Source organism: Rhodococcus shunpengi (assembly GCF_048381395.1).
In the GTDB taxonomy this organism is placed as follows: domain Bacteria; phylum Actinomycetota; class Actinomycetes; order Mycobacteriales; family Mycobacteriaceae; genus Rhodococcus.
In genome coordinates this window covers 465,879-523,294 of record NZ_JBLWIU010000034.1, presented here as the reverse complement: position 1 = coordinate 523,294, position 57,416 = coordinate 465,879, and the positions used below count along the sequence as shown (strand labels likewise).

At 69.5% G+C, this 57,416-nt stretch carries 54 protein-coding genes (1 of these 54 only partly in view); 10 read left to right on the top strand and 44 right to left on the bottom strand.

Going from position 1 to position 57,416, the window contains the following annotated elements:
• Positions 1-350, bottom strand: the 5' portion of a protein-coding gene (rpe, locus tag ACNJ7K_RS22715; protein ID WP_060653315.1) for a ribulose-phosphate 3-epimerase. 334 nt of this gene lie to the left of the window's left edge; the window shows 350 of its 684 coding nt (coding positions 1-350); the start codon lies at positions 348-350; the stop codon falls past the left edge of the window.
• Positions 351-512: 162 nt separating this feature from the next.
• Here rpe and ACNJ7K_RS22710 point away from each other — a divergent pair, with 162 nt between their 5' ends.
• Positions 513-731: a hypothetical protein gene (locus tag ACNJ7K_RS22710; RefSeq protein WP_225623782.1), complete on the top strand. Its 219-nt coding sequence runs from the start codon at positions 513-515 to the stop codon at positions 729-731.
• A 202-nt stretch (positions 732-933) separates the two neighbouring features.
• Here the strand turns inward: ACNJ7K_RS22710 and ACNJ7K_RS22705 are convergent, their stop codons facing one another.
• From ACNJ7K_RS22705 to ACNJ7K_RS22665, 9 genes are all read right to left on the bottom strand, one after another.
• Positions 934-1,863, bottom strand: coding sequence for a 1-phosphofructokinase family hexose kinase (locus ACNJ7K_RS22705; protein WP_120282431.1), 930 nt, complete (start codon positions 1,861-1,863; stop codon positions 934-936).
• Positions 1,864-1,910: 47 nt separating this feature from the next.
• Complete coding sequence (locus ACNJ7K_RS22700; protein WP_120282430.1) at positions 1,911-3,149, bottom strand: glycerate kinase family protein; 1,239 nt, start codon at positions 3,147-3,149, stop codon at positions 1,911-1,913.
• A gap of 45 nt (positions 3,150-3,194) precedes the next feature.
• Complete coding sequence (locus tag ACNJ7K_RS22695; protein WP_159418454.1) at positions 3,195-4,697, bottom strand: SLC13 family permease; 1,503 nt, start codon at positions 4,695-4,697, stop codon at positions 3,195-3,197.
• Entirely contained in the window at positions 4,694-5,356 is a 663-nt protein-coding gene (locus ACNJ7K_RS22690; protein WP_060653230.1) for a response regulator transcription factor, read from the bottom strand. Before ACNJ7K_RS22690 ends, ACNJ7K_RS22695 begins: the two co-directional genes overlap by 4 nt.
• Positions 5,353-6,951: a sensor histidine kinase gene (locus ACNJ7K_RS22685; RefSeq protein ID WP_230787202.1), complete on the bottom strand. Its 1,599-nt coding sequence runs from the start codon at positions 6,949-6,951 to the stop codon at positions 5,353-5,355. Before ACNJ7K_RS22685 ends, ACNJ7K_RS22690 begins: the two co-directional genes overlap by 4 nt.
• Positions 6,941-7,372: a hypothetical protein gene (locus ACNJ7K_RS22680; protein ID WP_230787203.1), complete on the bottom strand. Its 432-nt coding sequence runs from the start codon at positions 7,370-7,372 to the stop codon at positions 6,941-6,943. The genes ACNJ7K_RS22685 and ACNJ7K_RS22680 overlap by 11 nt, the downstream gene beginning before the upstream one ends.
• Before the next feature lie 118 nt (positions 7,373-7,490).
• A complete protein-coding gene (locus tag ACNJ7K_RS22675) occupies positions 7,491-8,972 on the bottom strand; it encodes an RsmB/NOP family class I SAM-dependent RNA methyltransferase (RefSeq protein ID WP_120282426.1) in 1,482 nt (493 codons plus the stop codon).
• A complete protein-coding gene (gene fmt, locus ACNJ7K_RS22670; protein WP_192378844.1) occupies positions 8,969-9,892 on the bottom strand; it encodes a methionyl-tRNA formyltransferase in 924 nt (307 codons plus the stop codon). Before fmt ends, ACNJ7K_RS22675 begins: the two co-directional genes overlap by 4 nt.
• 210 nt (positions 9,893-10,102) lie before the next feature.
• The gene (locus ACNJ7K_RS22665) at positions 10,103-11,134 is read right to left on the bottom strand and encodes an esterase/lipase family protein (protein WP_120282424.1); all 1,032 of its coding nucleotides are present in this window, start codon (positions 11,132-11,134) and stop codon (positions 10,103-10,105) included.
• Positions 11,135-11,344: 210 nt separating this feature from the next.
• Here ACNJ7K_RS22665 and ACNJ7K_RS22660 point away from each other — a divergent pair, with 210 nt between their 5' ends.
• On the top strand, positions 11,345-12,121 hold the full coding sequence (locus ACNJ7K_RS22660; protein WP_225623780.1) for a hemerythrin domain-containing protein: 777 nt from the start codon (positions 11,345-11,347) through the stop codon (positions 12,119-12,121).
• 39 nt (positions 12,122-12,160) lie between these two features.
• Here ACNJ7K_RS22660 and ACNJ7K_RS22655 read toward each other — a convergent pair whose 3' ends face one another.
• The 16 genes from ACNJ7K_RS22655 to ACNJ7K_RS22580 form a co-directional block, all read right to left on the bottom strand.
• Positions 12,161-14,179, bottom strand: coding sequence for a primosomal protein N' (locus tag ACNJ7K_RS22655; RefSeq protein WP_159418459.1), 2,019 nt, complete (start codon positions 14,177-14,179; stop codon positions 12,161-12,163).
• Positions 14,180-14,196: 17 nt separating this feature from the next.
• A complete protein-coding gene (gene metK, locus ACNJ7K_RS22650; protein ID WP_120282422.1) occupies positions 14,197-15,411 on the bottom strand; it encodes a methionine adenosyltransferase in 1,215 nt (404 codons plus the stop codon).
• 134 nt (positions 15,412-15,545) lie between these two features.
• Complete coding sequence (coaBC, locus tag ACNJ7K_RS22645) at positions 15,546-16,829, bottom strand: bifunctional phosphopantothenoylcysteine decarboxylase/phosphopantothenate--cysteine ligase CoaBC (protein ID WP_120282421.1); 1,284 nt, start codon at positions 16,827-16,829, stop codon at positions 15,546-15,548.
• Positions 16,826-17,128 (bottom strand): DNA-directed RNA polymerase subunit omega, encoded by a 303-nt coding sequence (rpoZ, locus tag ACNJ7K_RS22640; protein WP_016691680.1) that lies wholly within the window; start codon positions 17,126-17,128, stop codon positions 16,826-16,828. Before rpoZ ends, coaBC begins: the two co-directional genes overlap by 4 nt.
• Before the next feature lie 75 nt (positions 17,129-17,203).
• Complete coding sequence (gene gmk / locus ACNJ7K_RS22635; protein ID WP_039587131.1) at positions 17,204-17,755, bottom strand: guanylate kinase; 552 nt, start codon at positions 17,753-17,755, stop codon at positions 17,204-17,206.
• A gap of 64 nt (positions 17,756-17,819) precedes the next feature.
• The gene (gene mihF / locus ACNJ7K_RS22630) at positions 17,820-18,140 is read right to left on the bottom strand and encodes an integration host factor, actinobacterial type (RefSeq protein ID WP_006551450.1); all 321 of its coding nucleotides are present in this window, start codon (positions 18,138-18,140) and stop codon (positions 17,820-17,822) included.
• 429 nt (positions 18,141-18,569) lie between these two features.
• The gene (gene pyrF, locus ACNJ7K_RS22625; protein ID WP_064060291.1) at positions 18,570-19,412 is read right to left on the bottom strand and encodes an orotidine-5'-phosphate decarboxylase; all 843 of its coding nucleotides are present in this window, start codon (positions 19,410-19,412) and stop codon (positions 18,570-18,572) included.
• A complete protein-coding gene (carB, locus tag ACNJ7K_RS22620; protein ID WP_039587129.1) occupies positions 19,409-22,753 on the bottom strand; it encodes a carbamoyl-phosphate synthase large subunit in 3,345 nt (1,114 codons plus the stop codon). The genes pyrF and carB overlap by 4 nt, the downstream gene beginning before the upstream one ends.
• Complete coding sequence (carA, locus tag ACNJ7K_RS22615) at positions 22,753-23,937, bottom strand: glutamine-hydrolyzing carbamoyl-phosphate synthase small subunit (protein WP_039587127.1); 1,185 nt, start codon at positions 23,935-23,937, stop codon at positions 22,753-22,755. Before carA ends, carB begins: the two co-directional genes overlap by 1 nt.
• 117 nt (positions 23,938-24,054) lie before the next feature.
• A complete protein-coding gene (locus tag ACNJ7K_RS22610; RefSeq protein WP_039587126.1) occupies positions 24,055-24,546 on the bottom strand; it encodes a PH-like domain-containing protein in 492 nt (163 codons plus the stop codon).
• Between the two features lie 8 nt (positions 24,547-24,554).
• Positions 24,555-25,868: a dihydroorotase gene (locus tag ACNJ7K_RS22605; RefSeq protein ID WP_039587389.1), complete on the bottom strand. Its 1,314-nt coding sequence runs from the start codon at positions 25,866-25,868 to the stop codon at positions 24,555-24,557.
• A gap of 44 nt (positions 25,869-25,912) precedes the next feature.
• On the bottom strand, positions 25,913-26,854 hold the full coding sequence (locus ACNJ7K_RS22600; RefSeq protein WP_060653219.1) for an aspartate carbamoyltransferase catalytic subunit: 942 nt from the start codon (positions 26,852-26,854) through the stop codon (positions 25,913-25,915).
• Positions 26,851-27,468, bottom strand: coding sequence for a bifunctional pyr operon transcriptional regulator/uracil phosphoribosyltransferase PyrR (pyrR, locus tag ACNJ7K_RS22595; protein ID WP_024100783.1), 618 nt, complete (start codon positions 27,466-27,468; stop codon positions 26,851-26,853). Before pyrR ends, ACNJ7K_RS22600 begins: the two co-directional genes overlap by 4 nt.
• Positions 27,469-27,676: 208 nt before the next feature.
• On the bottom strand, positions 27,677-28,186 hold the full coding sequence (gene nusB, locus ACNJ7K_RS22590; protein WP_120282418.1) for a transcription antitermination factor NusB: 510 nt from the start codon (positions 28,184-28,186) through the stop codon (positions 27,677-27,679).
• Positions 28,187-28,750, bottom strand: a complete 564-nt coding sequence (efp, locus tag ACNJ7K_RS22585; RefSeq protein ID WP_120282417.1) for an elongation factor P — start codon at positions 28,748-28,750, stop codon at positions 28,187-28,189.
• 34 nt (positions 28,751-28,784) lie between these two features.
• Positions 28,785-29,882, bottom strand: a complete 1,098-nt coding sequence (locus tag ACNJ7K_RS22580; protein WP_120282416.1) for a M24 family metallopeptidase — start codon at positions 29,880-29,882, stop codon at positions 28,785-28,787.
• Positions 29,883-29,957: 75 nt separating this feature from the next.
• Here ACNJ7K_RS22580 and ACNJ7K_RS22575 point away from each other — a divergent pair, with 75 nt between their 5' ends.
• Both ACNJ7K_RS22575 and ACNJ7K_RS22570 read left to right on the top strand, forming a co-directional pair.
• Positions 29,958-30,560 carry a B-4DMT family transporter gene (locus ACNJ7K_RS22575; RefSeq protein ID WP_120282415.1) on the top strand — a complete coding sequence of 201 codons (603 nt, stop codon included), beginning with the start codon at positions 29,958-29,960 and terminating at the stop codon, positions 30,558-30,560.
• 116 nt (positions 30,561-30,676) lie between these two features.
• Positions 30,677-31,279, top strand: a complete 603-nt coding sequence (locus ACNJ7K_RS22570; RefSeq protein ID WP_120282414.1) for a TIGR03086 family metal-binding protein — start codon at positions 30,677-30,679, stop codon at positions 31,277-31,279.
• Positions 31,280-31,304: 25 nt separating this feature from the next.
• Here ACNJ7K_RS22570 and aroB read toward each other — a convergent pair whose 3' ends face one another.
• Genes aroB through ACNJ7K_RS22550 form a run of 4 tightly spaced genes read right to left on the bottom strand, consistent with a single transcriptional unit; the run spans position 31,305 to position 34,847 of the window.
• Positions 31,305-32,414, bottom strand: a complete 1,110-nt coding sequence (gene aroB / locus ACNJ7K_RS22565) for a 3-dehydroquinate synthase (RefSeq protein WP_159418460.1) — start codon at positions 32,412-32,414, stop codon at positions 31,305-31,307.
• Positions 32,411-32,977: a shikimate kinase gene (locus tag ACNJ7K_RS22560; RefSeq protein ID WP_159418461.1), complete on the bottom strand. Its 567-nt coding sequence runs from the start codon at positions 32,975-32,977 to the stop codon at positions 32,411-32,413. The genes aroB and ACNJ7K_RS22560 overlap by 4 nt, the downstream gene beginning before the upstream one ends.
• 4 nt (positions 32,978-32,981) lie before the next feature.
• Complete coding sequence (gene aroC, locus ACNJ7K_RS22555; protein ID WP_159418462.1) at positions 32,982-34,169, bottom strand: chorismate synthase; 1,188 nt, start codon at positions 34,167-34,169, stop codon at positions 32,982-32,984.
• 48 nt (positions 34,170-34,217) lie between these two features.
• Positions 34,218-34,847 (bottom strand): prepilin peptidase, encoded by a 630-nt coding sequence (locus ACNJ7K_RS22550; RefSeq protein WP_159418463.1) that lies wholly within the window; start codon positions 34,845-34,847, stop codon positions 34,218-34,220.
• A 152-nt stretch (positions 34,848-34,999) separates the two neighbouring features.
• On the opposite strand from ACNJ7K_RS22550, the gene ACNJ7K_RS22545 reads away from it, so the two are divergent.
• A complete protein-coding gene (locus ACNJ7K_RS22545; RefSeq protein ID WP_060653210.1) occupies positions 35,000-35,380 on the top strand; it encodes a DUF1622 domain-containing protein in 381 nt (126 codons plus the stop codon).
• Here ACNJ7K_RS22545 and ACNJ7K_RS22540 read toward each other — a convergent pair.
• The 8 genes from ACNJ7K_RS22540 to ACNJ7K_RS22505 all read right to left on the bottom strand — a co-directional run bounded on the left by ACNJ7K_RS22540 (position 35,373) and on the right by ACNJ7K_RS22505 (position 45,917).
• A complete protein-coding gene (locus ACNJ7K_RS22540) occupies positions 35,373-36,620 on the bottom strand; it encodes an RNA polymerase sigma factor (protein ID WP_230787206.1) in 1,248 nt (415 codons plus the stop codon). The genes ACNJ7K_RS22545 and ACNJ7K_RS22540 overlap by 8 nt on opposite strands.
• 13 nt (positions 36,621-36,633) lie before the next feature.
• The gene (locus ACNJ7K_RS22535; RefSeq protein WP_120282408.1) at positions 36,634-36,990 is read right to left on the bottom strand and encodes a YciI family protein; all 357 of its coding nucleotides are present in this window, start codon (positions 36,988-36,990) and stop codon (positions 36,634-36,636) included.
• A gap of 147 nt (positions 36,991-37,137) precedes the next feature.
• Positions 37,138-38,289 (bottom strand): thiolase family protein, encoded by a 1,152-nt coding sequence (locus tag ACNJ7K_RS22530; RefSeq protein WP_230787211.1) that lies wholly within the window; start codon positions 38,287-38,289, stop codon positions 37,138-37,140.
• 162 nt (positions 38,290-38,451) lie between these two features.
• Entirely contained in the window at positions 38,452-39,306 is an 855-nt protein-coding gene (locus ACNJ7K_RS22525; protein ID WP_159418466.1) for a shikimate dehydrogenase, read from the bottom strand.
• Entirely contained in the window at positions 39,296-41,182 is a 1,887-nt protein-coding gene (locus ACNJ7K_RS22520; RefSeq protein WP_230787212.1) for an endolytic transglycosylase MltG, read from the bottom strand. Before ACNJ7K_RS22520 ends, ACNJ7K_RS22525 begins: the two co-directional genes overlap by 11 nt.
• Complete coding sequence (gene ruvX / locus ACNJ7K_RS22515; RefSeq protein ID WP_026061030.1) at positions 41,179-41,697, bottom strand: Holliday junction resolvase RuvX; 519 nt, start codon at positions 41,695-41,697, stop codon at positions 41,179-41,181. Before ruvX ends, ACNJ7K_RS22520 begins: the two co-directional genes overlap by 4 nt.
• A gap of 2 nt (positions 41,698-41,699) precedes the next feature.
• On the bottom strand, positions 41,700-44,366 hold the full coding sequence (gene alaS, locus ACNJ7K_RS22510) for an alanine--tRNA ligase (RefSeq protein ID WP_159418468.1): 2,667 nt from the start codon (positions 44,364-44,366) through the stop codon (positions 41,700-41,702).
• A gap of 138 nt (positions 44,367-44,504) precedes the next feature.
• Positions 44,505-45,917, bottom strand: a complete 1,413-nt coding sequence (locus ACNJ7K_RS22505) for a replication-associated recombination protein A (protein ID WP_159418469.1) — start codon at positions 45,915-45,917, stop codon at positions 44,505-44,507.
• Between the two features lie 95 nt (positions 45,918-46,012).
• Here ACNJ7K_RS22505 and ACNJ7K_RS22500 point away from each other — a divergent pair, with 95 nt between their 5' ends.
• Complete coding sequence (locus tag ACNJ7K_RS22500) at positions 46,013-47,650, top strand: alkaline phosphatase D family protein (RefSeq protein ID WP_487042207.1); 1,638 nt, start codon at positions 46,013-46,015, stop codon at positions 47,648-47,650.
• Between the two features lie 31 nt (positions 47,651-47,681).
• Here ACNJ7K_RS22500 and ACNJ7K_RS22495 read toward each other — a convergent pair whose 3' ends face one another.
• The 3 genes from ACNJ7K_RS22495 to aspS form a co-directional block, all read right to left on the bottom strand.
• Positions 47,682-48,845, bottom strand: coding sequence for a kinase (locus tag ACNJ7K_RS22495; protein ID WP_487042206.1), 1,164 nt, complete (start codon positions 48,843-48,845; stop codon positions 47,682-47,684).
• 203 nt (positions 48,846-49,048) lie between these two features.
• The gene (locus tag ACNJ7K_RS22490; RefSeq protein ID WP_487042205.1) at positions 49,049-49,318 is read right to left on the bottom strand and encodes a DUF4235 domain-containing protein; all 270 of its coding nucleotides are present in this window, start codon (positions 49,316-49,318) and stop codon (positions 49,049-49,051) included.
• A gap of 181 nt (positions 49,319-49,499) precedes the next feature.
• Complete coding sequence (aspS, locus tag ACNJ7K_RS22485) at positions 49,500-51,287, bottom strand: aspartate--tRNA ligase (RefSeq protein WP_487042204.1); 1,788 nt, start codon at positions 51,285-51,287, stop codon at positions 49,500-49,502.
• 139 nt (positions 51,288-51,426) lie between these two features.
• On the opposite strand from aspS, the gene ypfJ reads away from it, so the two are divergent.
• The gene (gene ypfJ, locus ACNJ7K_RS22480) at positions 51,427-52,344 is read left to right on the top strand and encodes a KPN_02809 family neutral zinc metallopeptidase (RefSeq protein ID WP_159418472.1); all 918 of its coding nucleotides are present in this window, start codon (positions 51,427-51,429) and stop codon (positions 52,342-52,344) included.
• A 33-nt stretch (positions 52,345-52,377) separates the two neighbouring features.
• Here ypfJ and ACNJ7K_RS22475 read toward each other — a convergent pair whose 3' ends face one another.
• Positions 52,378-52,677, bottom strand: coding sequence for a protease inhibitor I42 family protein (locus ACNJ7K_RS22475; RefSeq protein WP_006551419.1), 300 nt, complete (start codon positions 52,675-52,677; stop codon positions 52,378-52,380).
• Between the two features lie 154 nt (positions 52,678-52,831).
• Between ACNJ7K_RS22475 and ACNJ7K_RS22470 the strand changes: the two genes are divergently transcribed.
• Both ACNJ7K_RS22470 and ACNJ7K_RS22465 read left to right on the top strand, forming a co-directional pair.
• Positions 52,832-53,293 (top strand): hypothetical protein, encoded by a 462-nt coding sequence (locus ACNJ7K_RS22470; protein ID WP_254072899.1) that lies wholly within the window; start codon positions 52,832-52,834, stop codon positions 53,291-53,293.
• Between the two features lie 33 nt (positions 53,294-53,326).
• The gene (locus ACNJ7K_RS22465) at positions 53,327-53,968 is read left to right on the top strand and encodes a nucleoside/nucleotide kinase family protein (protein ID WP_487042203.1); all 642 of its coding nucleotides are present in this window, start codon (positions 53,327-53,329) and stop codon (positions 53,966-53,968) included.
• 19 nt (positions 53,969-53,987) lie between these two features.
• Here the strand turns inward: ACNJ7K_RS22465 and ACNJ7K_RS22460 are convergent, their stop codons facing one another.
• A complete protein-coding gene (locus tag ACNJ7K_RS22460; protein ID WP_455408846.1) occupies positions 53,988-54,779 on the bottom strand; it encodes an SDR family NAD(P)-dependent oxidoreductase in 792 nt (263 codons plus the stop codon).
• 197 nt (positions 54,780-54,976) lie between these two features.
• Between ACNJ7K_RS22460 and ACNJ7K_RS22455 the strand changes: the two genes are divergently transcribed.
• Positions 54,977-56,710 (top strand): RecQ family ATP-dependent DNA helicase, encoded by a 1,734-nt coding sequence (locus tag ACNJ7K_RS22455; RefSeq protein ID WP_487042292.1) that lies wholly within the window; start codon positions 54,977-54,979, stop codon positions 56,708-56,710.
• A 47-nt stretch (positions 56,711-56,757) separates the two neighbouring features.
• Here ACNJ7K_RS22455 and ACNJ7K_RS22450 read toward each other — a convergent pair whose 3' ends face one another.
• Positions 56,758-57,192 (bottom strand): DUF4383 domain-containing protein, encoded by a 435-nt coding sequence (locus tag ACNJ7K_RS22450; RefSeq protein WP_174247043.1) that lies wholly within the window; start codon positions 57,190-57,192, stop codon positions 56,758-56,760.
• Positions 57,193-57,416 lie beyond the last annotated feature (224 nt).

The window sequence follows — 57,416 nt, the reverse complement described above, 5'->3', positions numbered from 1 at the left end:
CCGGGCTTGACGGACAGCCCGGCCTTGCCGCCGGCCGCGCGGATGTCGCGGGCCACGGCGACCGGGTCGTCGGTCGCCTCGGCGTGGAAGGTGACGTTGTGGGCACCGGCCTCGGCGTAGGGCGGTGCCCATCGGCCGGGATTCTCGATCATGAGGTGACAGTCGAGCGGGATGTCGGTCGCCTTCAGCAGCGACTCGACGACCGGGAGACCGAGCGTCAGGTTCGGAACGAAATGGGCGTCCATGACGTCGACGTGGAGCCAGTCGGCACCGGCGACGGCCTGCGCCTCGTCGGCGAGACGAGCGAAATCCGCGGACAGGATGGACGGAGCGATCATCGGGTGGGCCACAACCGACGAGTCTAGTCGGCGCCCTCCACCGGGTCGGACCTGCGTCGGACCGGCGGTCCGCAGCCGAACCCGCCGGGAATGTCCGCTCTCGGGCGCATTGGTGCCATCACGTGGCCGTTATGCCCGGAAGGCTGTGGCAGTCACCCGATCGAAAGGATCATCGTGACCGCTCTCCATCACCGCGAATCCCTCCCTCCCCGACCGGACGGATCGGACACCGTCGACACCTTCCTGATCTCCGACCGCGCAGCCGAACTCGTCGACTTCCTCGTCGCCGTCCTCGAACGTGCCACGCAGCACGGCGCGGAGATCGTCACACGGCCGACGGCTTTCTTCGGCGATGTCGTCGCCCGGTTCCCGGATCCGTCCGGCAATCTCTGATGGATCCAGCGGCACGATCCCGGCGCCGACACATCCGCGTGGACGGACGACGCAGCGACGGACGAGTCGGCGGACCGGTCGGACGTTGCGAGTCCGGAGCTCGGGTACATCCACTCGACACTCATCGAAGCCGTTCGCACCCTGCGGGATCCACGGTCCCGCGCGGTGTGAACGGCGGTCGTCGGACCGGTGCCGCGGGTCGTCAGACCACGCGTGCGAGGGCGTCGAAACGATCGATGTCCTCGCGGCGGCAGACGTGGCTTCCGGCGGTGAGCAGGGCCGCTGTGCCGCAGGCGATCCCGAGGGCGAGCGCGTCCCGCAACGATCGTTCCTGCAGCAGTCCGACGACGAGTCCGGCGACCATGCTGTCGCCGGCTCCGACGGCGCTGCGCACCTTGGCCGCCAGGGCCGGCACCCGCACGGCCTCGTCGGCGGTCACCATGATCGCCCCGTCGGCGCCGAGCGAGACGACCACGATCTCCGTGACACCGGAGGTGACGAGTTCGCGCGCGGCCGTGATCTGCTCGTCGTCGGTGGCCAACTCCCGCCCGGTCCACTCGCACAACTCGTCCAGGCTCGGTTTGACGAGGTAGACACCCGAATCGATACTGGTCAGCGCATCGCCCGACGAGTCGAGGACGAATCGCGCGCCGGCCTCGTGCGCCGCCGCGGCGATGCGCCGGACGAAGGTGCCGGGTACACCGGGCGGGAAGCTGCCGCTCGCCACCACGTACTTCGCGCCTTCGGCGACCTTCTCGAGTGTTGCGAGGCAGCGTTCCTGCTCCTCGTCCGTCAGCTCGGGACCGGGTGTGACGAAACGGTATTCCTGACCGCTGCGGCGGTCGATCGCCGTGAAGCACTCGCGGGTGGACCCGGCGATGGGGACGATGTGCTCCTCGACATCGTCGTCGTCGAGCAGACCGCTCATCTGTTCACCCCGCGCACCACCGGCCGGATAGACGGCGGCGGCCGAGGCACCGAGTACGCGCGCGACCTTCGCGACGTTCACTCCTCCCCCGCCGGCGTCGTAGAACGGCTCGTCGCAGCGGAGCTTGCGTGTGGGCACCACCGCGTCGGTGAAGGTCGTGACGTCGAGTGCCGGGTTCATGGTCAGGGTGACGATCTCGGGCATGACCGGAACCCTATTCGGACCCACCCGCCGGCGCGCGGAACTTCTGGTCACGCCGCCGGCGCTCGGTGCTTGCGCTTCTTCGCCCGGCCCTTGCTGCGACTCGCCACGGCGGAGCCGAGCATCAGCAGGCGCATGGACCGCGCCGCGGCGTCGACGAGCAGGTCGTGACCGTTGGCGACGGCGTCCTCGAGGCGCATCGGGACGGGGATGATCGACGCGATCGCGCCGATCCCGACGTCGTGGACATCGCGCGCCCCCTCGCCGAGCGATCCGGCGATGGCGAGCACCGGAACGCCCGCACGCTGGGCGCGGCGGGCGACCTCCGCAGGTACCTTGCCGCGCGGGGTCTGGAAGTCGATGCTGCCCTCGGCGGTGATGATCAGGTCGGCACGCGCGATCAGGGAGTCGAGATCGATACCAGACAGGCCACTATCGAGCAGCACGTCGAACCGGGAGGCGATCCGGGCGCCGATGCCCGCGGCCAGACCGGCACCGAGGCCGCCGGAGGCGCCGGTGCCCGCCCCGAACCGCACATCCAGCCCGTGTGCCCGCCCGTCCCGCTCGAGCACCTTCGCCCAGCGCTCCAGAGCAGCGGACAGCTCCTCGACCTGCGCGGGTGTCGCACCCTTCTGCGGGCCGAAGACCCGAGCGACGCCGGTCGGACCGCACAGGACGTTGTGGACGTTGCAGGCCAGCACGATCTCGGTGTCGGCGAGCGCCGGGTGCAGACCGTCGAGATCGAGATGCGCGGCGCGCGCGAGGTGCCGTCCGCCGTCGGGTAGTTCGTCGCCGTCGGCGTCGAGGATCCGGGCGCCGAGTGCTCGCAGGGCCCCGGCTCCGCCGTCACTGGTGCCCGAGTCGCCGCAGCCGATCACGATGCGGCGGATGCCGTCGTCGAGTGCCGCGGCAATGAGTTCACCGACCCCGCGGGTGGTGGTGGCACCGGGATCACGGCGATCGGCGGGCACGAGCCGAAGGCCGGCAGCCGAGGCCATCTCGACGACCGCCGTCCCGCGGGTGGCACCGCCGAGACGCGCCCAGCTCGCCCGCACCGGCTCGCCGACGGGACCGGTCACGGTGACCGGGACGAGCGAGCCGCCGGTGGCCTCGGCGAGGATCTCGGCGGTGCCCTCCCCACCGTCGGGAACGGGCACGAGGTCGACGGCGGCGCACGGTAGCGCCCGGCGGACTCCCGCACCGATCGCGGCAGCGACGCCTGGCGCGTCGAGACTCTCCTTGAAACCGCTGGGCGCGACGAGCACGCGATGAGGAACCTTCAACGCCATGACGACTCCGATCGTGGAACGGGACAACTGGGGACGGAACAGGGATCAGACGAACAGCGACAGGCCGAGCAGCGGCCAGACGAACCACGCGAACAGCAGGACCAGCGTGGCGAGGAGCGGACCGAGCCACGCCGCCAGGCGCAGCAGATCCGAGGTCGAGTAGGTGGGGGTGCCGGGCACGTCCGCGAACAGCGTCACGGGCTTGGCCGACGACGGCAGGGTGTGGCAGAAGCCTGCGGCGGCCGTCGAGACAAAGGCCGCGGCGAGCGGATCGACACCGACGCTCGGGGCGAGTGCCACCACGACGGGAACGAGAACGGCGGAGCGGGCCGAGCGCGACTGGATGACCAGGTGGGCCGCGGTGGAGATCACGACCACGACGATCACGAACAGTGGTCCGGCACTCTCTCCGCGCGAGGTGAGTGGGCCGAAGGCCGTCGATGCGAGCCAGTCCGCCGCGCCGCTCGTCGTCAGCGCGGTACCGATCGACAGCGTCGCCGCCATGAACAGCAGCAGGGGCCACGGCACGGTCTTCAGTGCGGGCGCGAGGCGCACGGAACCGTACCGCGGGGAGGTCGCGACGAGCGCACCGAGCAGTGCCACCACCGCCGGGTGGATGCCGTGGACGGGTTCGGTGCACCACAGCACCATCACCACGACCAGCAGAAGGGCGGCGCGGGATTCGGCGACGGAGAGCGGCCCGGAGACCGGGGTGTCGGTCTGCGCGCCGATGTCGGCGGCGGTGACGGTGAGGCGTCCGCGCCGATCGTCGGCGGAGGTGAACAGCAGCAGCACCAGCTCGGCGGCGGCGTGCGACGAGACGATCGCCAGCGGCAGGCCGAGGATCATCCAGGTCGCGAAGTCGAATCCTGTGCCGGTCGCGGTGACGAGGATCTGCGAGGTGATCAGGTGCGCACCGGCGCCGAGCAGCGACGCCACCGCCGACAGCAGGATCACCGTGGGGAAGAGCAACGCGAGTGCCCGCACCAGTCGTGGCCGGTCGGCGAGGACCGTCGCGAGCGCCACGAACACCGGGAGCACCAGTGCGGCACGACCGGAGGTCGACGGCACCGCGAAAGCGGTGACGATCAGTGCCGCCGTCACCAGGTGCACGAGCGCCCGCGGGCTGCGCGCCCCCGTCACCAGGAAGGCCGCGCCGCGCGTCGCCAGACCCGACGACGCCACACCGGAGGCGATCACGAAGGCGGACAACAGGAGCCACACGACGTCGTCGCCGAGGGTCGCGAACAGTGCCTCCGCGTCGATGACACCGACGACCGTGAGGGCCGCGGCAGCGCCGAGCGCCACATAGGTGTCGTCGATTTTCGTGAACACCCACAGCCAGACGGCCACGGCGAACACGATCATGGTGACGGCGGCCGGAGTCGTCAGGTCTGGGTCGGTGCGCGTGAGATACACGAGGAGACCGACGGTGCCGGCGAGGATCCCGACCGCGACGATCCGGCCGGGCGCCGGGATCGCGTGTCTGCGCGGCGGGCGCGGCTGCGGCGCAACGACGCTCGGCGGAACGGTGGCGTGGAAGGTCATCGCAACCGGTACCCCGCGCCGCGGATCGTCTCGACCCGGTCTCCCCCGATCTTGTTGCGCAGCGCGCGCACGTAGACGTCGACGACGTTGGACGCGGGATCGAAGTCGTAACCCCACACGTGCCCGAGGATCTGTTCGCGGGAGAGCACCTGCCCGCGGTGACGCAGGAACACTTCGAACAGGGCGAATTCGCGGCTGGTGAGATCGACGCTCTCCCCGGCGATCTCGGCGCGTCGAGCCCGCAGGTCCAGAGCCATGTCGCCGTCGCGGATCACCGCTGCCGGATCGGCCGCCGAGCTGCTGTCGCCGATGCGCAACCGGATGCGGGCGAGCAGTTCGGCGAACTGGAACGGTTTGCTCACATAGTCGTTGGCACCGCCTTCGAGTCCCGCGACGGTATCGGTGACGCTGTCCCGCGCGGTCAGCACGATCACCGGGGTTCGCACACCTTCACCGCGCAGCCTCTCGAGGACGGTGAAGCCGTCCATGCGGGGCAACCCGATGTCGAGGATCACCAGGTCGAAGGCACCGCTGCGAGCGAGCATCAGTGCGGTCTCGCCGTCGGTGGCGTCGGTGGTGGTGTATCCCGCTGCGCGCAGCCCCTTCTCGAGAAAGGCGGTGATGCGGGTGTCGTCTTCGGCGATGAGGATTCTGCTCACTGTGATGCGGTCCTTCGAGTCTCGGCTGTACCGGGGGAACCGGCCGTGCAGGTCGTGTCGGTCGTGCCGGTGGTTCCTGCGGGGTCTCGTACGGGGAGGTCGATGCCGAACGTCGCGCCGTGTCCGACCGTGCTCTCGACCCAGGCCGAGCCGTGGTGCGCGTCGGCGATGGCGCGGACGATGGCGAGTCCGAGACCCGCCCCGCCTCGTTCGGCGGCGGGTCCGTGCCGGTCGCCGGGGACGGTGCGTCCGCGGCGGAAGCGTTCGAAGATGCGTGCCGCGTCGTCCGGTGCGACCCCGGGTCCGGTGTCCCGGACCCAGATCCGGAGGTGCTCGATACCGTCGTGTTCGACGAAGGCGGATCCGAGCTGGATGACGTCCCCGGGTCGGGTGTGGGTGACGGCATTGGTCGCGTACTGCAGCACGGCCTGGGTGACGCGTTGGGCGTCGATGTCGGCCGTGCCCTCGGCGATCTCCATGAGTTGCCAGTCGCGGGTGCCGAGCATCTGCGCCTTGGCCTCGACGTCGAGCATGAGGTCGGTGACGTCGACCGGTCGTCGCTGCACGAAGTCGGGGCGTTCGGCCTTGGCGAGGACGAGCAGGTCGGTGACGATCCGCGCCATCCGGTCGAGTTCGTCCTCGACGAGCCGGATCGTCTCCTCGCGTGTCGCGTCGTCGGCGTGACCGAGATCCATGAGTTCGAGGTGCCCGCGGATCACGGTGATCGGTGTCCGCAGTTCGTGGCCGGCGTCGTCGACGAACTGCTGCTGCGTGGTGTAGGCCTGTTCGAGGCGGTCGAGCATCGAGTTGAAGGTCTGGGCCAGGGCGGCGATGTCGTCGCGTCCGTGCACGGGCACCCGACTCGTCAGATCCTTCTCGCCGATGGCGGCGGCCACCTCGCGCACCTGGCGGATCGGGGCGAGGATCTGCCCTGCGACCAGCCAGCCGATGATCGCCGTGAGACCGAGGCCGCCGATCGCGACCAGCCCGATGGTGCGGGCGGTGTCGGCGACCTTCGCGCGCTGCTCGGCGGTGAACACGGCGACGATCAGCGCGCCCCGGTCGTCTCCGGAGGTGACGTCGGCGCGGGCCCAGCGCATCTGTCCACCGTCCACTTCGTGGACGCCCGAGCCTGTGGGGGCGTTGAGGATGCGCTCGAACAGCACACCGTCCTCGGTGAGGTTCGCCGGCAGGTCGGGCCGGTCCACCGCGATACGGCGGTCGAAGAGCAACGAACCGTCGACGACGCCGACGATCACCTCGCCCTCCGAGGTGTGCTGGCGGTTGAGATAGACCTCGAGCATCCGCTCCACGGAGGTGAACGGGAACGTCGTGGTGGGGTCGACGCCTTCGGCGGCGAACGCCCGGAATTCGTCGATCTCCTGGGTGATGTCGGCGTTCGCGTCGCGGTCGACGTGGTTGAGGAGCAGCACTCGCGCGGTGACGACGACGGCGACGAGCGCGACGGCCGTGGTCAGCAGGATCCAGCTGAGGATGCGCCATCGGGCAGGGAGCGCGGATCCGCGACCGGGGTGAGGGATGCGGAGGTGACCGGTGCGCTGCGTGCCGGCCTGTTTCCCGGACTCAGTCGTCATCGTCGTCCCAGTCGTCGTCCCCGCTGTCGCCGTCGTCGCTCAAGTCGTCGTCGCCCAAGTCGTCGTCGTCCCAGTCGTCGTCCCAGTCGACCTGAGGGGTCGGCAGGGGCTGGCGTGCGACGTCGGACCAACCCGGATCGGGAACCGGGGCCGGAACCACGGCGGGCGGGGGTGTCTGCGTGTCGGGGACCGACGGTGCGGGCGCCGACTCCGGCTCGGGTTCGGGTCGTACCTCGGAGGCTTCGACCCCGGGGGACGGCGCCGCGGACTCGGTCGTGGTCGGCACGACGGAGACGGTGACCGATGCGTCACCGATCTCGGGCGAGCCCGCCGGTCGTGTCAGGACCTGGCTCCCCCACGCGAGGGCCGCCGGGATCAGCAGCAGCGCTGCGATCACGAGCATGCGTTTCATCACCGGCATGGGGAACAGCATCCTGCACCGGAGTGAATCGATCGTGAAGACCGGATGAGAAGACTTTCATCTTCCCGACGCCGGACACGACGATCCGTGTCCGGCCGTCGCGATCAGCGCAGCACGGTCAGCGCTCGGGTTTACGCAGCGCAGCCATGAACATGGCGTCGGTGCCGTGACGGTGCGGCCAGAGCTGGACTCCCGGCCCCTCCCCGATCTGCGGCACGCCGGGGACGAGTTCGCGCGTGTCGAGCTGTTCGACACCGTGGCGGCGCACCGCGTCGGACACGACGGCGACCGTCTCCGAGACGTGCGGCGAACACGTCGAATAGAGCACCACACCCCCGGGACGCAGCAGCCCGATCGCCGATGCGAGCAGTTCCTTCTGCAATCGCACCAGTTCGGCGACGTCGCCGGGTTGCCTGCGCCACCGCGCCTCGGGACGCCGACGCAACGCGCCGAGTCCCGTGCAGGGCGCGTCCACGAGGATCCGGTCGTAGCCCGGTTCGAGTCCGGGCTCGCGACCGTCGGCGACGTGCACGGTCACCGGCAGGTCGCGGGCGGTCTTGCGGACCAGCTCCGCGCGATGTTCGACCGGTTCGACCGCGTCCACGGCGAACCCGTCGATCGCGGCGATGGCGCCGAGCAGTGCCGCCTTTCCACCCGGTCCCGCGCACAGATCGAGCCAGCGGCCCCGATCCTCGCCGACGAGGGGCGCGAGGGTGAGGGCACGTGCGACGAGCTGACTACCTTCGTCCTGGACCGCGGCCATACCCTCCCGGACGGGTTCGAGGCGGCCGGGATCACCGTGCTCGAGGTGCACCGCATAGGGCGACCACGGTCCGATCTCACCTCCGGTGACGAGCGCGAGTTCCTCCGCGGTGATGACCCCCGGGCGAGCGACGAGGTGGACGATCGGGCGCGCGTCGTCGGCGGCGAGGACGTCGGCGAGTTCGGAGGCGTCCGATCCGAGCGCGTGGGCGAACGCCTGCGCGATCCACAGAGGGTGGGCGTACCGGAAGGCCAGGTGACCCACCGGGTCGCGGTCCGGATCGGGGGCGAGCAGCGTGATCCACTCCTCCTCCGAACGCTCACCCACACGACGAAGCACCGCGTTGACGAAACCTGCTCGGCCCGATTCGAATTCGGCCCGGACTAGGTCGACGCTCGTGGCGACGGCGGCGTGCGGGGCGACGCGCGTGCGCAGCAACTGGTAGGCACCCAGACGCAGTACGTCGAGCAACGCGCCGTCGATCTCGTCGACGGGACGGTTCGCGGCATCGGCGATCACGGCGTCCAGCAGGCCTCGGGCGCGGGCCGCGCCGTAGGTGAGCTCGGTGGCCAGGGCAGCGTCGCGCGCGTCGAGATGCCGCTCCCGGAGCAGCGACGGGAGAACGAGATTGGCGTAGGCGTCCCGTTCGCGCACGGCGCGCAGTACGTCCCGCGCGGCGACGCGTGCGGGGTCGGCGGGTGGCTTCGACGGTCGGCGGGCGTGTTCGGACGCCGGATTGCGGTTCGGCTTCCCTCCGCCGTTCCGTCCACCGCGACCTGCGGGGTTCCGTCCTCCGGGATTGCGCTTGCCCCGCGGGGGCCTGCCGGATTCGCTCATCGCGCACGCACCTTCGGGTCGAGACGGGCGCCGCGCGCCCAGTCCGTGGCTGCCATCGCCTTCTTCCCGGGCGGTTGCACCGTCCCGAGCCGGACGGCAGTGGTAGCGGTACCGACGAGCACGCCGTCCTTGCGGATGTCGAGCTCACCGGGCTCGAGGGTCTCGTCGGTCACCGTCACGGGACCGATCTTCACGCGCAGGTCGCCGATCATCGTCCACGCACCCGGAGCGGGGGTGACGGCGCGAATTCGCCGGTCGACGACGTGTGCGGGGAGGGTCCACTGCACCTGGGCTGCCTCGACGGTGACCTTGGGCGCGTGTGAGACACCGTCGGCCGGCTGCGGCGCAGGCGTGAGGATGCCGTCCTCGAGACCGTCGAGGGTGGATTCGAGCAGCGTCGCACCGGCCTCGGCGAGGCGGCCGAGCAGGTCGCCGGCAGTGTCGGTGGGACGGATCGTCTCGGTGACGACGCCGTAGACCGGACCGGTGTCGAGTCCGGCCTCGAGCCGGAAGGTGCTCGCTCCGGTGATCTCGTCACCGGCAGCGATCGCCGCCTGCACGGGCGCCGCGCCGCGCCAGGCGGGCAACAACGAGAAGTGGAGGTTCACCCATCCGTGCACAGGGATGTCCAGGACGTCCTGCGGGATCAGGGCGCCGTAGGCCACCACGGGGCAGCAGTCGGGTGCGAGTTCGGTCAGTCGCGCGACGAACTCGGGGTCGCGCGGCGAGCGCGGCGTGAGGACCTCGATGCCGTGTTCGTCGGCGATCTGCCCCACAGCGGATCGCACGACCTTCCGGCCGCGACCGGCGGTGGTGTCGGGGCGGGTGACCACCGCGACGACCTCGTGGCGCGACGACTCGATGAGGCGGAGCAGCGACGGGACGGCGGGTTCCGGCGTTCCCGCGAAGACCACGCGCATGTCAGAGCACCGCCGGGCAGGAGGTGGGAGGCGCTGCGTGTGGACTGTGCGGGGATGTCACGGATGCTGCTCCAGTTCTCGACGGCGATGACCTCTCACAGTCTAGGGAGTCGACGTCGTGCGACCTGCATCACCGCGCCGGGCGGTCACCTCGCGGAGGCCGACACCGGAGAGCGTGGAGCTCAGGTCTCGGAACTCGGGTGTCTGCGTTCAGGTGTTGGACTGGAGGATCAGTTCGGGGATGCCGGTGCCGAGCGCGACAGGGGTGCACTCCCCGATCGCGTACCGGTCGGGATCGAGTGCATGCCGCGCGAGCTGCAGCGAGAACGGGTCGTAGACCATGTTGAAGTGACCGGTCAGATCCTGCGGGCACAGCTCCTGGATCACGTGGTTGACGGCGCCCTCACCATGGAGTGCGACATTGCCGGCGGGCTGGATGACCTCGTCGACCTCGCTGCCGATGGTCGTGTAGCGCACACCGGGCACGGTGTCGGTGGGTGTGTTGAGCTCGGTGAGCAGTTCCGACCCCTGAAGCTGCTGCACGAGGGCGACGGAGAACTCGCCCTCGACGATGTCGGTCGCTCCGGGCAGCGCGGCGAAGGCGGCCCCGATGCCGTAGAAGGTGCCGCCGTAGCTCGGCGACGCGATCCCGACCCACCGGTCGACGACCTCGGCACCTCCGAGCTCGTTGATGTAGTAGCGGGCCACGGTGGCTCCCTGCGAGTAACCGACGACATCGACCTCCACCGCACCGGTGGCGTCGAGAACCTCGGTGACGAACTCACCGAACTGTGCTGCGGAGACCCGGATGTCGCCCGTGCCGTAGTCCTCGGCACCGTCGGCGAACCCGTAGTTCAGGGCGAACACGCACCAGCCTGACGCGGCGAGCAGCGGTGAGAGAGCAGCGAAGTCGGAGTAGGCGTTGGAATCGGTGCCGTGCGCGAGCACCACCGGACGAGGGTGCTCCTCGGACGGAACACACGCGAAGTCGTTGCTACCGGCGGGGGCGACATCGGGGTTGTTCTCGGCGTATTCGGCCGCTTCGGCGTGCCCGGTGGCCACCGGTCCCGCCGGGACGGGCACGCTGCTGTACGACCCCTCCCCGAGACCGAGGATCGGTCCGTCGTCGGACGGGAGCGGCTGCGCCGCCGCTGCGCCCGCAGTCAGTGCCGCCGTACCCACAGTCAGCATCGCGACGACACACGCTCCGACGACACCACCGACACTCCGCCCGGCACCCATTCGTCCGCCCTCTCCTCCTGTGCCTCCCCGGCACCTACGGAAGAGATCGGTCACAATCACCGGCTCCGTTACTGTGACAAATAATATCTCCGGCAACGCGTGTCGCTGTCGTACATATGTAGGACAGCAGCGGGCGGTCTTGCGCTCGGTCCGTGCCGGATCGACACTGGGAACAGCCTCCGTCGACGGAAACTCCACGGTGCGAACACGGTGCCCCGCACCGTCCTCGCAGATCCCCGCCTGCGCTCCGCAGGTCTCGTTGCTCGTCGATTCACGGGAGTCGTCATGATCACCGATCCCGACGGACCTGCCGATACCCGAATCATGGGAATCGTGCATTCCGCCCTCCGCCGCGACCTCCTCCGCATCGAGGTCGCCACCTCGACGAAGACATGGCAGGAGACTCACCGAGTGGCTCTCGCCGATCACGTGTTGTGGATGATGGATTTCCTGCACCATCACCACGAGTCCGAGGACCGTGGGCTCTATCCGCGCGTGGTGCAGTGCAATCCCGACGCGGCGCCGCTCGTGGAGAGAATGAACGCCGACCACCGCACCATCGAGCCTGCGATCGCCGCCGTCGAGGACGCCGCCCGGGATTTCCGCGCCGACCGCCCCGGTTCCGGGGAGGCACTCGGTGCAGCACTGTCCCGCCTGTCCGAGGTGCTACTACCCCATCTCGAACGCGAGGAGCGGGAGATGATGCCGCTGGTCTCGACCAGTATCACCGATGCGCAGTGGCGGGCGTGGGACGACGAGTTCAACATCAAACCGAAAGGGATGCAGCAGCTCGGCAAGGAAGGGAACTGGCTCATCGACGGTCTCGACGACTCCTCGCGCGATCACGTCGTGCATCTCGTACCGCCCGTACCGCGCTTCGTCCTGCTGCACATCCTCGGCATACGCCATCGCCACGACTTCGCGGCCCTGTGGAAGGGCACGGACGCCGCATCGATTCCGTCGCAACCGATTCCGAAAGCGGCCTAGCCGGGCGGTGGCGATCCGCACCCGCTCACCTCGGCCGGTTCAGCCGATACGCGGCGGATCCACCTGGACCCGCAGCGGACCGTCCGCGCGACGCGCCGTGCGGGTGGCCTGGGCGTCGCGCAGGGCGCGACCGAGTGCGCGACCGCGCTCGCGTGCGACCCGCACGATCATCCGGTGCACGTTCTCCGGTTCCGGTCCCTCGGACCCGAACGGCAGTCGTTGACCCGGCGGGAGCGGCACGGGCCCGAGCAGCTCGGCTCCCTCGGGCAGATGTGTGGCTTCGAGGAGTTCGGCGACAGCCGCGGACGCCCCGTCGATCGCGGCCATGTGGACCGCGGGCGGAAAACCGACCTCGGCTCGTTCGGAGACCTCGGACTGGGCGTGTCCCACGGGATCCCAGCGCACAAGAGCTTGCACGGTGGGGATGCCGGAATCGGCGACGACCACGACCTGTCCCCCGTCGGCGAACGACCGCACGAGCGCCGACGCGGTGAGCCAGCGGCGCATCGTCTCCTCGGTAGCGCGCAGATCGGCCCGGCCGAGCAGCGCCCACCCGTCCAGGAGCAGCGCCGCCCCGTAACCGCCCTCGGCGACGGGTTCGGCACCCACAGTGGAGACGACGAGCGACGCCGAACCGGGCACGGTGTGCTTGACGTCGTTGCCGCCGGAGGTCACGACCGGCACACCGGGGAAGGCGCGGCCCAGTTCTTCGGCGGTGCGAGCCGCCCCGACCACCACGGCCCGCAACGAGCGCGCGCCGCACGCGTGGCAACGGTGGCGCGCATCGGCGACACCGCACCAGCGGCATGCCGGGATCGCGGCGCCGTCGGGACCGGCCGCCGTGGGCAGTGCGAGCGGACCGTTGCAGTGCCGGCACCGGGCGGGTGCCCGGCACTTTCCGCACGCGAGCGCGGGCACGTATCCGCGCCGCGGTACCTGCACGAGCACCGGACGGTCGGCCGCGAGGGCGGATCGGGCGGCGGCGAACGCGATGGCAGGCAGTCGCGCGGCACGCGCGGCCGGATCCCGTGCGAGTGCGTGGTCGCTGTCGGCGAGGGCCGTGACCTTCGGCGCGCACGACCGTACGACGTCGCGGGGTGCCACGAGATCGTGTGCCCAGCCGGCGTCGACGAGCGCCTGGGTCTCCGCGGTACGGGCGTGCCCGGCGATCACGATGGCGGCACCGACGGCGTGGGCGCGCAGAGCAGCCACTTCGCGGGCGTGCGGATACGGGGACCGTGGTTCGCAGTGCAGGTCGTCGCCGTCGTCCCACACCACGAGGAGCCCGAGATCGGGGGTCGGGGCGAAGGCCGCTGCCCGGGTCCCGACGACGATGCGCGCGGATCCGCGCAGCGCCGCGAGCCAGCGCCGATACCGCTCGGCCGGCCCGAGGCCGGCGGCGAGGCCGACGACGTGATCGGCGCCGGCGACGTCTGCACACGCCTTCACGAGACGGTCGAGGTCGCGCTGATCGGGAACGACGAGCACGGCCGCCTTCCCCGAGGCGAGGGTCAGCGCGGCGAGTTCGGCGAGCCGTCGGGGCCAGTCCTCACCGGGCAGCGCCTGCCAGGCCGCGCGCGGGGCGCGGCCGCCGCCGAGCGCTTCGAGGAAGTTCTCGCCGTGCCGGTACCGGCCCCACGCGGCGGGATCGATCTCCGGAACAGGCGGTGGTTCCGGTGTGCGCGGTGTCTCGGCTTCGACACGTGCGTGTCGCGGAGGTACCGCCAGACGCAGCACGTCGGCCCGGGTCCCGGCATAGCGGGTCGCGACTTCCTCTGCCAGAGCAGCGATCTCGGGCGTGAGGACCTGTTCGGACGAGACGACCCGGTCGAGCCGGCCGAGCTTGCCGGTGTGATCGCTCGTCGCGGCGCGTGCGAGCAGGAAACCGTCGACCAGACGTCCGGCGAAGCGGACGCGGACGCGGACGCCCGGGCGGGCGTCCGCGTCCAGGTCGCGCGGGATCAGGTAGTCGAACTCCCGGTCGAGGTGCGGAACCGGTAGCAGCGGGAGAACCCGCGCGACCGGATCGACCTCGGCGGCGTCGAAATCAGCAGCCACCCGGGCCCGATCGGAATCTACAGACCGGCGGCCGCGCGCAGCTTGTCGGCGCGGTCGGTGTTCTCCCACGGCAGCTCGATGTCGGTACGGCCGAAGTGGCCGTACGCAGCGGTCTGCGCGTAGATCGGGCGCAGCAGGTCCAGGTCGCGGATGATCGCGCCCGGACGCAGGTCGAAGACCTCACCGATGGCCTGCTGGATGCGGGCCGGGTCGGTCTTCTCGGTGCCGAAGGTCTCGACGAACAGACCCACCGGAGCCGCCTTGCCGATCGCGTAGGCGACCTGCACCTCGATGCGGTCGGCGAGACCGGCGGCGACGGCGGTCTTGGCGACCCAGCGCATCGCGTAGGCGGCCGAACGGTCGACCTTCGACGGGTCCTTGCCGGAGAACGCGCCACCACCGTGACGGGCCATGCCACCGTAGGTGTCGACGATGATCTTGCGGCCGGTGAGGCCGGCGTCGCCCATCGGGCCGCCGAGGACGAACGATCCGGACGGGTTGACCAGCAGACGCACGTCGGCCGTGTCGAGGTCGGCCAGGTTCGGGTCGGCGAGCACCGCATCGACGACGTGGGTGCGCAGATCCGGCGTGAGCAGGTTGTTCAGATCGATATCGGCGGCGTGCTGCGTCGAGATGACGATCGTGTCGAGACGGACGGGCTTGTCGCCGTCGTACTCGATGGTGACCTGGGTCTTGCCGTCGGGACGCAGGTACGGCAGGACCGCAGACTTGCGGACCTCGGTGAGCCGGCGCGACAGGCGATGTGCGAGGGAGATCGGCAACGGCATGAGTTCGGGCGTGTCGGAGCACGCGTAGCCGAACATCAGGCCCTGGTCGCCGGCGCCCTGGCGGGCGACCTCGTCGTCGGTGAGCACACCGCTGCGCGCCTCGTGCGAGACGTCGACGCCGCCGGCGATCTCGGGCGACTGCGCGCCGATCGCGATGTTGACACCGCAGGAGTTGCCGTCGAAGCCTTTCGACGACGAGTCGTAGCCGATCTCGAGCACCCGATCGCGGACGATCTTGGGGATGTCGGCGTACGCCGAGGTGGTGACCTCACCGACCACGTGCACCTGGCCCGTGGTGACGAGGGTTTCCACAGCTACCCGGGCACGAGGATCCTCGGTGAGGAGCGCGTCGAGAACCGAGTCGCTGATCGCGTCACAGATCTTGTCCGGATGCCCTTCGGTCACGGACTCACTGGTGAAAAGACGACCGCCGGTCTTGCTCACGAAACTCCCTCTCGACTGTGCGCCAAGCGCTGGACGGACAAACCGTATGGAGCATGCGCTCCCCGATCGGGCCGGAGAGACCCGATCGCAGTGCCGACGCTACTGCTCCGCAGGCGTCGGCGCGAGTATTGAAATCACCCGATTCTGCTGCGTTCCGCCAGCAGAGGTCCCAGTGCGTCGAGCACGCGGCTGGCCATGAGGGCCTTCGAGCCGTGGGCGAGGGCGGTTTCCGAACCGTCCGCGGACAGCAACCAGCCGTTGTTGTCGTCGACCTCGAACGCCTTGCCTTCGCCGACGGCGTTGACGACGAGCAGATCGCATCCCTTGCGGGCGAGCTTCTCGCGGGCGTAGGTGAGCACGTCGCCGTGTTCGTCGCCGGTCTCCGCCGCGAACCCGACGATGACCGTCTCGGCGGACAGGCCGCCTTCGGCACGCGCCCGAACGAGACCGGCGAGGATGTCGTCGTTCTTCGTCAGCGCGATGGAGTCGGGCTCGCCCTCACCCTTCTTGATCTTGCTGGTCGCGAAGGTGGAGGGCCGGAAATCGGCGACGGCCGCGGACATGATGACCGCGTCCGCACCCGAGGCGTGCTTGGCGACGGCGTCCTGCATCTGCGCGGCCGTCTGGACCCGCACGACATCGACCGCGGCCGGGTCGTCGAGCCCCGCGATGCTGCCGGCGACGAGCGTGACGTCGGCGCCGCGTTGGGCGGCGAGACGGGCGAGCGCGTAGCCCTGCTTGCCGGACGACCGGTTGCCGAGGAAGCGCACCGGGTCGAGGGGCTCGCGGGTACCGCCGGCGGACACGACGATGCGGCGACCGACGAGGTCGCGGGGCAGCGCGTCGGCCCGCTCGAGCAGCAAGGAGGCCAGATTGAAGATCTCGTCGGGTTCGGGCATGCGCCCGGCACCGGTGTCCTTGCCTGTCAGCCGACCCGAGGCCGGTTCGACGACCACGGCACCGCGGCGACGCAGCGTCGCGACGTTGTCGACGGTCGCGGGATGCTCCCACATCTCGGTGTGCATCGCGGGCACGAACATCACGGGGCACCGCGCGGTGAGCAGGGTGGCCGTGAGGAGGTCGTCGGCGCGACCCGCGACCGCCCGTGCCATGAGGTCGGCGGTGGCCGGAGCGATGACGACGAGGTCGGCCTCCTGCCCGAGCCGGACGTGCTGCACCTGCGGCACCTCGGCGAACACCCCGGTCTGCACGGGATTGCCGGAGAGCGCCTCGAAGGTGGCGCGCCCGACGAATTCGAGGGCGGACTCCGTCGGGACGACCCGCACGTGGTGTCCGCTCTCGGTGAAGGCACGGATCAGTGCGCAGGACTTGTAGGCGGCGATGCCACCGGCGACACCGACGACGATGCGGCGGCGCTGCACGGATCCGGCCTCGCCGCTCGAAGCGGGGTTGCTCACTCGCCTTCGGTGTGCTCGAGCAGATCCGAGTGGATCTCGCGCATGGCGATCGACAGCGGCTTCTCCTGCAGACCCGGCTCCACGAGGGGGCCGACGTACTCGAGGATGCCGTCGCCGAGCTGGTTGTAGTAGTCGTTGATCTGGCGTGCCCGCTTGGCGGCGTAGATCACCAGCGCGTACTTCGAGGAGGCGCGCTCGAGCAGCTCGTCGATAGGCGGGTTGGTGATACCCGTGGGGGTGTCGTAGACCGGAAGGGTGTTGCCCTCGAGGTCGGTCGCGGCTGCCTGGATGCTGCTCACTCGGTGTTCTCCTGAGATGTCGCGGGATGGGAGGGCGCCGGAACCGGCAGCCGGACGCGCTCGAGGCGCGGACGGTCAGTCGGCTCCGGGTCCAACCAACAAGGATACCAATTCATCGCAGGCCCGGTCGACATCGTCGTTGATGATCACGACATCGAACTCGTCCTGCGCGGCCAGTTCGCTGCGGGCGGTATCGAGCCTGCGAGCGACGACCTCGTCGGTTTCGGTGCCTCGGCCGGTGAGGCGCTCGACGAGCACCTCCCAACTGGGCGGGGCGAGGAAGGCGAGGACTGCGTCCTGCATCGCTGCACGGACGGCCCGCGCACCCGCGAGGTCGACCTCCACGAGCACCGGATGTCCCTCGGCGAGTGCGTCGAGCACCGGCTTGGCCGGCGTGCCCGATCGCTGCAGGCCGCCGTGGATGTCGGCCCATTCGAGCAGTTCGCCGGCTTCGATCATCCGGTCGAACTCGGCGCGGCCGACGAAGTGGTAGTCCACTCCGTCCACCTCGCCCGGTCGCGGGTCCCGGGTGGTGGCCGAGACACTGAAGTGCAGATCCGGGATCCGGCTCCGCAGAAGGCGTACGACGGTCGACTTACCCACCGCGGAGGGTCCGGCCAGTACCACCAGCCGGCCCCTCCGCGTTGCGGGTGCGCTGTCCGTCACGGGTCGTGCGTCAGCTACCACGTGCTCAGGCGTCGAAATCGAACCTGGCGAGCAGGGCCTTGCGCTGACGGTCGCCGAGGCCGCGCAGACGGCGGGTCGGGGCGATCTCCAGCTCGGTCATGATTTCCTGCGCCTTGACCTTGCCGACCTTCGGCAGGGCCTCGAGCAGAGCCGACACCTTCATCTTGCCGAGGATCTCGTCGTTCTCGGCGTCCTTGAGCACCTGCTTGAGGTCGGTGCCGCCGCGCTTGAGGCGCTCCTTGAGCTCAGCCCGGGCACGACGGGCAGCAGCCGCCTTCTCCAGAGCAGCGGCGCGCTGCTCATCGGTCAGCTGGGGAAGGGCCACGGTTCCTCCGTCTCATCGTTGGCTTTCGAGTCTTCACCGCTGTAACCAGCGGCGATAGCGACCGTACTCACGACCACCGACGAATGCGAACCCACCCCCCGGCGATCCGCTCGAAAATCCGTGCGGTAGTGCACGCCGTTTCCGCAGTGGATCTCGCACCCTCCGATCGGCGTCGAGACATCGCCACGAACTGCTCGAACAGTGAAAAACCGCAGGTCACCGGGTATTCGATGCGACAGAGCGGGCCACATCGGGTCGGGCGGCTCCCCGGCTCACCGACCCGCTGCTCCGGCGCTTCGGCGGGCCGAGAAATTTTTTTCCCATTCCGCGTGTCGCGCCACTCCGAGCGCAGGTCAGAGTGCATACGAGCGATATGTACGACTCGTGCCCGGATCGCGCGTGGCGATCCGGGCACGAGAGTCGAACGTCTCAGTTCGTCAGGAAGGCGAAGCCGTCCAGGGTGCGGGCGACGGCGGCCCGCAGGTCGGCGACGGACGGGCCGGCCCGCAGCACGTCGCGTGAGACGTTGGGCACGACCGCCCGCAGGTGGTCGCCTGCGAGTCGTCGCACGTCGTCGGCGGTGCCGCCCTGGGCCCCCACTCCGGGCATCAGGATGGGCCCGTGGAGGTCGGACAGGTCCGGTGCCTCGGTGAGGGTCGCACCGACCACCACACCCACGGAGCCGAGCCCTGCGGCCCCGTCCGTGGGGGCAGCGCTGTTGCGAGCAGCGCACTCGTCCACCACGGCCTGCGCGACGGTGCGCCCGTCGTCCAGCCGCGCGCGTTGGAACTGGGCACCCTCGGGATTGGAGGTCGCCGCGAGCACGAACACCCCGCGGCCCGTTCCGGCGGCCAGATCGAGCGCCGGGGCGAGCGAACCGAAACCCAGATACGGGGAGACGGTCACCGCGTCCGAGCACAGCGGAGAGCCGTCCGACAGCCAGGTGCGTGCATAGGCGTCCATCGTGGAGCCGATGTCACCGCGCTTGGCGTCGGCGAGGACGAGCGCCCCCGCCTCCCCCAGGTGCGCGATGGTGCGTTCGAGAACCGCGAGACCGGCGGAGCCGTAGGCCTCGAAGAACGCCACCTGCGGCTTGACGACCGCGACGGTGTCGCCGAAGGCCTCGACGCACAGTTCACCGAACCGAGCCAGGCCGTCGACGTCGTCGGCGAGCCCCCACGCGGTGAGGAGCCCCGGATGCGGGTCGATGCCCACGCACAGCGGCCCGCGGCGCCCGAGAGCGTCCGCGAGTCGCTGCCCGAAGGGCGTCACGCCTGTTCGGCGGGCACGCCGCGCAGCCGCGCGTGCATCCGCTGGATCGAGCTGACTCCGATCTCGCCGCGCAGTGCCGCCTCGATACCCTGCACGGCCGCGGAGGCACCCTGCACCGTGGTGACGCACGGGATGTTCGCGGCGACCGCCGCGCTGCGGATCTCGTAACCGTCCACGCGCGGACCGGCGTTGCCCCAAGGGGTGTTGATGACCATGTCCACATCGCCGGCGCGGATACGGTCGACGACGTCGAGTGCGCCTTCCGGCTTGTCCTCGCCGGAGACCTTGTAGACCTGCTCGCACGGAACACCGTTGCGGCGCAGCACTTCTGCTGTTCCCACGGTGGCCATGATGTGGAAGCCCAGGTCGGCGAGGTGCTTGACCGGGAAGATCATCGACCGCTTGTCCTTGTTCGCGAGCGAGACGAAGACCGTGCCGGAGGTCGGCAGGGAACCGTAGGCGGCGGTCTGGCTCTTCGCGAACGCGGTTCCGAAGTCGTCGTCGAGGCCCATGACCTCACCGGTGGACTTCATCTCCGGGCTGAGCAGGGTGTCGATGCCCGTGCCGTCGGCACGCCGGAACCGGTTGAAGGGCAGCACCGCTTCCTTCACCGCGACCGGTGCGTCGAGCGGAATGTCGCTGCCGTCGCCCTCGGCCGGGAGGATGCCCGCGGCACGCAGCTCGGCGATGGACTCGCCGAGCATCACCCGGGCGCAGGCCTTGGCGAGCTGCACCGCGGTCGCCTTCGACACGAACGGCACCGTTCGGGAGGCACGGGGGTTCGCCTCGAGGACGTAGAGGATGTCGTCCTTGAGCGCGTACTGGACGTTGAGCAGGCCCTTGACGCCGATGCCCTTCGCGAGCGCGGCCGTCGAGCGGCGCACGTTCTCGATGTCGGCGCGGCCCAGAGTGATCGGCGGCAGTGCACAGGCCGAGTCGCCGGAGTGGATGCCGGCCTCCTCGATGTGCTCCATGATCCCGCCGATGTACACGTCGGTGCCGTCGCACAGCGCGTCGACGTCGATCTCGACGGCGTCGTCGAGGAAGCGGTCGACGAGCACGGGGCGGTCGTCGGAGATCTCGGTGGCGTTGGAGATGTAGGTCTCGAGCGCCTTCTCGTCGTAGACGATCTCCATGCCGCGACCACCGAGCACGTAGGACGGGCGCACCAGCACCGGGTATCCGATGCCGGCGGCGATCTCGCGCGCACCCTCGAAGGTGGTGGCCGTGCCGTACTTCGCGGCCGGCAGGTCGGCCTCCTCGAGCACGCGCCCGAACTCACCGCGATCTTCCGCGAGGTCGATGGCCTCGGGCGAGGTACCGACGATCGGCACCCCGGCGGCCTTCAGGCGACGCGCCAGGCCGAGCGGGGTCTGGCCGCCCAGCTGGACGATGACGCCGGCGACGGTGCCGGACTCGCACTCGGCGCGGTAGACCTCGAGGACGTCCTCGAAGGTCAGCGGCTCGAAGTACAGGCGATCGGCGGTGTCGTAGTCGGTCGAGACCGTCTCGGGGTTGCAGTTGACCATCACGGTCTCGTAGCCGGCCTCGGACAGCGTCAGCGCGGCATGGACGCACGAGTAGTCGAACTCGATGCCCTGACCGATGCGGTTCGGGCCGGAGCCGAGGATGAGCACCTTGGGCTTGTCGCGCTGCTCCGCGACCTCGGACTCGGCCGCGGGGTCGAGCTCGTAGGTCGAGTAGTGGTACGGCGTCTTGGCCTCGAACTCGGCGGCGCAGGTGTCCACGGTCTTGTAGACCGGGTGGATGCCGAGCTCCTGACGCAGGGCGCGCACCTCGTCCTCGGAGGCGAACTGCGCCGGGCGCAGGGCCGCGATCTGCCGGTCGGAGAAGCCGTGGTGCTTGGCGTAGCGCAGCTCGGTGGCACCGAACTGCTCGGCGTTGCGGACGTCCTGGCCCAGCTCGACGATGTGCGCGAACTGCTCGAGGAACCACGGGTCGATCTTCGTGGCGTCGAAGAGCTGCTCGACGGTCGCACCGAGCTCCAGGGCCCGGGCGATCCGGTAGAACCGGCCGTCCGTGGGGGTGCGGATCTCCTCGAGGATCTCGTCGAGAGTGCCCTCGATCTCGGGGCCCGTCCAGAAGCCCGCGGACTTCGTCTCGAGCGAGCGCAGCACCTTGCCGAAGGCCTCGGAGAAGTTGCGGCCGATCGACATGGCCTCACCGACCGACTTCATGGTGGTGGTGAGAGTGCCGTCGGCGCCGGGGAACTTCTCGAAGGCGAACCGCGGGGCCTTGACCACGACGTAGTCGAGGCTCGGTTCGAAGCAGGCCGGGGTCTCCTTGGTGATGTCGTTGACGATCTCGTCGAGCGTGTAGCCGATGGCGAGCTTGGCGGCCATCTTCGCGATCGGGTAGCCGGTGGCCTTCGACGCGAGTGCCGACGACCGCGACACGCGCGGGTTCATCTCGATGACGACGAGCCGGCCGTCGCGCGGATCCATCGCGAACTGGATGTTGCAGCCGCCGGTGTCGACACCGACCTCGCGCAGGATGGCGATCGAGAGGTCGCGCATCTTCTGGTACTCGCGGTCGGTGAGGGTCATCGCGGGAGCGACGGTCACCGAGTCGCCGGTGTGCACACCGACCGGGTCGACGTTCTCGATCGAGCAGACGATGACGACGTTGTCGGCGCCGTCGCGCATGAGCTCGAGCTCGTATTCCTTCCAGCCGAGGATGGACTCCTCGATGAGCACGTTCGCGGTGGGCGAGGCCGCGAGGCCGCCGCCGGCGATGCGCTCGAGGTCGGCGTCGTCGTAGGCCATGCCGGAGCCGAGGCCACCCATCGTGAAGGAGGGGCGCACGACGACCGGGAAGCCGAGTTCTGCGACGGTCGCGCGGACTTCGTCCATCGTGTAGCAGACGGCCGAGCGGGCGGACTCGCCACCGCACTTGGCGACGATGTCCTTGAACTTCTGCCGATCCTCGCCGCGCTGGATCGCGTCGAAGTCGGCGCCGATGAGTTCGACGTCGTACTTGTCGAGGATGCCGCGCTCGGACAGGGCGACAGCGGTGTTGAGGGCGGTCTGGCCGCCGAGGGTCGCGAGCACCGCGTCGATCGGGGTGCCGTTGGCCTGCTCGGTCGCGATGACCTTCTCGACGTAGTCGGCGGTGATCGGCTCGATGTAGGTCGAGTCGGCGAACTCGGGGTCGGTCATGATCGTGGCCGGGTTCGAGTTGACCAGGGAGACGCGCAGGCCCTCCTCGCGGAGCACCCGGCACGCCTGGGTGCCCGAGTAGTCGAACTCACAGGCCTGTCCGATGACGATCGGGCCGGACCCGATGACCAGGACGTGGGAGAGGTCGGTACGGCGTGGCATCAGTTCTTCTCTCCCTCGAGCATGCGGGTGAAACGATCGAACAGGTAGGCGGCGTCGTGCGGTCCGGCCGCCGCTTCGGGGTGGTACTGCACGGAGAAGGCACGGCCGTCGAGGAGCTTGACGCCCTCGACCGCACCGTCGTTGGCGCAGGTGTGGCTGACGACCGCGCGACCGAACGGGGTGTCGAACTCCTGGCCGGCCTCGCCTTCGAGCGCGAACCCGTGGTTCTGCGCGGTGATCGCGATGCGGCCGGTCTCGTGCTCGACCACCGGGATGTTGATGCCGCGGTGACCGAACTTCATCTTGTAGGTGCCCAGGCCGAGCGCGCGGCCGAGGATCTGGTTGCCGAAGCAGATGCCGAACAGGGGCAGACCCTGGCCGAGCACCTCCTTGGTCAGGTGCACCGCGCCGTCGGCGGTCGCCGGGTCGCCCGGCCCGTTGGACAGGAAGACGCCGTCGGCCTTCAGGTCGAGGATGTCGTGCAGCGTCGCGGTGGACGGCAGCACGTGCACGCGGATGCCGCGCTGGGCGAACATGCGCGGGGTGTTGGTCTTGATGCCGAGGTCGATGGCCGCGACGGTGAAGCGGGCCTCGCCGTCGGTCGGTTCGACGACGTAACCGGAGGAGGTGCTCACCTCGCCGGCGAGGTCGGCGCCGAGCATCGAGGGCTGGCTCTTCACACGGTCGAGCAGGACGTCGATGTCGAGGTCGTCACCCTTCCAGGCGAGGGCGTCGCCAGAGAAGATCCCGGCGCGCATCGAACCGCGGGTGCGCAGGTGCCGCACGAGTGCGCGGGTGTCGATGCCCGCCAGACCCACGATGTTCTGCCGCTCGAGTTCGTCCTGCAGCGAGCCGGTGGCGCGCCAGCTCGACACTCGACGCGAGGGGTCGCGGACGATGAAGCCGGCCACCCAGATCTTGGACTCGGCGTGATCGCCGGTGGGGCCGACGGACTCGTTGTCCTCGTGGTTCCAGCCGGTGTTGCCGATCTGCGGTGCCGTGGCCACCACGATCTGCCGGTGGTAGCTGGGATCGGTGAGGGTCTCCTGGTAGCCGGTCATGCCCGTGCTGAAGACGGCCTCGCCGAGGGTCTGTCCGACCGCACCGAAGGGGATGCCGCGGAAGACCCGTCCGTCCTCGAGGACCAGCACAGCCGTGCCGCCGCCGAATGTTCTGCCGCTCATGCGTTGTCTCCGTTCTTATCGACCGCACCAGAGCCGGCCGCACGGGCTGAGATCTCGCGTGTCGTGATCGTCGTGTTGTTCGTCGTGATCGTCATCGTCGTTGTGATCGTCACCGTCTCAAGATTTTTCGTCGTTCCCGTTCGTCCAGAGCGGGTAGATCGACTTGTCGTCTCCGCGGAAGCCCGTGTCGATCTCGGTCCCCGAGGGCAGCTCCCAGCGGATGACCAGCACCCCGTCCTGGGACATGACCTTGCCGGCCAGCCCGCGCTCGGTGCGGATCGCACGGATCGAGTCCTGCGGGATCCAGATCGGGGATGCACCGTCGCGTTCGAGCAGCGCACCGGATCGGTAGCGCGACAGTTCCGCGTTCGCGCGGTGTCCGAGGTCGCCGACCGCGACGCGGTCCTGCCAGCTCGGCGCGAGGGTGCTGCCGACGTACAGGCCCGTGCTCGGCTCGACGAGCCGCTCCCCCAGCTCCGCGGGCACGGTCGGCAGTTCGCCGACCGCATCCCGCTGGCGTCGGGCGCGTCCCTTCCAGCCCTTCCACATCAGCAGGACGAGCACCACCCAGAGCGCGAGGAAACCGACGGTGATGAGAAAGCGATCCATGTCGGTTCCTACCTTTCGGTCGAGCGCGGGAACACCGCACCGTCGCGGGCGGTGATCCGTCCGCGCAACACGGTGGTGGTGACCCGGCCCGGCAGGGTCATGTCCTCGTAGGGCGTGTTGTGGGAGATGCTCGCGAGGTCGGGACCGTGCACCGTCCACTCGGTGTCCGGGTCCACGAGCACGATGTTCGCGGGTTCGCCCACCTCGAGCGGCCTGCCCTGGTCGTCGAGGCCCACGATCTCCGCGGGACGCTCGCTCATGACCTTCGCGACGCCGCGCCAGTCCAGCAGGCCAGGCCGGACCATCGTCTCGATCACGACGGACAACGCCGTCTCGAGTCCGAGCATTCCCGGACGTGCCTGTGAGAACTCGCAGCACTTGTCCTGTTCGGCGTGCGGGGCGTGGTCGGTGGCCACACAGTCGATGGTCCCGTCCGCGAGGCCGCGGCGCAGTGCTTCGACGTCGGATCTCTCGCGCAGCGGCGGATTGACCCGGTTGATGCCGTCGTAGCTCTCGAGACGCGAGTCGTCGAGGAGCAGGTGGTGCGGCGTGACCTCGGCGCTGATCGAGATGCCCTGCGAGCGTGCCCACCGGACGAGCTCGACGGTGCCGGCCGTCGACGCGTGGCAGATGTGCACGCGCGCTCCGGCGTCGCGGGCGAGCAGCGCGTCGCGGGCGACGATGGACTCCTCGGCGGCACGGGGCCAGCCGGTGAGGCCGAGACGCGCCGCGGTCGGTCCTTCGTGCGCGACGGCACCGACGGTCAGCCGCGGCTCCTCGGCGTGCTGGGCGATCAGGACACCGAGCGAGGCCGAGTACTCGAGCGCGCGACGCATGAGCAGCGGGTCGTAGACGCACTTGCCGTCGTCGGAGAACATCCGCACGCCACCGACACCGGCGGCCATCGTGCCCATCTCGGCGAGCTGCTTGCCCTCGAGTCCGACGGTGACCGCACCCACGGGGTGGACGTCGACGAGCCCGACCTCGCGGCCGCGGCGCCACACGTGATCGGTGACGACCACCGAGTCGGCGACCGGATCGGTGTTGGCCATCGCGAACACCGCGGTGTACCCGCCGCGCGCCGCGGCGGCCGAGCCCGAGTCGACGGTCTCGGTGTCCTCGCGGCCCGGTTCACGCAGGTGCGTGTGCAGGTCGACGAAGCCCGGGAGCACGATCTGTCCGGTACCGTCGACGATCTCCGCGTCGGCGTCGGCCTCGAGGTCGGCGCCGATCGCGAGGATCTGCTCGTCGCCGAGCAGCACGTCGACCGGGTCGCCCTCGCCGTAGAGGCGGACGTTGCGGATGAGCACCTGCGGCGTCACCTGTGTCACTCCTGTTCCTGTGTCTCCCGGATGGGAAGTGTGGGTCACGACAGGTTCCCTTCCGTGCCCACGAGCAGGCGGAAGAGCACCGCCATCCGCACGTGGACACCGTTGCTCACCTGCTGCAGCACAGCGCTCTGCGGGGCGTCGGCGACGGGGAAGCCGATCTCCATGCCGCGGAGCATCGGGCCGGGATGCAGGATCACGGCGTGCTCCGGCAGCAACGCCGCGCGCTTGGCGTTGAGTCCGTATCGGATCGAGTACTCGCGGGCGGACGGGAAGAACCCGCCGTTCATGCGCTCGGCCTGCACCCGCAGCATCATGACCGCGTCGAGGGTGGGAAGTTCGGCGTCGAGCGAATCGGCGACCGTCACCGGCCAGGTCTCCACCCCTACCGGCAGCAGGGTGCGGGGAGCGACGAGTACGACCTCGGCGCCGAGCATGCTCAGCAGCAGCGCGTTCGACCGGGCGACACGGCTGTGCAGCACGTCGCCGACGATGCCGATCCGGCGGCCTTCGAGCGAACCGAGACGCTGGCGCAGGGTGAGCGCGTCGAGCAATGCCTGGGTGGGATGTTCGTGGGTGCCGTCACCGGCGTTGACGACGGCCGGTCCGGAGCCGGATTCGTTGGTCCACTGCGCGATCCGGTGCGCGGCACCGGAGGCGGAGTGACGGACCACCAGCGCGTCGGCGCCGGCGGCGTGCAGGGTCAGCGCGGTGTCGCGCAGCGATTCGCCCTTCTTCACCGACGAACTGGACGCCGAGACGTTGATGACGTCGGCGCTCATCCACTTGCCGGCGACCTCGAAGGACACGCGGGTGCGGGTGGAGTTCTCGTAGAAGACGGTCATGATGGTGCGGCCGCGCAGCGTGGGGAGTTTGCGCACCTCACGCCCGAGCAGTGCCTGCTCGAACCGCTCGGCCTCATCGAGAAGCCCCGTCGCGGAGTCCTTCGTCAGATCCGCGATGGTGAGCAGGTGTTTCACTGGGACTTGCCTCCGGAGATCTCGACGGCGTCGCGCCCGTCGTGTTCGGTCAGCAGCACGCGGACATCCTCGCTGCGCGCGGTGGGGACGTTCTTGCCGACGTAGTCGGCCCGCAGCGGCAGTTCGCGGTGGCCGCGGTCGACGAGGACCGCGAGTTGCACCGCGCGGGGTCGTCCGAGATCGCGCAGGGCGTCGAGCGCGGCGCGGACAGAGCGTCCCGAGAACAGGACGTCGTCGACGAGGACGACGAGGGTGTTGTCGACGCCGCCCTCGGGCACCGAGGTGCGCTCCAGCGGGCGGTGCGGCTTCGTGCGGAGGTCGTCACGGTAGAGCGTGATGTCGAGCGAGCCGACCGGGACACGCACGCCTGCGAATTCCTCGATGCGGTCGGCGAGGCGCTGGGCGAGGGTGATCCCGCGGGTGGGGATGCCCAGGAGCACGACACGCGGCGCGTCCTCGGGGGTGTCGAGAGCGGTCTTCTCGATGATCTGGTGCGCGATGCGCGAGATCGTCCGGTGGACGTCGGCAGCGGAGAGCAGCTCACGCGCCGGCACGCCGGTACCGGAAGACGTAGTGGGGGTAGAAGCTGTGGACCCGTCCTCGGACACGGCCATGCAGCGACCTCCTTCTCCGCCTCACTGGACGGATCGTTAAAGGATGCCTGACAGTTGTCGAGCCTATCAGCGTCGACGTCCGCCCCGGCACGGATGACGGGTGAAGCGCAACACAGGCCCCGGATGCGTGAGCGGACCCGGCGGGAAGACTCCCACCGGGCCCGCTCACGGTGCCTCGTGTCGTCGCTCACCCGAAGAGGGTGAAAATTCAGGACTCGTTCGAGCTCTGATCCTGCGACTCCTGCGCCGGCCGGACGAGGGTGGCAGCGGCAGCTGCACGCACCTGGTCGGCGACGGCGACGATCTGACCGAGCACCCCGTTGACGAAGGCCGGCGAATCGTCGGTGGACAACTGCTTCGCCAGCTCGACCGCCTCGTCGACGGCCACCACGGGCGGCACATCGGTCGCGTGGAAGAGCTCCCACACCGCGATGCGCAGGATCGCGCGGTCGACGGCGGGAAGACGGTCCAGCGTCCATTCGTGCAGGTGATCGGCGATCACCCGATCGGTCTCGTCGAGATTGTCGGCGACGCCGCGGATGATGGTCTGCGCGTATGCCGGTACCGGCGCGACCTGATCGTCGTCGATCGCGAGTTCGACGCGATCGGCAGCGAGATCGACGGGGTGCACGTCGCGGGCCTCCGCCTCGAAGAGCAGGTCCACGGCGCGCTTGCGGGCCTTGTGGCGGGCCCCGAGCTTCTTCTGGTTACCGGACACTCAGGAATTCACTCGCCCGAGGTAGCTGCCGTCGCGGGAATCGACCTTGAGCTTGTCGCCGGTGTTGATGAACAGCGGGACCTGGATCTCGGCGCCGGTCTCGAGGGTCGCGGGCTTGGTGCCGCCGGTGGAGCGGTCGCCCTGCAGGCCCGGATCGGTGTGCTGGACGACGAGTTCGACCGTGACCGGGAGCTCGACGAACAGCGGGATGTCCTCGTGCGTCGCGACCTGCACGGGCATGTTCTCGAGCAGGAACTTGGCGCTGTCGCCGAGCAGCTCGGGCGAGATGGTGATCTGGTCGTAGGTCTCGCCGTCCATGAAGACGTAGTCGGTGCCGTCGTTGTAGAGGTAGGTCATGTCGCGGCGATCGACGGTGGCGGTCTCGACCTTGACACCGGCATTCCAGGTCTTGTCGACGGTCTTGCCCGACGTCACATTCTTGAGCTTCGTGCGCACGAAAGCGGGGCCCTTGCCCGGCTTGACGTGCTGGAACTCGATGATCTGCCAGAGCTGTCCGTCGATTTTCAGAACGAGGCCGTTCTTGAAGTCACTGGTATCAGCCACTTGGTTCGTGTCTCCTAGGGTCGAGGAACCGCCCTCAAACGACGGTCAATGTCTTGTCGGTGAGCGTGAGCAACTCCGGAGTATGCTCCCGCACCACGAGCGTGTCTTCGATCCGCACGCCTCCGCGCCCCGAGAAGTACACACCCGGCTCGACGGTCACCGCCGCACCGGCGACAAGTGTACCGGTCGCCGCGGCGCCGATTCCGGGCGCTTCGTGGATCTCGAGGCCGACTCCGTGGCCGAGCCCGTGCAGGAACAGGTCGGCGTAGCCGGCCTCGGCGATCACGGTGCGCGCGGCGGCGTCCACCGCGGCGCAGTCGACACCGGGCGCGAGCGCTTCGCGTCCGGCCTGCTGCGCGCGCAGGACCAGCTCGTACAGGTCGCGCTGCCAGTCCGCGACGCGGCTCAGCACGTAGGTGCGCGTCATGTCGGAGTGGTAGCCGCCGATCTGCGCCCCGAAGTCGAGTTTCACGAAGTCGCCCTCCGCAAGGATCGCGCCGGTCGGTCGATGGTGCGGGATCGCCGAATTGGCACCGGCGGCGACGATCGTCTCGAAGGAGATGCCGTCGGCGCCGTGCTCGAACATGCGCCATTCGAGGTCGCGGGCGACCTCCTTCTCGGTTCGCCCGGGACGCAGACCGCCCGCCGCGATCAGGTCCGCCAGTGCGCGATCGGCCGCACCGCATGCGTCGCGCAACAGGCGGATCTCGTGTTCGTCCTTCACGGCCCGCAGTTGTTCGACGAGCCCGGGAGCGGGAACGAAGCGGACGGACACGCCGAGCTCGTCCCACCGCGACCGTTCGTCGACCGTGACGACGTGACTCTCGAATCCCCAACGCGCAGAACCTGTTCCGAACTCGGTGACGAGGTGCGCGGCCGACGATCGGGCGATCACGGCCCGCAGGTCGGGGACCTGCTCCCCCACCTGCGTGACGTAGCGGCCGTCGGTGCAGATGACGGTGCGTGTCTCGTTCTCGTCGTCCTCGGTGGAGACGATCAGCGCCGCGTTGGATCCCGTGAAGCCCGTGAGGTAGCGGATACCGGTCAGATCGGTCACCAGCAGCGCATCGAGTTCGCGTTCGGCGAGCAGCGCACGCAGCGCTCGACGGCGGGAGGCGTGGTCGGCAGACATATCGCTCAACCTACCGCGATCACAGCTGTGGGACGGGACACACTGTCGGCTTCGCCACCCGTTACGCTGAGGTACATGAAACCCTGGTTGCTCCGCGGACTCGGGCTCGCCCTGGTCCACGTGGTCGTGCGCGTCCTGCTCGGTGCCGCTCTCATCCAGTGGCCGTTGCAGGGATCGGTACTGCGCTGGCTGGGCTTCGCCGTGGTGGTCGTCGCAGCGTTCGTCTGGGCCGGTCTCGACGGCATCCGCGACCACCGCGCCCATCCTGAACCCGACGAGGGCGACGACCTGACGATGCGGTGGCTCGCCGCCGGTGCGGTCACCGGCCTGGTCGGCGGGGTCCTCACCTGGCTCGTCGACACCGTCACCCCGATCCCGGTGGGCGTGACGTCCCTGTTCTTCGAGATCTCCTCCGGTGCCGCGTTCACCGTGCTCCTGGTGTTCCTTCCGGCGATGGCGGCGGTGACGCTGGGCCGGTTCTTCGCGCGCCGGAACGAGCGCAAGGCCGCCCGCGACGACGACTGGTCCGTCCACCGCGAGCACCACGCGCCCGCAGGCGTCGGAGCGGCCGCGTCGGCGGGTTCGGCGTCCGCGAATTCCGCGCAGCAGGCCGATCCCGCCTGGCGCAGCGACGACTCGCCCACCGAGGTGTTCCCGAGGATCGATCCGAAACAGTGAGACCCGAGTAGCGAAACCACAGCAGTGAGACCACCCGCCCCCGCACATCGGGGGCGGGTGCTCAGTTTTCCGGGTTGTGACGGTCAGTAGAGGTAGCCGACCTCGAGGAGCCGACCATGACCGACACCACCGAGACACTCGACCTGACTCCCGCGACCCGCCGCATGGAGCGCATCCTGACGGGAATCGACGACGCACAGTTGTCGGGGCCCACACCGTGTTCCGAGACCTCCGTCGGTGCACTCGTCGACCACGTGCTGGGCCTGTCGCTTGCGTTCACGGCCGCGGCCCGCAAGGACATCGGCCTGTACACCGACACTCCCCCGCAACTCACGAGCGAACTGACGCCGGACTGGCGGCGTCTCGTTCCCGACCGGCTCGGCGACCTCCGCGGAGCGTGGAGCGATCGCGAGGCCTGGGAGGGCATGACGCGCGCAGGCGGCCTCGACCTGCCCGCGCCGGTCGCCGGACTCGTCACGCTCGACGAACTCGTCGTGCACGGCTGGGATCTCGCCGTGGCCACGGGACAGCAGTACTCCTGCGAGCCCGACGAGATCGCCGCGTGTACCGCCTTCGCGGAGAGCATCACCGACGAGGAACGCGTCGCCGACGGGGGCGGACTGTTCGGTCCGGCCGTACGGGTGGGCGACGACGCCCCGCCGCTGGAACGCCTGATCGGACTCACCGGGCGCGACCCGTCGTGGAGACCGCCCGCATAGAACCAGGCGGTCGACCAGGCGGCGGTCAGAGCAGTACGGTTCCCGCGTCGGCCTTGCCCTGGCGCGCGACCTCGGAGTAGGCCGCCGCGAGCAGGGTCGGGTCGGGTCCTTCGAGCCTGCCGGGCTTCGCGAGCCCGTCGAGGACGACGAACCGGAGCATGCCGGCGCGGTTCTTCTTGTCGGTCTGCATGCCCTTGAGCAGGTCGGCGAAGGCATCGGGATCGTAGGTGGTGGGCAGGCCCACAGATTCGAGGATCGCGCGGTGCCGGTCGGCGGTGGCGTCGTCGAGACGCCCGGCGAGCCGGCCGAGTTCGGCGGCGAAGACCAGGCCCACCGATACGGCGGCGCCGTGACGCCAGCGGTACCGCTCGCGGCGCTCGATGGCGTGGCCGAGGGTGTGGCCGTAGTTGAGGATCTCGCGCAGGCTCGACTCCTTGAGGTCGGCCGCGACCACCTTCGCCTTGACCTCGACCGATCGACGGATCAGCTCGGGCAGCACCGTCCCGGCGGGATCGAGCGCGGCCTCGGGGTTCGCCTCGATCAGGTCGAGGATCACCGGATCGGCGATGAAGCCGGTCTTGATCACCTCGGCGAGTCCGGCCACGATCTCGTTGCGCGGCACCGTCTCGAGGGTCGCAAGGTCGACGAAGACCGCCGAGGGCTCGTGGAACGAACCGACGAGGTTCTTGCCCGCCTCGGTGTTGATGCCGGTCTTGCCGCCCACCGCGGCGTCGACCATCGCCAGCAGCGTGGTGGGGATGTGGTAGACCCGCACGCCGCGCATCCACGTCGCGGCCACGAATCCTGCGAGGTCGGTGGCGGCACCGCCGCCGAGGCTGATGACGGCGTCCGAACGGGTCAGGCCGATGCGGCCGAGCACCTCCCAGCAGAATCCGGCGACGGCCAGTTCCTTGCCGTCCTCGGCGTCGGGGATCTCGATGCGGTGGGCGTCGATGCCGGTCTCGGCGAGCGCCTCCCGCACGGCCTCGGCCGTCGCGGTGAGCGTCGGCTGGTGGAAGATCGCGACGGTCCGCGTGCCGGACAGTTCTTCGACGACGTCGCCGAGCAGTCCCCGGCCGATGATCACCGGATAGGGCTGGGCGGTCTCGACGTCGATGCGTACCGGTTCGGTCACGGTGTGGGGCTCCGATCCTCGCTGATGGTCTGGCTGGTCGCGGCGTCCGCCGCTTCGAGTTTGGCGAGCACCTGCTGGACGACCCGCCCGGGGCTGCGGCCGTCGGTGCGCACCCGGATGGTCGCCGCCTGGCGGTACAGCGGGCGGCGGCGACGCATGAGGTCGCGGTACTTCTGGGCCGGATCACCGCCGGCCAGCAACGGCCTGGTTCCGGCGGCGCCGACCGCGCCGGTGCGACGCAGTCCTTCCGCCACGCTGATCTCGAGATAGACGACGGTGTGTCCGGCCAGTCGCGCGCGGGTGCGCTCCGAGAGGATCGCTCCCCCACCCAGGGACACCACACCGTCGTGGGTGTCGAGGGCGCGCGCGACGACCTCCTCCTCGATCTCCCGGAAGGCCGGTTCGCCGTCCTGGGAGAAGATCTCGGGGATGGTCCGGCCGGTCACACGCTCGATCTCGGCGTCGGTGTCGAGCAACGGCAGGTCGAGTGCATTCGCGACTCGACGACCGATCGTCGACTTGCCCGCTCCCGGCGGGCCGATGAGTACCACGCGAGGCGACATGAGATCACCGCGGCGGCCGCGCCGCGATGCCCTTCAGGTAGTGGTCGATGTTGCTCACGGTCTCGGCGAGCGAGTCGCCACCGAACTTCTCGAGGGCGGCCTGCGCGACGACGAGGGCGACCATCGCCTCGGCGACGACACCCGCCGCGGGCACCGCGCACACGTCGGAACGCTGGTGGATCGCGACGGCCTCGTCGCCGGTGGTCATGTCGACCGTCGACAGGGCGCGCGGCACGGTCGAGATCGGCTTCATCGCCGCCCGCACGCGCAGGGCCTCACCGTTGGTCATGCCGCCTTCGATGCCACCGGCACGGTTGCTCGAGCGGAGCACACCGTCGGGACCGGGCTTCATCTCGTCGTGGGCGGCGCTGCCGCGTCGGCGCGCGGTCTCGAAGCCGTCGCCGACCTCGACACCCTTGATGGCCTGGATTCCCATGAGGGCCGCGGCCAGTCGCGCGTCGAGGCGATCGGCACCGCTGACGAACGAACCGAGGCCCACGGGCAGCCCGTGCACCACGACCTCGACGATGCCGCCGAGGGTGTCGCCGTCGCGCTTCGCGGCCTCGATCTCGGCGATCATGGATTCCTCGGCGGCCCTGTCGTAGGCGCGCACGGGGCTCGCGTCGATCGCGGCGAGATCGTCGGCACCGGGTTCGGGGCCGACATAGGGATCGGATGCGCCGATGGAGATGACGTGCGAGACGACCTCGGCGCCGAACGCCTGGCGCAGGAAGTTCCGGGCGACGGTGCCGGCCGCCACGCGTGCTGCGGTCTCCCGGGCGCTGGCGCGCTCGAGGACGGGACGCGCGTCGTCGAAGCCGTACTTGAGCATGCCCGCGAAGTCGGCGTGGCCGGGGCGGGGACGGGTCAGCGGCGCGTTGCGCGCCTGGCCTTCGAGCAGTTCGGCATCGACCGGGTCGGCGGCCATGATGGTTTCCCACTTGGGCCATTCGGTGTTGCCGATCTCGATCGCGATCGGGCCGCCCAGGGTGCGTCCGTGCCGGACGCCACCGATCACGGTGACCTTGTCGGCCTCGAACTTCATGCGTGCGCCGCGGCCGTACCCCAGTCGCCGTCGCGCAAGTTGCTCCGAGATGTCGTTCGACGTCACCTCGACTCCGGCGACCATCCCCTCGAGCATCGCGACGAGGGCGGGACCATGGGATTCTCCAGCAGTTATCCAACGCAGCACAGGTCCATCCTTCCATGTTCGTCCGCCGACTCGACATGCCGCCCCTGGTCAACCCGTCGAGATCGCCGCCAGTGCCGCGGCGGCGCACATCGACAGTCCGTGCGGAAGCACGCGCGGAGCGGCATGCGCTTCCCCGCAGCGGGCCTCCCGGAGTCGCAGAATCAGGGCCGCACCTGCGGTGAGGACGGGTGGGAGCAGTGCACCGAGGAGCACCGCCGAGGGGCCGGCGAGTCCGGTGACGGCACCGAGTCCGAGGGCGAGTTTGACGTCGCCCGCACCCACCGATCGCGGTACCGCGAGGTGGGTGATCAACAACGGTGCCGCGAGCAGAAGTGCACCGGCGAACGCCGCCCGGCCGTGCCCCGTCGCCGCGGCCACGCCGAGGATCGTGCCCGCTCCCCCGAGCGTCAGCACGTTCGGCAGACGCCGCACGAGCAGGTCCACGGTGCTCAGGCACACGCACCACCATCCGAACATCGCTGCTCCGACGACCGCGGCGCCCGTGGTGATCGAGACCGCGACGAGTGCGGCTGCCGCGCATGCCGCCTCGCACGAACCCGGGGGCGGCCGACGACCGGCCGTTCTTCCCGCCACCACGCGCACGATCGCTCCCACACCCACGCCGAGGACCACCATCGCGAGCCCACCCACCGTCTCCCCTGCCACGACCCGGAGCATCCCCCGTCCGCACTCGCCGGCAGGGCGTTCGCGCGGTGTCCTGCCCGGTCCTGTGGACAGGCACACCACCTGTGGACAAAGCCGCACGGTGCGGCGATCGTCCTGCGAGGATTGCCGGAGTCTGTCGGTTCCGGTCGGAAGGTTCTGGTCGAATGGAGATTTCGTCGCTGCTCGAACACGTGGGCACGGCCATCGACGTCGTCGGAGTCGGCGTCATGGTGATCGGCGCAGTGGCGGCGACGTGGATCGCGGCGACCGCGCGGCGGCGCGGACCGGGTTCGGAGATCTACGAGCCGTACCGGCGCAATCTCGGCCGGTCGATCCTGCTCGGCCTCGAATTCCTGGTCGCCGCCGACATCATCAAGACCGTCGCCGTCACGCCGACCTTCACGTCGGTGGGTGTGCTGGCGGTCATCGTGCTCATCCGTACCTTCCTGAGCTGGTCGCTGCAGCTGGAGATCGACGGCCGGTGGCCGTGGCAGCGTTCGGTTCCCGAGGCCGAGACGACGACCGGCACGACACCGGCTACCTGAGCGCGTCCCGCAGGTCGTCGCGGCGACGTAGGAGATGTGCGCGTTCGACCGCGTTCTCCGTGCGCGCCGCGGCGGTGGTGTACGCCTCGCTCGCCTCGGTGATCCGGCCGAGGCGGGCGAGCAGGTCGGCCCGGACGGCGTGGAAGACGTGGTACCGCTCGAGGTCGAGGCGGTCGACGAGCCCGAGAGCCGCTGCGGGACCCTCCACTTCGGCGAGTGCGACGGCCCGGTGCAACGCGACGACCGGTGTGGGATCCGCGGCCATCAGCAGGTCGTAGAGCGCGACGATCTGCGCCCAATCGGTGTCCTCGAAGGTGGGCGCGTCGGCGTGCACCGCGGCGATCGCGGCCTGGATCTGGTAGGGCCCCGGCCTGTTCCAGCGCAGGGTGCGCCGCACGAGCGCCTGCCCTTCGTCGATCAGCGCGCGGTCCCACCGCGAGCGGTCCTGGTCTGCGAGCAGGACGAGTTCGCCGCCGCGCCCTGTCCGCGCGGCGCGTCGGGATTCGCCGAGGAGCATCAGGGCGAGAAGTCCCGTGGTCTCGGGATCGTCGGGAACGAGCCCTGCCAGCAAGCGGGCCAGCCGCACCGCCTCCGAACACAGATCCGTGTCGGCGAGTTCGGGTCCGGTGCTCGCCGTGTGGCCCTCCGTGTACACGAGATAGAGCACGGACCGCACCGCGTCGAGGCGTTCGGGAAACTCGTCCGGGGACGGGATGCGAAACGGGATGCGCGCGTCGCGGATCTTTCGTTTGGCGCGGGAGATCCGTTGCCCCATCGTCGTTTCCGGCACGAGGAAGGCCCGGGCGATCTGCGTGGTGGTGAGCCCGCCGAGCAGGCGCAATGTCAGCGCGACTCGTGCCTGAGGCGCAAGCGCCGGGTGACAACAGGTGAAGATCAGACGGAGGCGGTCGTCAGGGATCTCGGGCGAGACGACCGCCTCGGGGTCGACCGCGACGCCGGATGTCGGGTGGAGCAGGTCCGCCTCGGCGTGCTTGACCGATCGTGCGGCCTCCCGTCGTGCCCTGTCGATCGCCCGGCGACGGGCGGTGGTGATGATCCATCCGGCCGGGCTCGGTGGGATGCCTTCCCCGGGCCATCGTTCGACGGCGGTCGAGAAGGCGTCCTGCACCGCGTCCTCGGCGACGTCGATGTCGCCGAGGACGCGGGTGAGCACGGCGACCGCGCGGCCGTACTCCTCACGGAAGATGCGACCGATGTCGGCGGTGGACGGCCCGGTCATCGAGGTACGCAGGTCATCCGGCGCAGGATCCGAACTCCAGGGGCCGCACCTCGATGGGCAGTGTGGTGGCATCGGCGAGACCGCGCGCCCACTTCAGCGCCTCGTCGAGGTCGGGCACGTCGATGACGTCGAAGCCACCGAGATGCTCCTTGCCCTCGATGTACGGACCGTCGGTCGTCACCGTGCGCCCCTCGTCCGTGCGCACGACCGTCGCCGTGTCCGGCGGGTGCAGGCCGCCGGAGAACACCCAGATCCCTGCCTCCCGGATCTCGTTCTGCCACGCCGCGACCTTCTTCATGATCGGGTCGAGGAACTCCGGTGACGGCGGTTCACCGTCGGGCTGGTAGATGCTCAGCAGGTACTGCGCCATGTCGGGGTCCTTCCCCTCGGCGGCCGGCGGTTCCGGCCTCTCACCCTCTACACGAACGGTAGGGCGCCGATTCGACACCTGCGCGGAGAAATCCGCTGCCCACCCGCTCAGGTATCGCGGGTGGACAGCGGACGGTGTCGGGTGCGGCTACTGCGCGACGAGTTCGAGGATGGTGGCGTTGGCCTGGCCGCCGCCTTCGCACATGGTCTGCAGGCCGTAGCGGAGGTTGTTGCGGCGCATGTGGAAGATCATGTCAGTGAGGATGCGGGCGCCGGAACCCCCGAGCGGGTGACCGAGGGCGATCGCACCACCGTTGGGGTTGAGCTTGTCCTCGGGTGCGCCGATCTCCTTCTGCCAGGCCATGGGCACCGGAGCGAACGCCTCGTTGACCTCGAAGACGCCGATGTCGTCGACGGACAGGCCGGACTTCGCGAGTGCCTTCTCCGTCGCCGGGATGGGTGCGGTGAGCATGATGACCGGGTCGGAGCCGGTCACGACGGCGGTGTGGATCTTCGCGAGCGGAGTCAGGCCGTGCTTCACGGCGGCCTCCTCGCTCATGATCAGCAGTGCGGCGGATCCGTCGGAGATCTGCGAGGAGTTCCCGGCGTGGATGACACCGTCCTCCTTGAAGACGGTCTTCAGGCCGGCGAGCTTCTCGACGGTGGTGCCGCGGCGGATGCCCTCGTCCTGCGAGACGACGGTTCCGTCCGGGGTGGTGACCGGCACGATCTGGTCGGCGAACAGTCCGGCGTCCTGGGCGGCGGCGGCCCGTTCGTGCGAGCGCGCGGAGAAGGCGTCCACGTCGGTGCGGCTCAGGCCCCACTTCTCGGCGATCATCTCGGCGCCGATGCCCTGGTTCGGCCGCGCCCCGTCGTACCGCTCGAGGAAGGCCTCGGGGTAGGGCGACCCGCCCACGGAGGTCGAGGTGCCCATGGGCACCCGCGACATCACCTCGACGCCACCGGCGACGACGACGTCGTAGTGTCCCGCTTCGACGCTCGCGATCGCGAAGTTCAGCGCCTGCTGGCTCGAGCCGCACTGCCGGTCGATGGTCACGCCGGGCACGGACTCCGGCCAGCCCGCTGTGAGCACCGCGGTGCGGGCGATGTCGATGGCCTGCTCGCCGGCCTGCTGCACGCAACCCCAGATGACGTCCTCGACGACCTCCGGATCGATGCCGGCGCGCTCGACCAGCGCGTTCAGCACGACGGCGGACAGTTGTGCCGGGTGCACGCCGGACAGGCCGCCGTTCCTCCTGCCGACAGGTGTGCGCACGGCCTGGACGATCACTGCACTCATGTTTGCTCCTTCTCGACCCGCAGGCGACAGCGGTGACAGCCGTCACGGCCGTCGGACGGGTCCGACACTACTTCGCGAACGGGCCGGAAAGTGCTCGCGGACCATTCTCGTTCGGTATCGGACCCCTCACCCGTATCTATGGATCGAGGAGCGTGCGGGATCTCAGGCCGGGTGCGGAGAATTCAGGTCGAGCCCGACGGCACGCGCCATCTCCGCGCGCGGGGCGGGCAAACCCGTGAACTGCTCGACCTGCCCGAAGGCCTGGTTGAGCAGCATGTGCAGACCGCTGACGACGCGGACGCCGCGTACCTCGGCCGCTGTCGCCAGCGGCGTGGGCCAGGGGTCGTAGATCGCATCGAGGATGCGCGGGGCCTGTGCGAGAGCCTCCGCGTACGGGGCTGCTGCGGGTGCGGGCACGGTGCTCACGAGCGCACCGGCCTCGGCGCAGACCCGGCCGAGTTCGGGGGCGTCGAACGACAGCCATCGGGCCTCGATGTCGTCGTCGAGACAATCGAACGTCGCGCGGGCCTTCTCCTCGGACCGCGCAACCACGGTCACCGAGCGCACACCGAGGTCGGTGAGACCCACGAGCGCCGGTCGGGCGGTGCCACCCGAGCCCACGACGACCGCCGACGCGCCGGACAGATCGCCGACGCCGACCGAACGCAGTGCTCCGGACACGCCGTCGACGTCGGTGCAGTCGGCGCGCCACCCGCTCTCGATGCGGACGAGGGTGTTGGCCGATCCGATCCTGACGGCCCGCTCGGTGCGTTCGGTGGCGAACTCGAGTGCCGCGAACTTGCCGGGCATCGTGACGGACAGACCCACCCATTCCTCACCGAGTGAGGACACGAGTCCCGGCAGCTGCTCACCGGTGCATTCGATGCGTTCGTAGGTCCACTCGGTCAGCCCGAGTGCCCGGTACGCCGCGAGATGCAACAGGGGCGACTTCGAGTGCGCGATGGGTTTCCCGAGGACCGCGGCCCTCCGGACACCCCCGTTCGGATCAGCGGCCACTGTCGAGGATCCCGCTCGCGAGTGCCAGTTCGGTGTTCTGCAGGTGCTCCTCGTAGGAATTCGCGAAGAGCGTGGTGCCCTTGTCGTCGATCGTCACGAAGTAGATCCATTCCCCCGGTTCCGGGTTCTCCATCGCCTGCAGCGCACCGATGCTCGGTGACGAGATGGGCGTCGCCGGCAGACCGACCATGGCATACGTGTTCCAGGGGGTCACCCGCGCGCGGTCGGCGTCGGTGGTCGCGAGTTCGGTCTCGTCGAGCTCGTAGTTGACGGTCGAGTCGAACTGGAGCATCTGGTCGATCTCGAGGCGGTTGAGGATCACGCGGGCGACCTTCGCGAAATCCTGTGGCAGGGCCTCGCGTTCGACGAGCGATGCGGAGATGAGCATCTCGTACGGGGTCAGGCCCACGCGTGCGGCCGCGTCGGTGATCCCCGTCGCGTCGTAGCTGGCAGCACTTTCCGACACGAGGCGGGCGAGGATCTCGACGGGTTCGGCCGTCGGATCGAAATCCCAGCTGCCCGCGGCGATGAGGCCTTCGAGCTGTCGCCTGCGGTCGGGTACATTCGCGACCGCGTCGCGCGCCCATTCCGGAACGCCGAGCGCCTGCAGGTCCGGGGTGGCACCGGCCGCGTCGAGTTCCTCGTAGGTGACGCAGTTCTCCGCGGCCGGATCGCCGTGGCAGCTCGCCTCGGCGATGAGTGTGTAGATGCCCTTGCGGACGGCACCGGTGTTGACGTCGCGGATGTCGTGGAGCTGACGCCCCTCGGAGATCACGAGCGCACCGACCCGGCTGGCCGGGTCGACGAGGGCGGCGACGGCGTCGACAGCCGGGATGTTGGTGGCCACCTGGTAGAAGCCGGGCTGCAGCGAATTCATCCCCGAGTTCTGCACGGCCGCTTCGTAGAAGGCAGCGGAACTCGCGACGACACCCTTGTCGACGAACTCGCTGCCGATCTCTCCGGCGGTCTCGCCGGGGTTGACCTGGACGACGACGGCCGGTCCGGGAGGTCCGGTGAAGTCCGGCGGAAGATCGGTGCCGAGGAACCGGTCGTAGGCGAGATAACCGCCACCCACGACGACGAGCAGGAGCACCGCGGCGGCGAGCGCGCCCACGACACGTCCGCGCTTCTTGCGCCCGCTCGCCTTCGGATTGCGGCGTGCGGCGCGTTCCGAACCGTCGACCGCGAGGGGGACCGCACGCTGCTCGGCGGTGACCTCCTCCGCTGCGACCGCGTCGGCGGCGGAGTCGTCGTCGCGGTAGGCGTCACGGTTCGCGTCGCGTGCGGCGTAGGAGTATCCGCCCGGGTACTCGTCGTCGAGATGTCCACCCTCGGGGTGATCGGCCGGAGCGTGTCCGGGATCGGCGCCGGTGGATCCGTCGTGCTCGTACCCGGATCCTGCGTAACCTCCGTCGCCGTAGCCCTGCTCGGTATAGCCCTGCTCGGTATAGCCCTGCTCGACGTACCCCTGATGTTCCTCGGCGTACCCCTGCTCGCCGTAACCCTGTTCGGGGTGACGGGGCGGCGGGCCGTCGAATACACCCGGTCCGAAGTTCAGGACCGTGGTCTCGTGATCGTCCGGATCGGGTCGACGGGCCTCCGGGTGCCCACCCGGGACGCTCTCGTACGCACCACCGCCGTACGGATCACGGCCGTGGGAGTCGTTGCCGTACGGATCGTCGTACCGGTACCGCGGGTCGGATCGATACGGATCCTCGGATCCGGTGCGATAGGGATCCTCGGATCCGGTGCGATAGGGATCCTCGGATCCGGTGCGATCCACTGGAGGTTCCGTGTACCCACCGGCGTAAGGATCCGCGAACAGATCCTGCCGCGCGTTCTCCGAATGGTCGTCGTGTCGTCCGTGCCGGCTCACCGGCTGCCCCCTGCGTCACGCCCCGACTCGTTCACTACCGAACTCCGCTCGTCCAACCAACCCTGCAAGATGGCCACGGCGGCAGCCTGGTCGATGACCGGCCGCGCACCTCGCGCACTCACCCCGCTCTCGCGGAGGGCGCGCGCCGCAGTGACCGTCGTGAAACGTTCGTCGGCCAGGCGCACGGGAACATCGGGTAGGGCACGGCGAAGTCGACGCGCGAAGTCGCTCGCCAGTTTCGCAGCCTTGCCGGGCTCACCGCGCAGTGTCTGCGGCAGCCCGACGATAACCTCAACAGCCTCGTATTCCCTAACGATCTCGACGATGCGCCGGATATCGGGTGCGTCGGGTCCGCGTTCCTTGGACCGCGGCACCGTCTCGACCGGGGTGGCGAGGATCCCGTCGGGGTCGCTGGAGGCGACCCCGATCCGGACGCTGCCGACGTCGACTGCGATGCGGCGACCACGGCCGGGATCGTCCACTCCGGGACGATCGGGGCGCGGCGGTTCGGCCACGCTCAGCCGGCCAGCTCGCTCAGACGGGCACGGAAGGCATCGAGTGCGGCCGGGATACCGGCCGGATCCGACCCTGCGCCCTGAGCCATGTCGGGCTTGCCGCCACCGCGACCACCGATCGCGGGACCGAAGCTCGCGACGAGGTCGCCTGCCTTGATGCCCTTCTCCTGCGCGGCCTTGGTGGTGGCCACGACGAAAGGCACCTTGCCGCCGGCGTTGCCGAGCAGCAGCACCACGGCGGGCTCGGTGCCGAGCCGCCCACGGACGTCGGACGCCAGCGTGCGCAGGTCGTTGCCGGCGACACCCTCCGGTGCTGCCTCGGCCACGACGAGCACGTCGCCGACGCGCTGCGCCTTGCCCGCGTACGTTCCGGCTGCGGCGGCGACGTTCGCGGCGCGGGTCTTCTCGAGCTCCTTCTCCGCGGCCTTGAGCCGGTCGAGCAAGGCCTCGACACGTCCGGGCACCTCCTCGGAGGGAACCCTCAGGGTCGAGGACAGGCCCGCGAGCAGCGCGCGTTCCTTCGCCAGGTGGCGGTAGGAGTCGAGACCGACGTACGCCTCGACGCGGCGGATGCCGGAACCGACGGACTGCTCACCGAGGAGGGTGACGGTGCCGACGTGCGAGGAGTGCTGCACGTGCGTGCCGCCGCACAGCTCCATCGAGAACGGGCCACCGATCTCGACGACGCGGACCTCGTCGCCGTAGTTCTCGCCGAACAGGGCCATCGCACCCATCTTCTTGGCCTTGTCGAGGTCGGTGACGAAGGTGTTGACGGGGTAGTTCGCCGCGACGGCCTCGTTGGTGACGGCCTCGATGTCCTGCTTCTGCTGCTCGGACAGGGCGCCGGGCCACGAGAAGTCGAAGCGCAGGTAGCCGGGCTTGTTGAGCGAACCGGCCTGCACGGCGTTGGGGCCGAGCACCTCGCGCAACGCGGCGTGGACCAGGTGGGTGCCGGAATGACCCTGGGTTGCGCCCTTGCGCCACTCGGGATCGACCTGCACGAGGACGGCGTCGCCTTCGACGACCTGACCCTCGAGCACCGTGACCTTGTGCGTCCACAGCTGCTTGGCGATCTTCTGGACGTCGTCGACCTTGATCTTCAGGCCGGGGCCGGTGATGGTGCCGATGTCGGCGATCTGGCCGCCGGACTCCGCGTAGAGGGGGCTGCGGTCGAGGATCAGCTCGACCTGCTGGCCCGCGCTCGCCGCGTGCAGGCGCTCGCCACCGGTGATGACGGCGAGCACGTGCGCCTCGGTCACCAGCTCGCTGAAGCCGGTGAACTCCGTCGGACCACGGTCGAGGAGTTCCTTGTAGACGGTCAGGTCGGCGTGGGCGTGCTTGCGGGCGCGGGCGTCGTCCTTGGCGCGCTGGCGCTGCTCGGCCATGAGCGACCGGAAGCCTTCCTCGTCGACGGTCAGGCCCGCCTCGGCCGCCATCTCGAGGGTGAGGTCGATCGGGAACCCGTAGGTGTCGTGGAGGGTGAACGCCTCGGTGCCGCCGAGCACATTCCTACCCTGCGACTTCACGGTTTCGACGGCGCCTTCGAACAGCTTGCTGCCGGTACCGAGGGTCTTGAGGAAGGCCGTCTCCTCGCCCACCGCGACGGTCTCGATGCGCGAGAAGTCGGTGTCGAGTTCGGGATAGGACGGGGCCATGGTGTCGCGCACGACCGCCATGAACTCGCGCATGGTGGGCTTGTCGGCGCCGAGCAGACGCGCCGAGCGCACGATGCGGCGGAGCAGGCGGCGCAGCACGTAGCCGCGGCCGTCGTTGCCGGGGTTGACGCCGTCGACGATGAGCATCGCCGCGGTGCGGGCGTGGTCGGCGATGACGCGGAAGCGCACGTCGTCGTCGTGTTTCGCGCCGTAGACGGCGCCGGTGAGTTCGGCGGCCTTGTCGATGACGGGGCGCAGCAGGTCGGTCTCGTAGACGTTCTCGACGCCCTGGAGCAGGAAGGCGACGCGCTCGACACCCATGCCGGTGTCGATGTTCTTCTTCGGCAGCGGGCCGAGGATCGGGTAGTCGTCCTTGGCACCGCCCTCACCGCGCTCGTTCTGCATGAACACGAGATTCCAGATCTCGATGTAGCGGTCCTCGTCGGCCTCGGGGCCGCCTTCGACGCCGTAGTCGGGGCCGCGGTCGTAGAAGATCTCGGAGCACGGGCCGCACGGGCCGGGGATGCCCATCGACCAGTAGTTGTCCTTCATGCCGCGACGCTGGATGCGCTCCTCGGGCACGCCGACCTTGTCGCGCCAGATCGAGAACGCTTCGTCGTCGTCGAGATAGACCGTCGCCCACAGCTTCTCGGGGTCGATTCCGTAGCCGCCGTCCTCGACGGAGCCGGTGAGCAGCGACCACGCGAAGGTGATGGCCTCTTCCTTGAAGTAGTCGCCGAACGAGAAGTTGCCGGCCATCTGGAAGAAGGTGTTGTGGCGGGTGGTCTTGCCGACCTCCTCGATGTCGAGGGTGCGCACACACTTCTGCACCGACGTGGCGCGGGTGTAGGGCGGGGTCTGCTGCCCGAGGAAGTAGGGCACGAAGGGGACCATGCCGGCGTTGACGAACAGCAGGTTGGGATCGGCGAGGATCAGCGACGCGCTGGGCACCTCGGTGTGTCCCGCCTTCACGAAGTGATCGAGAAAGCGCCTGCGGATCTCGTGGGTCTGCACGTCGATGGTCCTTTGTGGTCTGGCGATGGTGTGAACTACCCGGGACGGGCGGTCGATCCTGTCGATCGGCCGTTCTTCAGCTTATCGCGCCGCCGAAAGTGGCCTCGGTACGGCGCCGTGAGTACTCGGCGGACGACGTCACCGCTCACCGCGCACGATGCGGCGCAGCTTGGGCAGGCGGGCCGACAGCTCCCGTTCCACACCGCGACCGGTCGGCTCGTAGTAGTCGACGCCGACCAGCTCGTCCGGGGCGTACTGCTGCGCGAGCACGCCGTCGGGGTGCGCGTGCGGGAACTTGTAGCCGATCGCGTTGCCGAGCTTCTGCGCGCCCTGGTAATGACCGTCGCGCAGGTGAGCGGGTACCGGCCCGGCCTTACCGGCCTTCACGTCGGCGATCGCGGCGCCGAGGGCTGCGGTGACCGAACCCGATTTGGGGGCGGTGGCGATGTGGATGGTGGCCTGGGCGAGCGCGAGCTGGGCTTCGGGCATCCCGACCTGCTGCACGACCTGCGCTGCGGCGACCGCCGTCTGCAGAGCGGTGGGATCGGCCATGCCCACCTCCTCGCTGGCCTGGATCATGAGGCGGCGGGCGATGAAGCGCGGGTCCTCCCCCGCGACGATCATCCGTGCCAGATAGTGCAGTGCCGCGTCGACGTCGGAGCCGCGCAGCGACTTGATGAAGGCGCTCGCGACGTCGAAGTGCTGATCGCCGTCGCGGTCGTAACGGACGGCGGCCTCGTCGATACTCGACTCCACGGTCGCGAGGTCGATGACGGCCGCGTCGCCACCGGAGACGGCGAGCGCGGTGTCGGCGGAGGCCTCCAGCGCCGTCAGGGCACGGCGGGCGTCGCCGCCGGCGAGCCGGACGAGGTGGTCGAGGGCGTCGTCGTCGATCTCGACCGCACCGGCGAGTCCACGGGCGTCGGTGCGCGCACGTTCGAGCAGTGCCCGGATGTCGTCGGGCCCGAGCGGCTGCAGTTGCAGCACCAGCGAGCGGGACAGCAGCGGGGCGACCACGGAGAACGACGGATTCTCGGTCGTCGCGGCGACGAGCAGCACGATGCGGTTCTCGACGGCGGCGAGCAGCGCGTCCTGCTGGGTCTTGGAGAAGCGGTGGACCTCGTCGATGAACAGCACGGTCTGTTCGCCGTGGGTGAGGCGCCGGCGTGCCAGATCGATGACGGCACGCACGTCCTTGACGCCCGCAGACAGGGCGGACAGCGCTTCGAACCGGCGTCCGGTGGCTCCGGAGATCAGTGAGGCCAGGGTCGTCTTCCCGGTACCGGGCGGACCGTAGAGCACCACGGAGGCCGCACCCGATCCCTCGACGAGCCGCCGCAACGGCGCCCCCGGTTCGAGCAGGTGCTGTTGCCCGACCACCTCGTCGAGACTCGCCGGTCGCATGCGCGCAGCGAGCGGCGCGTTCGCCCCGCCGGCCGCGACGGGTTGCCGGCGGACCTGCGGTTCGCCCTCGGGTTCCGGTTCGCGTGGCGCCTCGAACAGGGCGTCCGGTTCGGCAGACGGGTCGTTCGCCCCGAAAAGATCACTCACGCATCCGACGCTACAAGCTCGCGCCGACGCCCGATCGGCGGCGGTGTTCGTCGTTCGCATGGACGGATGACCGACCGTGTGGTCGGATCTTGGTCGTGCCCACGACACCGACCGCCGATCATGTGTCCCGCCGCGCCGTGCTCCGGTCGTCGATTCTCGCCGCCGGTGTTGCGGCCTTCGCCTCGACCTCGCAGCACGCGCAGGCATCTCCCGCCGTCTTCGCGCACGGCGTGGCATCGGGAGATCCGTTGCCCGACGCGGTGATCCTGTGGACGCGGGTGACACCCTCGCCGGAGGCGACGCCCGGCTCGGGTGCGGGACCGGACGTCCCGGTCACCTGGGAACTCGCCCGCAGCAGCAGCTTCGACGCCGTGGTCGCGAGTGGGACGGTGACGGCGAGTTCCGTCTCCGACCACACGGTCAAGGTCGACGCCCGCGGGCTCACACCGGGCACGACCTACTTCTATCGATTCCGCGCCGGCGGTGCCGTCTCCCCGACCGGCAGGACGTTCACCGCGCCCTCGCACGATGCTGCGGTCGCACACCTGCGCTTCGGGGTCGTGTCGTGCGCCGATTGGGAGGGCGGCTTCTTCTCCTCCTACCGCCACCTGGCCGCACGCGACGATCTCGACGCCGTGGTGCACCTCGGCGACTATCTGTACGAGTACGCGGCCGGGAAGTTCCCCGTCGCCGGTGGCCGGGGCGTCCGGACGCACGAGCCCGCCCACGAGATCGTGAGTCTCGCCGACTACCGGATCCGGCACGCGCAGTACAAGACCGATCCGAACCTGCAGGCGTTGCACGCGAAGGTGCCGTGGATCGTGATCTGGGACGACCACGAGTCGGCGAACAACGCCTGGGCGGGCGGGGCGGAGAATCACGATCCCCTCGTCGAGGGCGACTGGGCGTCCCGCAAGGCCGCATCGGTGCAGGCCTACGACGAGTGGATGCCGGTTCGCCCGAACGGCGGACGGCTCTACCGGCGCCTGCGGTACGGACAGCTCGCCGAACTGTCGATGCTGGATCTGCGGAGTTATCGCTCCGAGCAGGTCCTCGGAGCCGGACGGCAGGTCGACGATCCGGGTCGCACGATGACCGGACGGGACCAGATGGAGTGGCTCACCGCCGGCCTGGCGAGCTCCCCCACCCGGTGGCAGTTGATCGGCAATTCGGTGATGTTCTCGCCGATCGTGTTGCCGCCCCTCGATCCGCGGACCACCGGAGCACTGACCGAACTCGTCGGAGTGCCGGCCGGAGGTCTGCCCTTCAACGCCGACCAGTGGGACGGTTACACCGCCGACCGTCGACGGTTGATCGACACCATCACGGCGGCGGGACTGCGCAACGTCGTCTTCCTCACGGGCGACATCCACACCTCGTGGGCGATGGACGTCCCGGTGGACGCCGCCGACTACCCGGGTGCCGGCACCGTCGCCACGGAGTTCGTGGTTCCGTCGGTGACGTCGGCGAACATCGACGAGTTGCTCGGTGTGCCCCCGCGGAGCCTGTCTCCCGCGCTGGAGGCGACGGCGACCGCGACCAACCGGCACGTGCGGTTCGTCGAACTCGATTCGCACGGTTACGGGGTACTCGACGTGACTCCAGACGCGACGCAGATGGAGTGGTTCTTCATCGGCGAGCGCACGGATCCGAACGCGGCCGCGCGCCGCGTCGCGGGATACCGGGTGGCCGACGGCGCGACGAAGATCGAGCCCGCCGCTCCGCTGGCGTAGACGCCGGTCGGCGCCTGCCCGATCGACCGCTCTAACCGGCGGCGCGGTCCTCGAGGTGAGCGAGCACGTCGCGGGCGTGCGCGGCGACGTCGTCGTGGCCTGTCGCGGTGGCGAACTCGGCGAGCAGCGACCAGCGGGCGCGGAGCGCCGGGATGCGCGGCACAGACAGTCCGTGTTCGCGTACCGAGGCGATCCGCGCATGGTCCTCGGGCAGGAACAGGTGCGTGCTCAGCCAGATGCATGCGAGCAGGGCGTCGAGCAGCCGCTCCTCGAGTACCTCGTCGTAGGCCAGCTGCGGCCACATGGCGACGACCTCGGCGCGCCACGCGTCGGCCATCGCACGGATGCGATCGACGGACAGCGGCACCGAGCACAGGCACAGCGGGAAGGAGCTGAGTGCGTACGCGATGTCGAGGGTCGCGTCGCGGAAGCCGCCCCATTCGTAGTCGAGGAATTGCACACCCTCGTCGCCGACCACGATGTTGTCGGGGCACAGGTCGGACGGGCTGAAGGCCCGGAAACGCCCGCCGGTGAACAGTTTGGACGCCCGCTCGGCACGCTCGCGCACCGACTCGGGCACCGACAGGCCGAAGTCGGCCTCGAGGAGTTCGGGCACACCCCGCACGGCATCGAGGGCCTGCTGGGACACGGCGTCGGCGACCCGCGCGACATCGGCGCGCCGCAGCAGCGCCGCGAAGTCCTCCTCGCGACCGACGGTCGCCGCATGCATGCGTCCGAGTGCCTGGGCCAGGGCCATCAGGGTGTTCCCCGCGGCCTCGGAACTGTTGCGGAGCACCTCCGACAGAGTGGTCGCGTCGCCGAGGTCGCTGAGCACCAGCAGGCGGGCGTCGAAGTCGTAGGCGAGCAGCTCGGCGCCCGGACGGTGATCCTTCGCAAGGGCCGTCGTGAACTGGTAGGAGACCGCCTCACGGAGGAAGGCGACCTGCTCGTCCGTCTCGGAACCACGGAAGTCGACGTGACCTGTACCGCGCGAGGGCGGCACCTGCTTGAGGACCAGGGTGCGCGGGAGCGAGAACGGATTGGCGGCCACTCGTACCCGTACGACCACCGAACGTCCACTGCCTCCGAGATCCACGGGATCGGTCAGGGTCACCGTGGCGCCGGTACGGCGGGTGAGCAGCGCTTCGGCGGCGTGAACCACCTCGGACACGGGGTCTGCCAATGTTGCGGTCATCACTGCCCAATCTACAGGTTCTCGGTCACGACGAGGTCCTCCACAATGCTCGGATCGAGCAGGACCTTCTTCACCCGTGCCCGGCCCACCAGGTCGCTTTTGTCTGCTTTGCGAGGGAAAATCGCTGTTCATCCGGGCGTGTCCCCGTTCCCGCTCCGGCCGCTCCGCGCCTGGGCGCCGATCACGATCGGGACACGTCACGATCATTCCGGTGAAACGTGTGTCACCTTCTGAAAACCACGGGCGGTGCCACGATCCACCGCAGCCTTCACGACACCGAAGATCAGACCCTGAAGGGCGGCCGCGATCAGCACGTCCCGGGTGCGCTGCGACAGATCCTGAGGTTCGGGCCGTTCGTCACTGCCGTCGACCTTCTTCCACACCTGGTTGAAGACGGCTCCGGCGAGGATGCCACCTCCCACACTGGCTGCGAGAGCGAGCGGCTTGTAGAAGATCACGCGTGCGTCGGCCATGGATACCTCCTCGATCCGTCGCCCCCGTTGGCGCCGGACCGACGGAATACCCGGGCTCGATCCTCACAAACCTCATCGAGCCCACGAACCTCACCCGGGAACACCGCCGGACGGCACACACGACGGCGCGGTGCCTCCGTCCGGAGACGGGCGACACCGCGCCATCGACAGCTACGGGGGATCAGGCCGTGTCGGCGCCCTCGGTCTCGGGTTCGGGCACGAAGTCGATGCCCGTCTCCTTGCGCTGCTCCGGCGTGATCGGGCCGGGAGCATCGGTCAGCGGATCGACACCGCCACCGGACTTGGGGAACGCGATGACCTCGCGGATCGAGTCCACCCCGGCGAGCAGCGCGGTGATGCGGTCCCAGCCGAAGGCGATGCCACCGTGCGGGGGCGCGCCGTACTTGAACGCCTCGAGCAGGAAGCCGAACTTCTCGTTCGCCTCCTCCTCCGAGATGCCCATCACCTTGAACACCCGCTCCTGGATGTCGGGGCGGTGGATACGGATCGAGCCGCCACCGATCTCGTTGCCGTTGCAGACGATGTCGTAGGCGTACGCCAGCGCCGAACCCGGATCGGTGTCGAAGGTGTCGATGTACTCGGGCTTGGGTGAGGTGAACGCGTGGTGCACCGCGGTCCACGCCGAATGACCGAGGGCCACATCGCCGCTCGCGGTCGCATCGGCCGCCGGCTCGAACAGCGGGGCGTCGACCACCCACACGAACGCCCATGCGTTCGGATCGATCAGATCGAGCTTGCGGGCGATCTCGTCGCGGGCGGCGCCGAGCAGTGCGCGCATCTGCTTGGTGGGACCGGCGGCGAAGAAGATGCAGTCGCCGGGGTTCGCGCCCACATGCGCAGCGAGACCCTCGCGCTCGGTGTCGGTGAGGTTCTTGGCGACCGGACCGCTCAACGTGCCGTCCTCACCGACGAGCACGTAGGCGAGACCCTTGGCACCGCGCTGCTTGGCCCACTCCTGCCATGCGTCGAGCTGACGACGCGGCTGGCTCGCGCCACCGGGCATGACGACGGCACCGACGTACTCGGCCTGGAAGACGCGGAAGGTGGTGTCCTTGAAGAACTCCTTGCACTCCACGAGTTCGATGCCGAAACGCAGATCCGGCTTGTCGGTGCCGAAACGGCGCATGGCCTCGGCGTAGGTCATCCGCGGGATCGGGGTCTCGAGTTCGTAGCCCACCAGGCGCCACAGCGCGTGCAGCACCTCCTCGGCGAGGAGGATCACGTCGTCCTGGTTGACGAACGCCATCTCGATGTCGAGCTGGGTGAACTCGGGCTGACGGTCGGCGCGGAAGTCCTCGTCGCGGTAGCAGCGGGCGATCTGGTAGTAGCGCTCGATGCCGCCGACCATGAGCAGCTGCTTGAACAGCTGCGGGGACTGCGGCAGAGCGTAGAAGTTGCCGGGCTGCAGGCGGGCCGGCACCAGGAAGTCGCGCGCGCCCTCCGGCGTGGAGCGGGTGAGGGTCGGGGTCTCGACCTCCACGAACTCGTGGTGGGCGAGCACCGCGCGGGCCGCGGCGTTGACCTTGCTGCGCAGACGGATGGTCTTGCCGGGCTTCTCGCGACGCAGATCCAGGTAGCGGTACTTCAGGCGCGCTTCCTCACCGACCTGGTCGTCGAGCTGGAACGGCAGCGGGGCGGCCTCGTTGAGAACCACGAGCTCGGAGGCGTCGACCTCGATCGCGCCCGTCGGGATCTCGAAGTTCTGGTTGCCCTCGGGGCGGACCTCCACCTTGCCGGTGATCCGGACGCAGTACTCCGCGCGGAGCCGGTGCGCCTGCTCGAGGACGCCGGCGCTGCGGAAGACCACCTGCGAGACACCCGAGGCGTCGCGCAGGTCGATGAAGATGACCCCGCCGTGATCGCGTCGCCGGGCAACCCAACCGGTGAGGGTGACTGTCTGCTCGGCGTGCTCGGCTCGCAACGAGCCGGCGAGATGGGTGCGCAGCACGGAATTCCTTTCGAAACGATCAGCGACGGGTTCGTCGGCTGTAATCCTACGAAAGACACGATCGGCCCGAGCGCACCCGTACCGAATAGTTCGTGCCAAGCTTGTCCGAATCCGACGAACACGGGAGAAAGCGACGGCGATGACGTTCAGAGAAGGTGCACGCATGGATGCGGGCCGTGTCCGTACCGGCGGCGGTGGCCGCGGCGGGAAGCTCGCTCTGGGAGGCGGGGCCGGTGGCCTGATCGTCATCATCCTGGCGTTGCTGTTCGGCGGCGATCCGTCCTCGCTGCTCGGCTCGGGAGTGCCCGACACCTCCGCCGATCCGCAGGCCGAGAGTGCACTCGAACAGTGCGAGATCGGTGGCAGCGCCGCGAACGAGAACGTCGACTGCCGGGTGCTCTACACCGTCGGGTCGCTCGACTCGGTGTGGGAGCAGCAGTTCGCGACCCAGACCGGGGTGGCCTACGTGCAGCCGGAGGTCGAGATCTTCACGTCGGCCACGTCGACGGGTTGCGGCAACGCCACCAGCGACATCGGGCCGTTCTACTGCCCGGCGGATCAGACCGCCTACTTCGACACCAGCTTCTTCGACGAACTAGAGACCCGGTTCGGCGCCAGCGGCGGTCCGCTCGCGCAGGAATACGTCGTCGCGCACGAGTTCGGGCACCACCTGCAGAACCAGCTCGGCGATCTCGGTCGCGCACAGGCCGACCCGCGCGGCCCCGAATCCGGCGCCGTCCGTACCGAACTGCAGGCCGACTGCTACGCCGGGGTGTGGGCCTACCACGCCGACAAGCTGCCCGAGCCGACCACCGGAGAGCCCTTCCTCGTGCCGCTCACCGACACCGACATCCGCGACGCGCTGTCGGCCGCATCGGCCGTCGGCGACGACCGGATCCAGCGGGCCGCCACCGGTCGGGTGAACCCGGAGGGATGGACTCACGGGTCGTCCGAGCAGCGTCAGGCCTGGTTCCTGGCCGGATACCGCACCGGCCGGGTCGACGCGTGCGACACCTACTCGGCGCGCGATCTCGACAACCCGCCCGCCCTGCGCTGAGCCCCGCACCGCAGGGCGAGCGCCGGGACGCCGTCACGCGACGGTGACGGTCATGTTCGCGCGGTCGGCGACCAGGTCGGCATGCTTCCGCATGCGCAGCGAGATGGGCCAGGTACCGGCGCGGCGCGCCTTGAAACAGAAGACCCGCTCGCCGGTCCCTCCCGGCAACGGGTTCTTCGACGGCAGGAATCGGATGTCGCGAAGGACGAGTCCCTCTCCGACCCTCGACGTCGACCAGCAGTAGTCCCGGGAGGTGTTCTCGGGAAGGTGCAGCTCGATCGTGTCCCCGACACCGACCGTGACATCCTTCGGACCAGTGGCGATGTGCTTCATGACCTCAGGATAGCCCGTGAATGTGATTTTCCTCACTCTCGCGGCGACGGCGCTCGCACACCCGCCGTGACCGCGATGTGTGATGGGACACAAAACGGGGCATTCGTTCTGCATGCACGAAGAACGAGCCGGAATCACACGCAGCGACGCGGTGATGGGAGGACGCCTTCTCGCTCTCGCACACGAGAACGGCTACAGCGAACTGACCGAAGAGGTCGCGGCGCTGGTGTCGAGCGCCGGTTCGGACTCGCCGTCACAGATCACTCCCCCGCTCTACGGGGGCGTGCTGAGGTGGACGGTTTCGACGATCGCCGACGTCGTCGTCGACAAGATCGGCCCGCAGGTGCGCGGCGACGAGAGCTTCGAACTGACCATCCGGACCGAGAGCGGCCGTCACGTCCGGCCGGAGGAACTCCCGCAGCCGGAGAGCACGGTGATGAAAGCGGTCGTCGACGCGCTCGCCGGCGACTCGGTCGCGGCCCGCAGCGACCTCGACGAAGTGGTCTTCGCGATGGACTGGGCGTCGCAGATGGAAGCGTTGGTCGAGGCGGTGCTCTGGCTCGACCGGCTTCTCGACACACCGGTACCGGACGGGAACGACACACCGCCCTGGTGACCCCCACACGCGGAAGGGCGTGAACGGCGAGCGATGCCCGCCTTCACTCCCCTGACCCCCGAGATACTCACGGCCTCCGTCGCCGATCGCGCCGAGGCGCTCACCGGAAGTGTGTGCATCGCCGTGAGCGCACCGGACGCGGCAGACCCGGTGGAATTCGCACAGCGTGTCGCGACGGAACTGAGAACGCGGGGCCGCGCAGCGGACGTCGTCGATCTCCACGATTTCGTCCGGCCCGCATCGCTCCGGCTCGAGCACGGACGGACCGATCCGTACAGCTACCGCCACGACTGGTTCGACTACGCCGCGGTCGACCGGGAGGTGCTGCGCGCGGTACGCGAACATCGACGATGGCTTCCGCGGCTGTGGGACGAACGCACCGACCGTTCGGCGCGCGAGCGCCCGCGGCGAGCGGCGGAGGACCAGATCCTCGTCGTCGCCGGCCCCATGCTTCTCGGCCGTGGTCTCGACTTCGATGTCACCGTCGTCCTGACGATGTCCCGGGGCGCGCTCGAAAGGCGCACACGCCCCGAGGATCACTGGACGATCGACGCGGTGCTCGAACATGACGCGGTGCTCGAACATGCAATGCTCGACCATTCAGGAGCGGACGCGGACGTCCTGGTGCGCTACGACCACCCCACCCGCCCGGCAGTGCGGACGCGATCCGACTGAGCGGTCCTGCCGTCGCGGATCATCGCCCCGATCGAGGTTTGGCCAGGACCCGGTGAACGGCCGAGGTCACCGCGTCGGGCGCCACCGTTCCGAAGACTGCCATGGATTTCGCGAGCACGGAGCCGGGCACCGCGTTCGCCTCGCCGCGCATCAGAGCGGCATAACCGTCGCGCGCGACGTGCGCGGGATCGTCCTTGGGCGCCTTCCCGAGGATCGTGTCGAGCATCCCGGCACGTGCGAAGAAGTGGGTGTCGGTGGCTCCGGGCAGCATCGCGGTGAGCGTGACCCCGCTGCCGTCGAGTTCCTTGCGGACGCCGTCGGTGAAGGACTGCACGAAGGCCTTGGACGCGTTGTACACGGCCTGGTAGGGGCCGGGCATCTTCGACACCACCGACGAGGTGACGAGCATTCGGCCCGAGCCCACCCGCAGCATGTCGTTCAGCAGCAGATGCGCCAAATGCACCGTCGAGCGCACGTTGACGTCGACGACCGAGAGGACATCCTCGAGCTCTGCGTCGACGAACGCTCCGCCGATCCCGACACCGGCGTTGAGCGCAGCCGCCGCCGGGACGCGACCTCCGGCCGTCGCGGCCTCGTGGACCGCCCGGACCCCTTCCGGAGTCCTCAGATCCGCGTGGACCGACACCACCTCCGCACCGGACGTCCGCAGGTCTGCGGCGACCTCGTCCAGAGCATCCGATCTCGCCGCGAGCACGAGGTCGTATCCGTCGGCCGCGAACAGGACCGCCAGTTCCCGGCCTATGCCTCGCGATGCTCCGGTCACCAGAGCGAGAGGTCGAGCGTCGTTCATATCTCCTCCTCGGCACGTATGGCACGCGGGTACCCACACCGCTCGGGGTCGACACGGCACCGGGATCTCACGACTGTTCCGGCTCCGGGTGCGCAACCGTTTGGGGCGGGCACGTCCTCGGGTATGCGGAGGGCACCCTGCGCTCGCACCTTCACGCGCAGTCCCTTCCGAATTCTGGAGTCCACTTGCAGCACAAGATGTATCGGTCGTCGTCCGACAAAGCATCGGAGAATGCACGCGAGGAACTCTGCGTCGCCGCGCAGAAGGTGTTCGGCTGGGACACGCTGCGTCCCGAACAGCTGGACGCGATGGTTCCGCTGCTGGGCGGACGCGACGTCCTCGCCGTGATGGCCACCGGCTCCGGGAAGTCCGCGATCTATCAGGTGCCCTCACTGCTGCTACCGGGGGTGACGGTCGTCGTCTCCCCCTTGATCGCGCTCCAGAACGATCAGATCGCCGGTCTGGACCACTCGGAGGCACCCGAGGCGGTCGCGATCAATTCGCGCCAGCGCGAGTCGGAGAACGAGGCGAACTGGCAGGCCGTGCTCGAACACGACGCCGACTACGTCTTCCTCGCTCCCGAGCAGCTCGCCAAGGACGAGGTCCTGGAGCGCCTGAGAAGCGTGGAGGTCTCGCTCCTCGTCGTCGACGAAGCGCACTGTGTCGCCATGTGGGGCCACGACTTCAGGCCTGAATATCTACGCCTGGGAGACGTGGCCGAGGCCCTGGGCCGGCCACCCGTCGTCGCGCTCACCGCCACCGCCTCACCCCCGGTCCGCGAGGACATCGTCGAGGCGTTGCGCATGCGGGATCCGCTCGTCGTCGCCGGTGGTTTCGACCGGCCGAATCTCGACATCGAGGTGCGCAGGCACACCGACGACGGCGAGAAGCGACGCGCCGTCGTCGAGGCCGTGGCGTCCCTGCCCGGGCCCGGCATCCTGTACGCCGCGACCCGCAAGGACACCGAGCGGTACTCCGAGGCCCTGCGTGAACGTGGTATCGACGCGTGCCCCTATCACGCCGGGATGCGCGCGGCCGAGCGCGAGGACGTCCACCTCGGATTCCTCGACGGCCGCTGTGATGTCGTGGTGGCGACCTCCGCCTTCGGCATGGGCATCGACAAGCCGGACGTGCGTTTCGTCGTGCACGCCTCGGTACCGGACTCGGTCGATTCCTACTACCAGCAGATCGGGCGCGCCGGACGCGACGGCGAACCGGCCACCGTCCTGATGTTCTACCGCCCCGAGGATCTGTCGCTCGCGACCTTCTTCACCACCCACAACCCCGACGAGGAGTTGATCGGCCGGGTGTTCTCGGCGGTCCGCTCCTCGTCGCCGATGAGACTCGGACGGCTGCGTACCGAGCTCGACGTGCGGGGGCGGAGACTGGCCAACGCGGTGAACCTGCTCGAACGGTGCGGAGCTCTCGTCTCCGGCCGGCGTGGACTCTCCGCCGCCGACATCCCCCGGCGGAAGGCGGTCGAGCGCGCACGCGAGACGGCCGCGTCGGGCGAACGACTGGACCGATCGCGGGTCGAGATGATGCGCGGCTACGCCGAGACTCGCGGTTGCCGCCGCCGGTTCCTGCTCGGCTACTTCGGCGAGACGCTGTCCGACCCCTGCGGCCGGTGCGACACCTGCCGGGACGGCGCGTCCGACGAGGTCGCGACGGTGTCCGTGCTTCCGGGCGCCGATACTGCCCAGGTGGACTGCGAGACGTCGGTGTTCGCCCCGAACACGCATGTCGTTCATACCGAGTGGGGACCGGGAGTGGTGATGACCTGCGAGCACGATCGCGTCACCGTCCTGTTCGACAGCGAGGGTTATCGGACACTGTCGCTCGACGCGGTCGCCGAGTCGGGGGTGCTGAAGGCCGACGACCCCGCACCGGCAGAGCCTGTACCTGCGCATGCCGAAGAACCCGTGGCGTGAGGGGCCACGGGTTCTCGGATCCCGTCATCACGACGGGTGGGTACGGGTCAGGAGCGAACCGTGCCGGGGGTGGTCCGTGTGCGTGTGAGGAGCACACCGAGCGCGATCATGCCCACGCCCAGGACGAAGTGCAGCCAGTCGTCCGCGGAGTTCACCGGCACGAAGTTGGCGCCACTGTCCTTGTCGATGATCAGGCCGTAGATCCAGAGCACCAGGTAGATCGCACCGCCGATGAGGAGGAAACTGCGGGCGGTTGTCACGGCCCGGGCCGCAGCGAGCCCCAGGACACCGAACAACAGGTGCACGATGTTGTGCAGGATGGAGACCTGGAAGATCCCCAGGAGCATGGCCTCGGAATGATGGCCTGCGCCCGAGAGCTGGTCGTAGTCCGACGTGACCCCCGGGATGAAGCCGAGGATGCCCACCAGGAGGAAGACAGCGCCCACCACGAGCGCCGCAGTCTGCACCGGCGTTGCCGTCATCGAGCCACGGCCGGGGCTTGGGGTTCGAGATGTCATGTTTCGCGTCCTCTCACCGAACGTCCGTTTGGGTTGAGTGGTCCGAATTACACCCCCCGGTTAGCCGTGACCGAACGAACCCAAACGTCGGTTTCCGTGTTCGAGGACGGAGGTCGAGAACGGCGAGCGAGGGCGGGTGCGGTACTTCACCCCCTGGCCGGACGGACACGACCGTGTCCGGACACGAC

Coding starts and splice junctions, on each gene's coding strand:
- ACNJ7K_RS22705 (WP_120282431.1), bottom strand. CDS start 1,863: ATGCCCGAGATCGTCACCCTGACCATGAACCCGGCACTCGACGTCACG.
- ACNJ7K_RS22700 (WP_120282430.1), bottom strand. CDS start 3,149: ATGGCGTTGAAGGTTCCTCATCGCGTGCTCGTCGCGCCCAGCGGTTTC.
- ACNJ7K_RS22695 (WP_159418454.1), bottom strand. CDS start 4,697: ATGACCTTCCACGCCACCGTTCCGCCGAGCGTCGTTGCGCCGCAGCCG.
- ACNJ7K_RS22685 (WP_230787202.1), bottom strand. CDS start 6,951: ATGACGACTGAGTCCGGGAAACAGGCCGGCACGCAGCGCACCGGTCAC.
- ACNJ7K_RS22680 (WP_230787203.1), bottom strand. CDS start 7,372: ATGCCGGTGATGAAACGCATGCTCGTGATCGCAGCGCTGCTGCTGATC.
- ACNJ7K_RS22675 (WP_120282426.1), bottom strand. CDS start 8,972: ATGAGCGAATCCGGCAGGCCCCCGCGGGGCAAGCGCAATCCCGGAGGA.
- fmt (WP_192378844.1), bottom strand. CDS start 9,892: ATGCGCGTGGTCTTCGCGGGAACGCCGGAACCCGCCGTCCCGTCGCTG.
- ACNJ7K_RS22665 (WP_120282424.1), bottom strand. CDS start 11,134: ATGGGTGCCGGGCGGAGTGTCGGTGGTGTCGTCGGAGCGTGTGTCGTC.
- carB (WP_039587129.1), bottom strand. CDS start 22,753: ATGCCACGCCGTACCGACCTCTCCCACGTCCTGGTCATCGGGTCCGGC.
- carA (WP_039587127.1), bottom strand. CDS start 23,937: ATGAGCGGCAGAACATTCGGCGGCGGCACGGCTGTGCTGGTCCTCGAG.
- ACNJ7K_RS22610 (WP_039587126.1), bottom strand. CDS start 24,546: ATGGATCGCTTTCTCATCACCGTCGGTTTCCTCGCGCTCTGGGTGGTG.
- pyrR (WP_024100783.1), bottom strand. CDS start 27,468: ATGGCCGTGTCCGAGGACGGGTCCACAGCTTCTACCCCCACTACGTCT.
- ACNJ7K_RS22580 (WP_120282416.1), bottom strand. CDS start 29,882: ATGTCTGCCGACCACGCCTCCCGCCGTCGAGCGCTGCGTGCGCTGCTC.
- ACNJ7K_RS22575 (WP_120282415.1), top strand. CDS start 29,958: ATGAAACCCTGGTTGCTCCGCGGACTCGGGCTCGCCCTGGTCCACGTG.
- ACNJ7K_RS22570 (WP_120282414.1), top strand. CDS start 30,677: ATGACCGACACCACCGAGACACTCGACCTGACTCCCGCGACCCGCCGC.
- ACNJ7K_RS22560 (WP_159418461.1), bottom strand. CDS start 32,977: ATGTCGCCTCGCGTGGTACTCATCGGCCCGCCGGGAGCGGGCAAGTCG.
- ACNJ7K_RS22550 (WP_159418463.1), bottom strand. CDS start 34,847: ATGCTCCGGGTCGTGGCAGGGGAGACGGTGGGTGGGCTCGCGATGGTG.
- ACNJ7K_RS22545 (WP_060653210.1), top strand. CDS start 35,000: ATGGAGATTTCGTCGCTGCTCGAACACGTGGGCACGGCCATCGACGTC.
- ACNJ7K_RS22540 (WP_230787206.1), bottom strand. CDS start 36,620: ATGACCGGGCCGTCCACCGCCGACATCGGTCGCATCTTCCGTGAGGAG.
- ACNJ7K_RS22535 (WP_120282408.1), bottom strand. CDS start 36,990: ATGGCGCAGTACCTGCTGAGCATCTACCAGCCCGACGGTGAACCGCCG.
- ACNJ7K_RS22530 (WP_230787211.1), bottom strand. CDS start 38,289: ATGAGTGCAGTGATCGTCCAGGCCGTGCGCACACCTGTCGGCAGGAGG.
- ACNJ7K_RS22495 (WP_487042206.1), bottom strand. CDS start 48,845: ATGACCGCAACATTGGCAGACCCCGTGTCCGAGGTGGTTCACGCCGCC.
- ACNJ7K_RS22490 (WP_487042205.1), bottom strand. CDS start 49,318: ATGGCCGACGCACGCGTGATCTTCTACAAGCCGCTCGCTCTCGCAGCC.
- ypfJ (WP_159418472.1), top strand. CDS start 51,427: ATGACGTTCAGAGAAGGTGCACGCATGGATGCGGGCCGTGTCCGTACC.
- ACNJ7K_RS22475 (WP_006551419.1), bottom strand. CDS start 52,677: ATGAAGCACATCGCCACTGGTCCGAAGGATGTCACGGTCGGTGTCGGG.
- ACNJ7K_RS22470 (WP_254072899.1), top strand. CDS start 52,832: ATGGGAGGACGCCTTCTCGCTCTCGCACACGAGAACGGCTACAGCGAA.
- ACNJ7K_RS22465 (WP_487042203.1), top strand. CDS start 53,327: ATGCCCGCCTTCACTCCCCTGACCCCCGAGATACTCACGGCCTCCGTC.
- ACNJ7K_RS22460 (WP_455408846.1), bottom strand. CDS start 54,779: ATGAACGACGCTCGACCTCTCGCTCTGGTGACCGGAGCATCGCGAGGC.
- ACNJ7K_RS22455 (WP_487042292.1), top strand. CDS start 54,977: ATGTATCGGTCGTCGTCCGACAAAGCATCGGAGAATGCACGCGAGGAA.
- ACNJ7K_RS22450 (WP_174247043.1), bottom strand. CDS start 57,192: ATGACGGCAACGCCGGTGCAGACTGCGGCGCTCGTGGTGGGCGCTGTC.